Here is a 56,269-nt window from a genome sequence, read left to right as displayed (position 1 = left end):
CGGCGGTCTCAGTCACTTGCGTCGCAGTCGAGAAATGCACATAGCCATCTGCAACATCTATCGGGGCGCCGTCCGTGGCCCCCTGATCCTGCAACGTGGCCCATTCGTCGGCCCGAAAAATCTTGTAAATCAGCATGCGCTGGTCATGCCCCGCGCGACGGGTAGAATCAAGCCGGATTTCCCCCTTTGACTCTTCCCATCACTACGCGCACCATTCCCGCAATCACAGACAGGGAGTTTCATTATGTTCACCCGCCTTTTGGCATCCGCCGCCGTATTGGGCCTGACCGCAGGAATAGCCGCAGCCGAGTACAAGCTGACCATTCTGCACACCAACGACATCCACAGCCGCATCGAATCCATCAACAAATACGACTCGACCTGCGATGCTGAGGATGAGGCCGAGGGTAAATGTTTCGGCGGCATGGCCCGGTTGAAAACCATGGTGGACACCAAGCGCGCCGAGCTGGCGGACCAGAATGTCCTGTTGCTGGATGCCGGTGATCCGTTCCAGGGATCGCTGTTTTACACCACCTACAAAGGCGCGGCTGAGGCCGAGTTCATGGAAGCGATCGGCTATGACGCCATGGCCGTGGGCAATCACGAATTCGACGATGGCCCCGAAGGTCTGGCTGCGTTCATAGATGCGGTCAGCTTTCCGGTCATTTCCGGCAACCTTGATCTGACAACCTCGGCCGAGCTGTTGGATCGGGTGAAAAACCACGTGGTCTTTGAGGTTGGAGGGCAGAAGATCGGCGTGATCTCGGCCCTGGCCACGGATACGGTTGATACATCCAGCCCCGGCAAGGACGTGATTTTCCGCGATGAGATCGAAAGCCTGACGGCAGATGTCACCGCCTTACAGGGCGAAGGCGTGGACATCATCATTGCGCTGAACCATGTCGGGCTGGCCAAGGATATCGAGATTGCCGGGAAGGTCCCCGGCCTTGATCTGGTGATCGGCGGCCATTCCCACACCCTGCTGTCCAACACGCAAGAGGGGGCCGCGGGCTCGTATCCGCTGATGGTTGGTGATGTGCCGGTGGTTCAGGCTTATGCCTATTCCAAGTATCTGGGTGAGGTGACGCTGACCTTTGACGATGACGGCAACCTGCTGTCGGCAGAAGGTGAGCCGATCCTGCTGGATGCCTCGGTTCAGCCGGATGCTGCAATTGCTGCCCGCGTGGCGGAGATGGGTGCCCCGATCGAAGAGATGAAGCAGCGCGTCGTGGCCGATTCCGCCGCTGCGATTGAGGGGGACCGCGCGGTCTGCCGTGTTCAGGAATGCGAAATGGGCAACCTTGTCGCCGATGCCATGCTGGCGCGGGTCGCCGATCAGGGCGCGCAGATCGCAATTGCGAATTCAGGAGGGTTGCGCGCGTCCATCGACTCGGGCGAAGTGACGATGGGCGAAGTCCTGACGGTGCTGCCGTTCCAGAACACGCTGTCGACCTTTGAGATCAGCGGTCAGGGTGTGATTGATGCGCTGGAAAACGGTGTCAGTCAGGTGGAAGAGGTCAAAGGTCGCTTTCCGCAGGTGGCCGGTATGACCTTTACTTGGGACCCGTCCGTTGCCCCGAACGAAGGACGTATCACCGAGGTTATGGTAGCCAGCGAAGACGGCTTTGTTCCGATTGATCCGGCAGCCACCTATCTGGTCGTGACCAACAATTATGTGCGCAACGGTGGTGACGGCTACAGCATGTTCGAAGGCGACGACAAAAACGCCTATGACTATGGCCCGGACCTTGCGGATGTCACAGCGGAGTTTTTGGCAGCCAATGCGCCCTACCAGCCCTATCTGGATGGTCGCATCAAACAGAAGTAATTCGGCACTTAAGAACAGAAAAAGGCCGCGTCATTCGATGCGGCCTTTTTTGATGGGCTTAGCCCAGATCGTATTCCGGCCAAAGCGCCGGATCGAAACCGTCAAGCATCGGTTGCAGATGTTCGGCAACGCTCTGCCAGCCGCCAATGGATTTTGTCGAGATTTTGCTGCGCACCTGATCGATGCTGGCGGTTCTGACCTGGCTGGTGTTTTTCTCAGGGTGGATCATGGCCTCGGTCCATTCGACACCGCAGAAAGCCGCCACTTGCTGGCTGCAGGTTTTCGCCTCCGACACAAGCTTTTCATAAGGGATAGTCAGGATGCGGTCGCCGAATAGAGCCTGCCAATGGGCCATATAGCGCCGGTACATATTTGCGGAATGAGCAATGGCCTGAAGATTGGAAGCATAGCGCATCCCGCCCGCTGGGAACCGTCTGATCCATTTGGATAGCCCGACATCGCGCGGATCGCGCATCATGTTCACAACTTTAGCATTGGGGAAAGCGGATAGAATAAAGCCAACATACTGGTAGTTATGAGGTATCTTGTCGACAAAAGCGGTAGAAGTGTCGGGAACCGGCGGCATAAGCATCCGGTATTGCCGGGCAAAGTCTGTCGCTTTCTTCGCACTAAAGTCTTGTTTGCCTTCAACAAACTCAGCCGACAGTTCTGCGCCCAACATCAGTTCTCCGCATCCCGCAACATCGGGGGCCGAACTTAGCATCATCTCCATCAGTGTCGTACCGGATCGGGGCTGGCCCAGAACAAAGATCGGTGCGGGTGTTTCATTCAAATCCGAGACAGGCGCCTTGTTCCCCAAGGGAAAACAGCTGGTGATCTGGGCGAATTTCTCTTCTTCTTCCGAAATCACGTAAGGGTTGCTGTCATGTTGAATCGCGTTGGCCCGTTGGAATTGAGGCATTGCCGCCTCGAGGCTGTCAATTTTGGAGATCGCATGCGCTTTGGCGAACTCTAACTCGTTCCGTTCGTCCGGGCTGGCTAAAATAGCTGCGTCAATCAGGTTTAAAAGGTCAGCTGCGTCTTCTTTGACGATGATGTTCGACATCTCCAGGAGCGCAGAGGGATTGTCTGGTTCATTTTTCAGAATGCGTTCTAGAATCTTACGCGAACCCTTCCGGTCTCCACTTTGATGCAGGCTCACTGATTTGTGGAAGGCTGCGGTCAGATCGTCAGGCGCCAGCGCATAGGCACGCTCAACATCGCGCAAATTGTCTTCGACGAACCCGATCTTGGAGTAGGCCTGCGCACGTTTGGACAAAAGACGGATGTCATCAGGGCTGTCCTTCAGTTTCTTGCTTACATAGTCGATCACCAAACGCCAGTTGCTGCCTTTCAGATGGATTTCGTCCAGAACGCGGTTCAGCTCTTTGTTGTTGGGGAATTTCGCCAGTTTGTGTTCAGTGTAGTCCAGCGCTTTGGGAATTTGACCTGTCTGCATTAGAGCGTTGGCCAGGTTCTCCACAAATTGCGGATCGTCCGGTTTCATTCGCGATGCTTCGACAAAATGCGGGATCGACCTTTTGTATTGCTTCATCTCGGTCAGCACAAAACCCGAAATCGCGTGGAAATCTGAATCCTTCGGGAATTTCTTAACGCCCAGCTGCGCCTTTTTAAGGGCTTGTTGCAATTGACCCGCATCCAGTGCTGCCAGTGCCTTGCTTTTAAGGGTATTCGCTGTTTGATTTTGCATAAGATCCGATAACGCTCTGCGCCTGCTTCAAACGATCATAAGGCTTCATCACCCATGTGTGGACGGTTTGCAATAACCCAGACTAATGACGCCATGGCGCAGTTGTTTGCCGCGCGGCCCGCCAACACGTTGCCTCAGGTCCCCAATTTCAACGTATGTCCAACCAATCCGGTGCACGTGGTCCGCGCGTCCGCGGGCGGACGCACTCTGGATGCGCTACGATGGGGGTTTTTGCCGCATTGGTACAATACCGAAACCGCAGGGCCATTGCTGATCAATGCCCGGTCTGAGACGCTGGCCGAAAAGCCAGCCTTTCGCGCGGCGTGCCGCGAACGGCGCTGTCTGATCGTGGCGACCGGATTTTATGAATGGACCAAAAGCGATCAGGGCACGCGCTTGCCTTGGTACATTCACCGCAACGATGGCGCGCCGATCGCCTTTGCCGGGGTCTGGCAGGATTGGGGGGCGGATGAGGCGCGTCAGGGCACCTGTGCCATTGTCACAACGCCTGCAAACCGCCGCCTCAGCGCCATCCATCACCGCATGCCATTGGTCGTTGAGGCGCAGGACTGGCCGCTCTGGCTGGGTGAAGCGGGGAAGGGGGCCGCCCGTCTGATGCAGCCGGGGGCAGAGGACGTGTTGGAATATCACCGTGTCGATACCGCAGTGAATTCGAACCGGGCCAGTGGGGCCGAGTTGATTGAACCTATACCGGTATGACCGTGCCTTTCCATTCCGAATGCCACAGGATAAACCGCTGACATGGCTTTGAACTTCACTGACCTGTCCGGTCTTTATGCGCATGATTTCGATACGGTGATCGATGTGCGCAGCCCCGCCGAATTTGCCGAGGATCATCTGCCCGGTGCCATCAACCTGCCGGTTCTGAACAACGAAGAGCGCGCGCAGGTCGGCACGATCTATGTCCAGGAAAGCCCGTTTCTGGCCCGCAAACTCGGCGCCGCGCTAGTGTTTCGCAATGCCGCCAATCATATCGAACACAGCCTTTCGCATCATGAAGGCGGGTGGAAACCGCTGGTCTATTGCTGGCGGGGCGGGCAGCGGTCGGGGTCGTTCACATGGATGTTGCAACAAATCGGTTGGCGGGCCGAGGTCGTTCAGGGCGGTTATCGTACCTATCGGCGTCTGGTGAACCGGTTCTTGTATGACGACCCGCTGCCGCATCGGTTGGTGGCTCTGGATGGATATACGGGCACGGCCAAAACGGACCTGTTGCAGCAGTTGAAGGCGCGCGGGGTTCAGGTTCTGGATCTCGAAGGGTTGGCCAATCACCGTGGATCCTTGTTGGGCGAAATGCCGGGTGGTCAGCCCAGTCAGAAAGGGTTCGAGTCTGCGTTGGCCGCGACCCTGTGCAAGCTGGACCCGACACGCCCCGTGGCGGTTGAGGCGGAATCGTCGAAAATCGGGTCACTGATCCTGCCGCCCAGTTTGTGGACCGCTCTGCGCGCCGCGCAGCGCATTCAGATCAACGCTCCAATTGAGGCACGTACGGCCTATCTGGTTGATGCCTATGATGACATTCTGTCGGATGCAGACCGGTTGCGCGACCGGCTGTCGCCGCTTCGATCCCACCGAGGGCATGAGGTTGTGGACGCGTGGCTGGCGCTGATTGATGCGGGGGACAAAGCAGGGCTGACACGGGCGTTGATGGAACAGCATTACGATCCGGCCTATGCCAAATCCAGCCGTTTGCATCCGGCTGACATTGTAGCCCGGATCGAAGCCACGACCTTGGACGAAGCAGGTCTGAAAGAGGCTGCTGCGCGAATTGAGGCTGTACTGGATCAGCTTTGAAGGCGCAGGCCCGGCGTGTCTGAGATATGCCCGATGATTGCGGCCGGATAACCTGCCTGCCGCAGGTTATCACATAGGCTCTGCGCCTGATCTGCGGGTATGGCGGCCAGCAAACCGCCAGCGGTTTGCGGATCGAACAGAAGGCCGGCCTTCCCATCTGACGGCAGATCAGGGGCGGTGGAACGATTTTCGTCGAAAATCGTGGAGCGGACGCCCAGCGTTGCCAATTCAAGCGCGCCTGTCATCAGGGGGATCACCTCCAGATCAAGCGTCGCGCCGCAACCTGAAGCCTCGCACAGCCCCATCAGATGCCCGGCCAGACCGAACCCGGTGACATCGGTCATCGCATGGGCACCCGCCAAAATGCGCGCGGCCTTGCCTTGCGGGATGCTCATCTGCTGGTAAGCCTCAGCGATCCACGCGCCATCCGCCTGACCGGCCATTTCGGCGGCCATCAGCACGCCGCTGCCCAGAGGTTTGGTCAGGATCAGCGCGTCACCCGGACATGCGCCCGACAGGGTGATCGGGTCGGCTTCGCACAGGCCGGTCAGGGTGAAACCGATGGTCAGTTCATCCCCCATGGAGCTATGGCCACCCACGATTTCGGCCCCGGCAGCTTGCATGACGTCGCTGGCCGTGGCCATGACCTCAGCCATGGTCCTGTGCTGCAGCGCAGGTGTCATCCGAGGCAAGATGATTGTTGCGGTTGCGGCTTGCGGGCTGGCCCCCATGGCCCAGATATCGCCAAGCGCATGGATCGCAGCGATACGTGTCATCAGGGCAGGATCATTGGTGAAGCCGCGCAAATGGTCTGAGGTCATCACCTGCAGCGCCCCGCCTGTCGTCAGCACTGCTGCATCGTCGCCGGGCAGGGGGGTAATATCGCTGCGCTGTGGCGCTGGCAGTGTGTTCAGCGCAGCGCGCAAAGCGTCGCGTCCAAGCTTGGCACCGCACCCGCCGCACATGGGTTTGTCGCCCAATGCTTCCTTAAGCCCGCTGGCATGATGGCGGGGCAAGCTAGGCCGTGACATTTGGGGCAGGTGGCGAAACCTGTTCATAAAGCTCTGATCGATGTGATCCTTCCAGCGCCACATCAACGCGCCGCTGAAAGAGGTGCCCAGCCGTTCGGCCAGAGCGGATTTGCCGCCCAGCGAGATCAGTTTCAGATAGTCGTTCTGCGGGCGGTACCGTCGCATCTGCCCAGCCCCTAGCGCGGCGCGCAGGTTGTCGAACAAAACTGGCGCTTCGCGGACCGCATAAACCCCGGCTTTGGGGCGGGGGTTGTCTGTCAGATGCGCGCAATCCCCGGCGGCAAAAACCACAGGGTCGCTGGATTGCAGAAACCCGTTCACCCGGATGTAATCGTCTTGCAAGTCCAGCCCGGTATCCGCGATCCAGCCATAGGGGCGGGCACCGGCGGCCCCGGTCACGAAGGCGGCGGGAATGGTGCGGCCATCTTCCAGAACCACATGGTCAGATTCAATGCGGGCGATACCTGTGTTCTCAATCACCTCAACGCCAAGCCCTTGCATCGCCTGACGAATGGTGGCGCTGGCCTTTGGCCCGGTGGCTGTCAAAGCCTGCGCGTTGTCGATCAGAGTGACCTGCGCGGCGCGGCCTTTGGCGTGCAGGGCATGCGCCATCGCCATCACCAGCTCAACCCCCGCAACGCCGCCGCCGATCACAGCGACCGAGGCTGGGCCGTCGCCGTCCAGATACCTCTGCCAACGCGATGCAAACGGGCCCAGAGGTTTGGCGGGTACGGCATGGTCGGCAAAACCGGGAAGCGCGGGCATGTCTGACGTGATGCCCACATTGACCGACGCCACATCAAACACAACCGGAGGGCGCCCCGGCACGCGGATCACGCGTTGGTCCAGGTCGATGCCGTCAACCGGCCCCAGGATCACGCGGGCCCCGGCAAACCGGGCCAGTCGCACCAGATCGATGTCCAGTTCGCCGCGTTCGTAATGCCCGGCGACAAAACCGGGCAGCATACCGGAATAAGGCGCAGTCGGGCCGGGATTGATGACCGTAACCCGCGCGCCCGGCAGCGGGTTCATGCCCCATTTCCGCAGCACCAACGCATGCGTATGGCCCCCGCCTATCAGAACCAGATCACGGGTCAGGGGCAATGGTGGGTACTGCATGGGGTTTAATTCGCTGTGTGGTCAGGGACGTCTTCGACCTGTTCGACCGCGTGGGTGGCCCAAAGCTCATCCTCACCCGCGTCCGGCAGATCGCTGGGCTTTTCATGACGGTGAATGTGCCATTTGGCAATGAACAGGGCCGTGATCGGCGCGGTCAGGAACAAAAACAGCGTGATCAGCAGCTCATGCAGCGAAAGTTTGCCCTCCAACAGGACCGAGTGGCAGATCGATGCCAGCAATACCCCTCCGACGCCCAGAGTGGTCGCTTTGGTGGGCGCATGCAGGCGTGACATTGGGTCTTTCAGCTTGATCATCCCAAAAGACCCAACAAAGCCGAAGATGCCCGACACGACCAGAAAGAAAGCGATCAGAAGTTCGAAGATGATCGTCATGTCGCCCTCACTCGATAATGTTTCCGCGCAGCATGAAGCGCGCGTAAGCCACGGTTGAGACAAAACCCAGCATGGCGATGATCATGGCAGACTCAAAGAAGATCTCGGTACCCTGATCCAGACCATAAAGGATCAGCAGGGCAATCGTGTTGATGACCATCGTGTCCAGGGCCAGAACGCGGGTGCCAACGCCCTCGGCGGTGATGATGCGGTAGAGGCACAACATGATGGCAGCCCCGAAACAGGCGAATGCAAACCAGATCGCGTAGGTGATGATCATTCGAAAATCTCCTTTAGTCGGCGTTCATATCGGTTTTTGATTTCATCCCGCACGGCGTCGGTATCGGGCGCATCCAGGCAATGAACCAGCAGGTTGTGCCCTTGGGCCGACAGATCGCAGCTGACTGTACCGGGGGTCATTGTGATCGTGCCTGCTAGCACGGTGATCGCCTCGGGCGTGCGCAGCTCCAGCGGGATGCAGACCCAGTTGGGTTGGCGGTTGGCGTCACGTTTGAACAGGATGATCCTGGCCACGGTGATATTGGCGATGACGATATCCCACAGAACCACCAGCATATATTCCACAACCATCGGCCAATTGCGCAGCTTGGGGCGGTCAGGCCAATAGGGCTGGGTGATGAAGGGGATGATGATCCCCAGCAGCAATCCAAACACCACCGAATTCAGCGACCCGTTATTGGCCAGCAGAACCCAAACGACCGTCAACAGGAAGGTCAGGTGGGGGTGGGGGAAGATCCGGCGCAGAAGTTTCATTACTCTTCTCCTCCCAGAACGGCCGAGATGTAGTCTTCGGGTGTGTAAAGCTGCGCGGCCGTTTTACCAGCGTAAGTCAGGGCCGGGCCCGCGAAGAGGGTCAGCATGGCCAGCCCAAGCACCAGCCCGAACACAGTTGTATAGGTCAAGGCCGGGTTCGGCTCGGGCGCGGGTGGGGTGTCTTCGTCTTCGGGCGCTGTATTGTAGCGGGCATCATAGCTTTTCCAGAAGATCAGGGTCCCGGCGCGGGCCAATCCGACGATGGTCACGAAAGACCCGATCAGGATTACGGCCCAGATGGCATTTGCATCCGGGGCATCGCGCGCGGCATCCAGTACCAGCAGCTTGCCGATAAAGCCGGAAAGCGGCGGCATCCCGGCCAAGGCTATCGCCCCGACAAAGAACAGCGCTGCAATCAACCCGTTCTGAGGCATTGGCGTCTGTGGTTCAATCGCGCCACCGCGCCGCTGCATCACCAGATCGGCCACAAGGAACAACAGCGCCGTCGCAAGGGTCGAGTGATAGATGTAATAAAGCGCGGCTGCCGTGGCAGTTTCGGTAAACAGCGAAATTGCGATCAGCAGCGTGCCCATCGAGGCGATGGCGCAAAACGCCACCATCCGCGCGATATGCTGCGCGCCCAGAATACCGATGGTTCCGACGGCCAGCGTCAGCAGAGCTGCCGGTTGCAGCCAGGCCCCGACCAGCCCCTGCGTGGCTTCAACCTCGGGGCCGAAGCCCAAGGTGTACATCCGCAGGATCGAGTAGGCACCGACCTTGGTCATGATCGCAAACAGTGCTGCCACCGGCAAAGGCGCGTTGGCATAGCTGGCGGGCAGCCAGAAATGCAGGGGCAGAACGGCGGCCTTGATACAGAAAACCAGCAGCAACAGAACCGCGCCGACACGCAGCAGGGCGGTATCCTCGGCCGGTAGCTCTGCAACGCGCACCGCCATATCCGCCATGTTCAGCGTCCCGGTCACCGCATAAAGCGTGCCCAGAGCAAACAGGAACAGGGTCGAGCCCAGCAGGTTATAGGCCACGTATTGAACGCCTGCCTTCAGGCGCACCGCCCCGCCGCCATGGGTCATCAGACCGTAGGAAGCGATCAGCAGAACCTCGAAGAATACAAACAGGTTGAACGCGTCGCCGGTCAGAAAGGCACCGCAAACGCCCATGAGCTGAAAGTGAAACAGCGCGTGAAAATGCTTGCCGCGTTCGTCCCAGCCAGATCCGATTGCGTATAGCACGATGGGCAGGGCCAGCAGGGCGGTCAGCAGAACCATCATGGCCGACAACCGATCCAGCACCAGAACGATGCCAAAGGGCGCGGGCCAGTTCCCCAGTTCATAGACCTGAATATCGCCGCCCGCCGCCTGCGCGGTGATGGTCAGGGCGATACCTAGCAGGCCAATGACACCGGCGACCGAGAAGATGCGCTGCAGGTCCAGATGATAACGCAGGACCATAATGATGAACGGGGCCAGGATCGCGGGCAGGACGATCGGCGCAACAATCCAGTGGTTCATGCGTCTTCTCCCGGCGCGTCCACGCTGTCGTCTGCGCTCATGTCGATATGGTCATCCTTCGAGGACAGATAGGCCGAAAGCGCGATCATTACGATGACCGCAGTCATCCCGAACGAAATTACGATGGCGGTCAGAACCAGCGCCTGCGGCAGTGGGTCGGTGTAAGGCACTTCCTTGTATTTGTTCAGAACAGCCGGCGCATCCAATGCGAGCCGCCCGGTGGCGAACAGGAACACGTTCACCGCATAAGTGATCAGGGACAGACCCAGAATGACCGGAAAGGTGCGGCGACGCAGGATCAGGAATATCCCCGCGGCGGTCATGATGCCTACGGCTGAGGCGACGAGCGCTTCCATCAGGCCTGCTCCTTCTTATCTTCTTCTTTCAGGTCATCCCGCAGCGGGTTGATATCCATCGGGAATTCCTGGGCCATACCAGGCTGCCATGCGAACCGGGACAAGCTGTCCAGCGCCAGCATGACCGCGCCCAGAACCGCCAGGAACACGCCTGTGTCAAACAGGATCGCGGTGGCCCATTCAAACTCTTGCAACGGCGGCCAGTGGATATAGCCGAAATCGCTGGTCAGGAAGGGACGCTCATTGAACCACGCGCCCAGACCTGTTGCCGCGGCGATTAGCACACCCCAGCCAATGGTGCCGTGGTAGTAGAACCTTTGCCGTTCAATCGCCCAAGTATAGCCGCTGGCCATGTATTGCATCAGGAACGCAATCGCCACGATCAGACCGGCGATGAACCCGCCGCCCGGCTGGTTGTGGCCCCGGAAAAAGATATAGGCGCCGACCATCAGCGCGATGGGCATCATCATCCGCGTGACAACCACCATCATCAGCGGATGCGAGTCGCCCGATTGCGGCCAATGCGGTTTGCGGTTCAGCAGATAGGCGCGGACATTGCTGCCCAGAACGGATTCGGTCAGCGCATAGATGATCAGCGCGGCAATACCCAGAACGATGATTTCACCAAAGGTATCAAAGCCTCGGAAATCCACCAGAATGACGTTCACCACGTTGGTGCCGCCGCCACCCTTGTACGAATTTGCCAGATGAAACTCGGAAATGGTCGGGAACGCAAAGTCACGCAGCATCAGCGCATAGACCAGTGCACCAGTGCCCAGCCCTGCCACGACCGAGATCGCTGCATCCCGCCAGCGGCGCGCGGCGCTGCTGTCCCACGGCGTATCCGTAGGCAGGAAGTTCAGCGAGAGCAGCAACAGGATCATCGTCACCACCTCGACCGAGATCTGCGTCAGCGCCAGATCGGGGGCCGAGAGGTAGTTGAACGCCATCGACACAATCAGGCCGACCACGCCGATCAGCACCAGTGATAGTAGTCGGTTGCGGTGGAACCACATGATCGCCAGCGTCGCGCCGACCAGACAAATCCAGCCGATGAACGGAATGATCTGGATCGGCAGCGGCTCACGCGTGACCGGGCCAATCGTGCCTGTTGTGTACGCGTAGTAGCCAAGCCCGACCGTAAAGGCGACAAGGATGATTGCATAGCGGCTGATCACGCCGTTATGCAGCGTGTCGGTGATCAGACGGCTCAGCCCGGTCAGGGCGTGGATCACGGCCTCAAAGATCACCTTGGCCTCAGGGCGGGGCAGCGCGTTCCAGATCGCCTCGCCCTTGCCGTGCAGGCGCAGCAGGGCCAGACCGCCCAGCGTGGCGACAACCGACATGTACAGCGCGGGCGTGAACCCATGCCACAGCTTCAGCGAGTAATAGGGAGGTTTGCCCCCGCCATAGACTGCCTCGGACACCACGGCCACCAGCGGACCCACAATGGCGGCCGAGTTCAGCCCGATCAGGACAACCAACACCACCAGAAACGCCGGAGCCAGCCACAGCCCAACCGGTGGGTCATGCGGATGGTGAGGGTACTCGTCCTGCTGCGGCCCAAGGAACACATGGCCGATAAAGCGGAAAGAATACGCCGCCGAAAACAGCGCCGCCAACAGCGCAAGACCCGGCACAAGATAGTGCGAGTGCAGCCAGGTGGTGTGGACGGTTTCCTCAAGCATCATCTCTTTGGACAGGAACCCGTTCAGCGGCGGCAGACCGGCCATGGACAGGGCTGCGATTGTGCCGATGGTAAAGGTGATCGGCATCAGATGGCGCAACCCGCCCAGCCGTTTGATATCGCGCGTGCCGGTTTCATGGTCGACAATCCCGGCGGTCATGAACAGGGCGGCCTTGAATGTGGCGTGGTTGATGATGTGGAACACCGCCGCCACGGCCGCGAATTTGGTGCCAAAGCCCAGCAGCATCGTCACCAGACCCAGATGCGAAACGGTCGAAAACGCCAGCAGCGCCTTGAGGTCATCCTTGAACAGCGCAATGCAGGCGCCGATCAGCATGGTCACCAGACCTGTGGTTGCCACGATGTAGAACCACGCATCGGTTCCAGCCAGAACCGGCCACATCCGCGCCATCAGGAACAGCCCGGCCTTCACCATCGTGGCCGAGTGCAGATAGGCCGACACCGGCGTGGGCGCGGCCATCGCATGCGGCAGCCAGAAATGGAACGGGAACTGCGCCGATTTGGTGAAACAGCCCAGCAGGATCAGGATCAGCGCGGGCAGGTAATAGGGCGAGGCCTGGATCAGCTCTTTGTTCTGCAGAATGACGCTCAGATCATACGAACCCACGATATTGCCCAGGATCAACATCCCCGCGATCATCGCCAGCCCGCCCGATCCGGTCACGGCCAATGCCATCCGCGCACCCTGACGGCCTTCGGGCAAGTGCTTCCAATAGCCGATCAACAGGAATGAGCTAAGCGATGTAAGCTCCCAGAAAATAAGAAGAAGCAGGATGTTGTCAGACAGAACAATCCCCACCATCGCGCCCTGAAACAGCAGCAGATAGGTATAGAACTGCCCCATCGGGTCCTCACGCGACAGGTAGAACCGCGCATAAAGGATAATCAGCAGGCCAATGCCCAGAATCAGCAGGGCAAACAGGAACCCCAGACCGTCCAGCATGAAGTTCGCATTCAGTCCCAATACCGGTATCCAGTCGAACCGGGCGGTCACAACATCTCCGCGCATGACCGCGGGGATGTGGATCAGCAGTCCCATCAAGGCCAGGAACGTTGTCAACCCGGCTGCCGAGGCTGCTGCATTTCGTCCTGCCCGGATCAGGAGGGCTGGGAAAACAGCTCCGAGGAAGGGAAGGGCCGCGATGAGGAATAGGGACAAGTGCGATACTCCGGTCTGAGCGGTCAGAATTAGACCTAATTTTGTAAAGATAATTTTCTGACTGTCCAGCTATTGCGAATTTTTCACTTTGTTCTAGGGCGGTAGGGGCGCGGCGGTTCAGGTGCGAAATAATGACGCGAACTTGATCCGTGTATCAAAATTCACCACAGCAGCCTTCCCGTGAATATGATAAAACCGCCCTGTCAGTTCAGGAGGGCGCGAAATGGCGAACAAGATGAACCGGACCCGAAGGTGGGTTGTTCTGGGCGGGGGCGCGGTGATCGCCACCGGCTTTGCCATTCGCGAGTATCGTCTGATCCCTCCGGCCTATGCAGGCGGGCAACTCAGCGTGGCTGAGGCGCACCAGCAGGCCCTGTCCGGTGATGTCCTACTGATCGATATCCGCACACCACGGGAATGGCAGGCCACGGGGGTGGGCGAGGGCGCTTACCCTCTGGACATGCGGCGGGACGACTTCGAACAGGTTCTTGCGCAGTTGGCGGATGGGGATCGCAACGCGCCGGTTGCCCTGATTTGCGCGCGTGGCGTCCGGTCTGCGCGTCTGAGCAACCGCTTGACCCAGGCCGGGTTCACCAACGTCATTGACGTGCCCGAAGGCATGCTGGGCTCAGCGGCAGGGCCCGGATGGGTGCGCGCCGGTCTGCCGGTAGAACGCCCGACAGGAGAGACAGAATGATCCGCGCCGTTGCTCTGGCCGCTGGCCTGGCGCTGACGGGGCAGGCTGGCTTTGCCGCCTGCGCCGATCAGGAGAATGTGTGCGAAACCGCCTCGGGCACGTATCACATTGAACTGCCCAAGGCGGAAAACCCCCCGTTGGTGGTGTTTCTGCACGGCTATGGCGGCAACGGTGCAGGCACCATGAGGAACCGCAGCATGGTTGAGCCGCTACTGGCGCGGGGCTATGCGGTGATCGCCCCCGAAGGGCTGGAGCGTGCAAACCGACCTGGTGTCAAAAGCTGGAACTTCTATCCGGGCTTTGGGGAAAGGGACGAAACGGCGTTCTTGACTGAGGTCGTGCAGGATGCAGCAGACCGGTTCGGCGTGGATGCGGATCGTGCGGTGCTGGGAGGTTTTTCAGCCGGCGCCTTTATGGTTTATTATCTGGCCTGCGACGCGCCGGAAACGTTCTCGGCCTATGTGCCTGTTTCGGGCGGGTTTTGGCGACCACATCCCGAAAGCTGCGAAGGGCCTGTGCGCATGTTCCACACCCATGGCTGGACGGATAACGTCGTGCCGCTTGAGGGGCGTCTTTTGGGCGGCGGTCGGTTCCATCAGGGCGACATTTTTGCCGGGCTGGAAATCTGGCGCGTGGCGAATGGCTGCGTTGATACCAAACCCAGCGGATTTTCCACCACGGGGCCGTTCATGCGCCGCTACTGGAGCGGTTGTGCCGAGGGCAGCGCGCTGGAATTCGCCCTGTTTCCCGGCGGGCACAATGTCCCCAAAGGTTGGTCCGATATGATGGTGGACTGGTACGAAGGGCTGCCGGGCGGCTGATCAAACGCTTTGTGCTTGAATTGAACCGAAATACGCTGCCTCTCCCTTTCGGTCGAACGCGCATTTCGGTTGTTCTATATTTAAAAGCGCAAAGCGTTCTATTCCGCAGGGGTCATCACGCCCTTGCCTTCGATCAGACGCTTCAACTCATCACGGTGACGGCGGGCCGAGCGCGTGATCGCCGGTTCGTTGAAATCCTCTTTCATCCCGACCATGCGCCGTGCCGTGCCAGCCGACACGCCGCTGAGCGCAGAGAGCGGGATCGCGAGCGCAAGGCTGATCGCAATCGGGGCCAGCCAGACCGACACGAGGCCAGACAGAATCCCAACGCTCAGCGCGATGCCGCTGATGGTTTCCAGCGTATGACACAGGATCAGCGTGCGCAGCCCATAGGTGCCGCCGTCACGCGCCTGCGGCGACCAGCCCTTTTGGATACCAAGCGCGGTGCGGAACACCGCGATCATCTGCTGTACCATCAGGATCGGTGCGTAGAGGATCGATAGGATCACCTCGGCCAGGAACGATGTGAGAAATTTCAAGCCGCCACCAAACTCGGCATAGCGCATCCCGCTGAGGGGCAGGGCCAGAACGCCCAGCACCTTGGGGGCCAGCAACATGGCGTACATGACCAGAATGATCAGCACATGACGGGTCTCCGACATCTCGGGCCACTGCGGGAAAAGGGGATTGTCGGGGCTGAAATAATACAGGACCGAGGCGTCCTCACCCTGACCGATCAGCGCCCACATCACCAGCAGGGCAAACCACAGCGGCGACATCAGATAGCCGACCGCGCCGTGGAACATGTGAAAACGCGACACGGCGCGGAACCCGGTCGAGCCCAGTAGTTTCAGGTGTTGCAGGTTGCCCTGACACCAGCGCCGATCCCGCAGCGCGTGGTCGATCAGGGTGGGCGGCGTTTCCTCATACGACCCACGAATGCGCGGCAGAAAGCGCACGGCCCAACCGGCGCGGCGCAGCAGACCCGCCTCGACAAAATCGTGGCTCATGATCAGCTTTTCCTGACCATTATACGCCCGCAGTTTCGGCAGACCCGCGCTGCTGGCGAACGCCCTTGTGCGAATGATGGCGTTGTGGCCCCAATAGTTGCCCTCTTGCCCGCACCAGCGGGCCAGACCCTCGGCAAAGGCGATGCCATAAACGCCATTGGCGAATTGCTGCATCCGGGCAAAGACCGACTGTGCGCCGATCAGTTGCGGATAGCTTTGGATCAGACCGGCACCCGGATCACGCGCCAGCGCGTCGGTCAGGCGCGTGATCGCGCGCCCGGTCATCAGGCTGTCGGCATCCAGCACCAGCATCGCATCCCAATCGGCCCCCCAGTGGCTGACCCAATCGGCGATGTTGCCGACCTTGCGGTCAGTGTTCTGTTCGCGACGGCGATAATACAGTTCCAGACCGGGGGCGAGTGTGGTGCGCAGCGCCTCGACACTGGCCTGTTCCTGTGCCGCAATCGCTGGGTCACGCGTATCGGACAGGATGAACATCGCATAGTGATGCTGACCGCTGCGCGCGCGCAAATCCTCCAGCATGGTGCGGGCGTTGCCCAGCACATTCCAAGGCACTTCGTTATAGACCGGGGTCAGCAGCGCCACGCGCAAGGGCTGTGACCGCGTTTCCCGCCTGGGTTTTTCCTGCCGGGACAGGGACACCATCCCCAACAGCACGGTGCAGACCGTGAAGGAAATCCAGAAAAAGTTGAACGAGATCAGCGCGAGCAGGATGCCTTCGATCAGGTTGATGCCCTCGGCCCCGAACCAATCGCTCATGACCCACAACAGCCCCAGCGTCGCCGCCATCGCTGGCGAGAACGCCAGCGCGCGCCAGAACCCGGCCGATGCGCGCTGACCCGTGGGGACATCGGCATCCCGGAAATCCGCGCGGAAATCCTGGGCGGGCATGGCCAGAGGCGCCTCTGGCGGCATGATATGCAGGTCTTTGGTCATGCGGTCCAACGGTACAGCCACACTTCGGAGGCGGGTTTCTTGTCTTTCAGCAACTGCGCGCGCAGCTCGACATGGGTGCGCTCACCCGGCTGGAAGGAAAAGGCCAGCCGCAGCCCGCCCGTGTCGGGGTTGCGCTGCAATACGCCCTCGGATGTTTCGGCATGGGGAGAGTTGACGAAGATGGTCATCGCTTCGGGATCGGAGAACAGCTCACTATCTTCAAAGTCGATCACGGCCAGACGGCCCTCACCAAAGGTGTTTTCGCCCATCGCCGTGTTGATCACGCGTGGCATCGGGGTGCGCTGCGGTTCCTCACCCCAGATCAGGCGATAAGACAGATCGACCTGACTGCCTGCCGCATAGGGTTCTGCGGGGCGCCAGTAGGCGACGATATTGTCATAGATTTCCTGATCGGCCGGAATCTCAACCAAGGTCACGGAGCCCTTACCCCAATCGCCGTTGGGCTCGACCCACAGGCCGGGGCGTTTGTGATAATTCGCCTCAAGATCCGCATAGTCCGAGAACTTCCGTTTCCGCTGCATCAGGCCAAACCCGCGGGGGTTCATGTCCACAAAGGACGAAATCTGCAGATTGAGGGGGTTGGCCAGCGGGCGCCACAGCACCTCTCCGGCGCCATTGCGGATCAGCAGGCCGTCACTGTCATGGACGGCGGGGCGGAAATCGTCGAACCGGCTGTGGTTGGTCTGATCGAACAGGAACATCGAGGTGCCGGGCGCAATGCCGACATGGGGCAGTTCTTCGCGAGGGAACAGCGTCGCCTCGACGTCCATGATGCAATCGGCACCGGCGGTGACGTTGAAACGGTAGGCCCCGGTCACGCTGGGGCTGTCCATCAAGGCATGGACCACCATATCCCGTTGACCGGGTTTGGGACGTTCCAACCAGAACCGGATGAATTCGGGGAATTCCTCACCATCGGGGTCGCCGGTTTTCAGGGCCAGACCGCGGGCGGACAGGCCGTAAACCTCATGCAGACCGATGGCGCGGAAATAGCTGGCACCTTGCCAGACGCAGAACTCATCGGTTTCCCCGGGACGGTGCATTTCGGTGCGCAAACGCAGGCCGGAAAAGCCCAGCGTGTCGTCGATAGGCAATTGCGGGACGTCTTCGGATTTATCGAACATCGACAGATCGAACGTGACCGGTTTGGTCATCCCGTCCTCAACCGTCGACACTTTAACCGTGCGCGGGAAATATAGGCCGGGGGTAAAGAAATCGACGTTGAACGGCGTCTCGGTCTCATACCAAAGCGCGCGGTCCAGACGGAACCGGATCGAGCGGTATTGCTGATACGTCAGGTCCTGCCATTCCTGCGGGACCATCTCACGCTCGGCATAGGGTTTGCTGGCCAATTCGCGGGCCAGCGCGATCACATCGTTGCGGTCAAAGGGGACTTCTCCGCCCACGGCAAAGGTGGCCGGAGCAAAGGCAAGCGCCGAAGTTGAGGCCAGAAATGCGCGACGTGTGAAATTCATTTTTTCGACTTCCAGGGTTGTGACTTGAACCAGGCGGCCATGTAGGCGACGCCGATGATCATGGCAAAGCCAATCATGTTGGCGATGAACACACTGGCAACATCCCGCCCACTCAGGTCCAGTCCGACGCCGATAAGTCGTGCGGCTGCCATGGAAAATACGAACACCGCCAGCGATTGCTGTCCGACTTTGGTGATCACGGTCAGCAGGGCCTGCCAGACCTTGGCCCCCGCGCTGTGGCCGGTTGCGATCAGGCGGTGGCCATGCTCGCCCGCGACGACCCAGCCCAGATAAGCCAGCGACAGGAAGTGGACATAGCGGAACAGGCCAAAATCGGACTTGTCGCGGAATTCCTTGGTTACGGGCCAGACCTTGCGGATTTCATCGGCCAGATCGGGCGCGGCTGCATTGATCCAGTTGAACACTTTCCACGACCCGAACGGCATTGAGAAGATCAGGAACAAAGCCGCTGCCCAGATCAGCGTTTTCGACACCGGCGGGGCAGGTATCCAGCCGCGCATAAAGGCGAAACCGGTGAAGAACAGCAATTGCCAGCCGAACGGGTTGAAGAACCACTGACGCTCCGACCACGGCTCAGCCGGGAGGTCCAGATAGTCGAACTGAGCCACCAGCCAGATCAGCACCGAAGCCATTGCAACCGCCCAGAACCCAACCCGTGACAAGCCCATGAACATTGGCATCATCGCCAGAACCACTAGATACATGGGCAGAATGTCGAAGTAGTTTGGCACATAGGTCAGTGTGAACAGACCCACGATCTGCGGTGCCGGATCATTGAAGAAATGCTGCAGGTTCAGTGAGGAGATATATGTTTTCTCAAAGAAACCTGTCTGATCCAGCGCCGCCATGGACATGGCGACAAAGAAGAACAGCGCGATATGCGCCCAGTAGACCTGCCAGATGCGAAAGGCGACGCGGGCCGTGCCCATCCACCAGCCCTTGCGCGCAAACGCCCCGCCAAAGGCGATGGCCGAGGCCATGCCTGAGCAGAACACGAAAATCTCGGTTGCATCCGAGAAACCGAACCGTGCGGGAATCCACTTGGCCCATGGGTCATTCGGGATATGCGCAATCAGGATGATGAACATCGCGATGCCGCGATAGAAATCCAGACGCGGGTCGCGCACGCGGGCAGGGGCTGCCGCTTGGGCAGCCACAGGCGCAAAATCAGAAGCGGGCGAAGCAGTCGCCATACGTATTCTGTCCTTCTTTGGTCTTTTTGTTATTCAGCCGGGACGCTTTGTGCGTCTCCGTTATCGCGGGCCGCGTCGATCAATGCGCGGCGCGCCAAAGCGTAATTGTCCTCGCCACCGGCACGTTTGGCGCGGCGATCGTCCAGAATACGCTCGACAGCATCCAGACGGCCCGCGCGCAGGCCGGAATCAATTGTGATGCGCTCGAATACATCACGTTGGGCGTGACTTCCACCTGCCAATTGCATTCCGTCCCGTGCATTGGACAGGAAATCAAAGGCTTGCCCGTAAAGGCCCTCGCCAAAAGCCTCAAGCCCCTTGGCGGCTGCGATGCCCGGATCGGACATGCGGATCGGGGTGTCCCCCTGATTGCGCTGCGCGTCCTTTTGGATACGCTGCAACATCTTGCCGGTCGCTTCACCGCGATTGTCGCCGGTCAGGGCCAGCAGATAGTGCAGATCGGCAAAGATCAGGCAGCCATCTTCGGTGCGCGCGGCGCTGAGGTCGGCCAGTTCCTCCCAGCGGTTGCCCACCTCGACGCCCTCAAGCTCAAGCCGTGACAGCAGCGAGGTCGCGTTCGAGATGTCGCGGTAGTCGTCGGTTTTGTCCTGGCGGATGTAGTTGTCATACAGCTCCATCACCTGATCGACCTGACCCAGGTCCAGATGCATCAGCGCCTTGTGCCACCAGACGTGGTAGCGGAAGTTGTTGCAATGGGTCCACGCATCCTCGCGCCCGGCCAGCCAGTCCAATCCCAGCTGCGCGTTGCCCGTCATTTCGTGCACGTGGGCCACGGCATGCAGGCCCCAGGCGTCATCCGACACCATCCACAGCGCCTGACGGCCTGCGATCTCGGCCTTTTCATAGGCGCCGGTCTCCTCCAGCGCGAAGGAATGGCAGCCCAGCAGGTAACCACGACCCGCATGGTCGGGTTCGTAGGCGGGCATCACACGCTCAATCGACCGGCGCATACCTGCGGCGTCGCCCAGAACAAACCGCGTTGCATGGCTCAGCTTCATCGCCAGCGTGTCCTGCGGATGAGCGCGCAAAATCTCTTCGAATTTCTGAACAGCTTGCGAGGGCAGATCGGCCAGATAAAGCCCCAGCGCATCGATATACAGACGTTCGCGGGCCGAGACCGGCTGACGCTCTGCTGCCGCATTCGCAGCATCCAGCGCATCAACCGCAACGGCGACCATCTCGCGACGACCCAGCAGAATCATGAACAGACCTTTGATGGCATGACCCAGGGCAAAATCGGGCTCAAGCTCCAGCACTTTGCCCAGATGTTGCGGGGTGGTGGCCGAATGCGCCATGAAGCCAAGCAGAACACCGTTCCACGCCTCGACACTGGCCGATTGGCTGAGGGTGTTCATCTGTCCGAAAACATCTTGTTTCATGCGTGTGGTCCGATCCATCTTAGAAAAGTCTACATTATTCGATGTAGCAGAGAGTCTGTCGGCGTCGTATCAGTATCGCCCCTGCTCTCGAATTGGTGAAATGCCGTGTGTGGAAAACTTGAAAAAAACCGCCGATTCAACGGCATGTTTCAGCAACTTGCCGCCGAATTAAGCACAGTGTTTCAATCGTCAAAGGGATTTTCGGCGTTCAGAACCGCCTGAGTATCCGCCCCGAATTCCGGCGGGGCGCTGCGATAGGTGACCGGCGTGCGCGAAAGTTTCAGTGGATTTCCGATCAGATTCACCTCGCCCGGGGTGGCTTGCATGGCAATTTGCATCTGCCGTGCGGCCACCTGATCTGTGTCGAACACCTGATCCAGCGTCTGCACCGGGCCAACGGGGACTTTGCGGGTTTCCAACTCGGCAATAACGGTGGCGGTGTTGTGGGCCTGCACGGCCGGGCGCAGCACAGCATTCAGCGCGTCGCGGTGTTCCAGCCGGGCGGGGTTGGTGGCAAAACGCTGGTCATCGGCCAAATCCGGGCGGTTGATGAAATCGCAGAACCGACGGAACTGCCCATCATTTCCAACCGCCAGAATGACGTGGCCATCCGCCGTTTCATAGACGTCATAGGGCACGATATTGGGATGCCCGTTGCCGCGCCGTTGTGGGACGTTGCCCGAGGTCAGGTAGTTCACGCCCTCATTGATCAGCCACGCGACCTGAGCGTCCACCAGCGCCAGATCAATCTGCTGGCCTTCTCCGGTCTGATCGCGGTGGCGTAGGGCCGCCAGAATACCTACGGTGGCATACATCCCGCACATCACGTCCGCGATGCCCACGCCCACTTTCATCGGCGCGCCTTCGGGATCGCCCGTCAGCGACATGATCCCGCCATAGCCCTGTGCCATCAGATCATATCCGGGTTTCGAGGCATTCGGCCCCGTCTGCCCATAGCCCGAAATCGAGCAGTAGACGAGGCCAGGCAGCTCTTGCGACAGCGCCGCGTAATCCAGCCCGTATTTCGCCAGCCCGCCAGGTTTGAAATTCTCGATCAGGATGTCGGCATGGGCCGCCAGGCGCTTGATTTCAGACTGACCTTCGGGGGTCGTGATGTCGATGGCAACGGATTTCTTGTTGCGGTTGGCCGACATGAAATACGCGCTCAGGTCCGAGCGGTTGCCCTGCGCATCCTCAACATACGGAGGGCCCCATTGCCGCGTGTCGTCACCGCCCGTTGCCGGGTTTTCGATCTTGATGACGCTTGCGCCCAGATCGCCCAGCAATTGCGTGCAGGTCGGCCCCGCCAGAATGCGGCTCAGGTCCAGTACCTTGACGCCCTTCAGTGGTCCCTCAGATCCGGCCATCATAGCCCCCACGATCGATTTCGGCAGCGATCACGGTGAAACTGTCGGCTTTGACCGCTGCATCCAGCGCCGCGCGCAGCTCTGCCCGGTTGCGCACCGTGTGGCCGTTGCCACCAAAGGCGCGGCCCATGGCGGCAAAGTCGTGACGGTCGAAATCCACGCCCCGGTTGCCCATCTGACGCTGGCGCTGTTTCAGCTCGATCAACGCAAGGCTGGCATCGACAAAGACCAGAAAGATCGGATTGCCGCCCATTTCGGCAGCGGTCGACAGCTCTCCGGCGACCATCAGGAACCCGGCATCGCCTGAGAAACTGATGACCGGGCGGTCGGGTTCGGCCAGTTTCAGACCAATCGCCATCGGTACAGCGCAGCCCATGGTGCACAGCGCCGAGGATTGGATCAGCCCGCGTTCCTCGGAACAGTCCCACATCTGGCTCAGCAAGATACGGTGCGCGCCGCTATCGGCAGTGGCCAGCGTTTCTGCGGGCAGGGCGGCTCGGGTTTCGGCGATCACGGCGGCAGGGCCCCATTCGTCGTCGGTGGGGAAAGCCTGCGCCAACGCGGCCTTGACCTGCGTTGGTTCACCGCCGGGCCATGTGGCGCGCGCCGCGTTGCCCTTGGCGATGGCCTCAAGCGTGGGGCCGGTGTCGGCCACAAGGTTCAGCCCGGCCTGATGCATGTAGTGATCATTGGCCACGGCTGAAATGTCGATGACGCGCTTTTCCTCGGGGTCCCAGATCTCGCGCCAGCCGGGGCGCATTTCAATCGGGTCATAGCCCACACAAATTACCAGATCGGATTGCTCGACCAGCGGCACCAGATGTTTGTCTGCCAAAGGCGACAGGCCCGCGCCGCCCAGGCATAGCGGGTGATCTTCGGGAACGACCCCTTTGGCCTTGTAGGTGGTCACGAAGGGGATGTTGAAATGCTCCAGAAACGCCTGCACCACGTTGCGCGAATCGTCATAGAGCACATCCAGTCCCACAATCGCGATGGGCCGTTCCGCCTGCGCCACCCAGCGGCGGGCTTTCTCAACACAGTTCCCCTCGGGCGCGACGGCGGCGATCTTGGCGCGGCGGCGGCGTTTCACACCCGACACGCGCGTATCCGCGACCGAGATCGGCACGTCGATATGCACAGGGCCGGGGCGCGGTTGGTTGGCCAGCGTCACGGCCTTGTCAGCAACAATATCGGCCCCCTGCGCCGTCAGGGTGAACGTGCCCTTGGTGATCGAGCGGTAAACCTGCGCGTGATCCATGACCTGATGGGTGTAGGTCAGCGCCTCATCCGCATCGACACATCCGGTCAGGACGATCATCGGCACCCGGTCTTGCAACGCGTTGGCCACCACATTGATCCCGTTCATCGCGCCGGGGCCAAGCGTCGCCACCAGAATCGCAGGCGCGCCGTCGCGGTGATGGACGGCCTCGGCCATGAAACCAGCGGCGTTTTCATGCTTGGTCAGGTGAAAGGTGATTCCGGCCTGTTCCAGAGCGTCGACCAGCGTCAGGACCTCACCTCCGGGCATGCCAAAGGCGTGGCGGCATCCAGCCTCATAGAGGCGTTGCGCCAAAAGGTCAGCCGCGCGGGGGGACAGGTCCTGCATCAATCAAGCTCCGGGTAATCACGTTGCAAAGCAGATTGCGGAGGACGCGCCCAGACGCAAGCAGGTTCACGTCAGTGTGACTATTTGACTGCGGATTCCGCCACTGCCTGAAACTTTGCGTCAAGTTCCGTGGCGATCTCCAGCAGGGGCTCGCCACCCTCATAAACATAGGGCGCGAACACAAAACTGGGCGTTTTGTAGGACAGGGTCGCGGTTCCGTCCTCATTTTCGGTGACATAAAAGCGGATCGGTGCTTCGATCATTGCCTGTACGGATGTTTCCAGAACCCGCACGGCATAGTCGTTGTTGAAGGCCCCGATCACCAGATTGCCGGGAATGGTGATGCCACGCGCCGCAGCGGCCTTGGTTGGCCCCGCCTGTGTGACCACGATCAGACCGTTGTCTTTCACCGCCGCCCGCGTATCCGCAACAAGCGTATCATAAGGCTTATCCGTCGGGTAGACTGCCCAGCCCGCCACTGGCTCCTGCGCCCAAACGGGCAGAGCCAGACAACAGAGCAAACCCCAAAGACCGCGCATTCGTGACACCTCCGGCAAAACACTGCGTCCTTGATGCCAGAGAACGCGGGTCTGCGCACTCACATTTCTGTGCGCTTTTGCAGCAGGTAAATATCCATGATCCAGCCATGATCGGCGCGGGCCCGGGCGCGCGTATCCAGAATGTCCTGCGCCACTTGCGCCAAAGGCCCCTTGATCAGCAATTCCTCTTTCATGCCCACATAGGCACCCCACCAGATGTCATAATCCTGCATCTCAAGGCTTTGGAACGAACACTCGCCATCCAGCATAACCGCAACTTTTGAGGTACTTGCAGGCCACCCCTCATCCCGAATGCGCCGCCCGGTCGTGACTACGTAAGGTGCACCCAGATCGTTGATCGGAATCGCATGCGCCGCCGTCAGCGCCTGCAGCGCCGTGATGCCCGGGATCACCCGCGTCTTGGGTTGCGGATAAAGACGTGAGGCGATTCTGAGCGAACTGTCATAAAGCGACGGATCGCCCCAGATCAGCAGCGCCACATGTTGCGCTTCGGGGTGGGCCTGGATCGCCTCGTGCCAGCGCACGGCAATCGCGTCATGCCATTCATCCACCCCGCGCAGATACCCGTCATCCGAGCGGCGCTTGGGGATGTCGAAATAGGCGATCCGGGGCGGCGTATCGGTGACCGTCGCAATGATCTCTTCCCGCAGCCCGGCCAGATCGGCCTTATTCTCGCCCTTGCGGGGGATCAGGATCAGGTCCGCGCCCTGAATGGCCTGCACCCCCTGCATGGTCACGTGGTCGGGGTTTCCGGTGCCGATACCGATCAGGGTCAGATCATACATCGTCAAACTCTGCCAGAGGGCCGTAAAGGATCAGCGCCGGGGCGGTGCCGATCTCATCCGCCAGTTTTTCGGACAAAGCACCAATCGTGGCGCGATGCAGTTTCTGATCAGGGGTCGAGACGGATTCTGCCATCAGCGCCGGGGTCTCCGGCGGCAGGCCGTGCGCGTGCAGGGCCTTGACCAGCAAAGGGAAAGTCCGCTTGCCCATGAATACGACGGTGGTCGCATCCGCGTCGGCCAAAGCGGTCAGGTTCAGGTCCTCGGGCAGCTTGCCGCTGACGTCGTGGCCAGTGACGAATTGCACACGCCGCGCGGTCAACCTGCGGGTCAAAGGGATGCCGGCTGCCGCCGCCGCTGCAACGGCTGAGGGGATGCCGGGGATGATCTCGTATTCGATCCGGGCTTCGCGCAGGGCCACCAGCTCTTCCTCAAGCCGCCCGAACAGCCCGCCATCACCGGATTTCAACCGCACCACGCGGGCTCCGGTCTTGGCATAGTCCACCAGCAAACGGCTGACATGGTTCTGCTTGGGCGAGGGGCGCCCGGCGCGTTTGCCAACGCCAACCAGATCGGCCTCGTCGCGCGCGTGTCCAAGAATTGGACCGCTGCTAAGGTCATCAAACAACACGGCATCGGCCTTTTGCATCCGGTCCACAGCTTTTAGCGTCAGCAATTCCGGGTCACCGGGGCCCGAGCCGATGAATGAGACGAAACCGCTCATGCCGTGGCCTCCGCGATCAGGTGAAAGAAGGTGCCGGTCACGTTGCCGCGTACTGATCCGGTCTGCGGCCCCTCGACCCCTTCGGCGTCAAAAACGCGGGCCAGTGGCGCATCCGGTTGCTCGACGATTGAGGAATAGTGGAACTCATGTCCGCGCAGGGCAGTTCCGGACGCGAACCCCGGCATCGGGGCCAAAAGTTCGGCCTTGCGATAGCCCAGGTTGAACTTGCGCTTTTCATAAGACGTAACCAGCCCCAGCAAACCGGCCATTTGATGCTGCACTCCGTCTTTGTCGACCAAAGCCTGCCCCAAAGCCATGTATCCGCCGCATTCGCCATGCACCGGTTTGGTCTCGGCATGTTTGCGTAGACCGGTCAAAAACGTCTCAGCAGCGGCCAGAGTGCCAGCATGCAATTCAGGGTATCCACCCGGCAACCAGACCAGATCGGCATCGGCTGCCGGGGCCTCATTGGCCAAAGGTGAGAAGGGGCGGATTTCGGCCCCCGCAGCGCGCCAGCCTTCCAGCAAATGCGGATAGGTGAACGAAAACGCCGCATCCCGTGCCAGCGCGATCCGCTGGGCCGGGGGCCGCGGCAGCGCGGCTGACGATGGCCCATTCGGGCCTGAGGAGGCCGCCCGCTTGATCGCCTCCAAGTCCACATGCTCGCGTAGAAATTCAGCATACCCGGCAATCGCGCTTTCCAGATCGGGGTGTTCCACCGCCTGGATCAGCCCCAGATGCCGCTCGGGCAGGGTCAGGTCGCCACGACGGGGCAGAACGCCCAGCACCGGCAGGCCCGCCCGCTCCATCCCCAGCCGGGTCAGCCGCTCATGCCGGGGGCTGGCGCAACGGTTCAGGATCACACCGGCAAAAGGCAGGTCGGGGTTGTACATTTTGAAACCCAGCGCCGTGGCCGCCGCCGATTGCGCCTGACCGCCCACATCCAGCACCAGCACCACCGGCCAGCCCATGCGCAGCGCGGTTTCGGCGCTTGATCCATGCCCCAGCTCTCCGGGCTTGGCAACGCCGTCAAACAACCCCATCGACCCTTCGGCGACCACGATATCCGCGCCCTTGGCTTGCGCAGAAATGGCGTTCAGCAATGGATCACCCATCGCCCAGCTGTCGATGTTGAACGAGGCCCGACCCGCCGCCGCCTGATGGAAGGCTGGGTCGATATAGTCCGGGCCGCTCTTGAACGGTTGAACGGTCAAACCGTCCTCGGCCAGCGCCCGCAGCAGACCCAGCATGACGGTGGTTTTGCCCGTCCCCGAAGAGGGCGCAGAAATCAAAAGGCCCGGCGGGTTCGTCATCGCGTCATTCATCCTCGGGGCTCCAGCTTGACCACGGGCTGTCGGCGCTTTGCGGGCGATAGCGGCGGTCGTAATCTTTTGAATACAGGCAGCTTTCGTCGAACCCTTCACCCGCCAGTGCCGGGCCGACCATGATCAGCGCGGTACGCGCGATGCTGTCGTCAAGCGCGTCTTTCAGAGTGTTCAGCGTCGCGCGGATGATGCGCTCATCCGGCCAGCTGGCGCGATAGACCACGGCCACCGGGCAATCGGCCCCATAGGCTGGGGTCAGGTCGGCGATCACCTTATCCAGATTGCCGATCGACAGGTGAATAGCCAGCGTCGCGCCGGTGCGGGCAAAGTTCTCCAGCGTTTCACCCTCGGGCATCGAGGACGCGCGGCCCGGCGTGCGGGTCAGAACGACCGACTGCGCCAATCCGGGCAGGGTCAGTTCCGTGCCCAAAGCTGCGGCTGCGGCGGCAAAGGACGGAACGCCGGGGGTCACGCTGACCGGGATACCCATCTCTTTCAGGCGGCGGATTTGTTCGCCCATCGCCGACCAGACCGACAGGTCGCCGGAATGCAGGCGGGCGACATCGTGACCGGCCTTATGGGCGGCGTCGATCTCGGCCATGATCTGATCCAGATCCATTGGCGCGGTGTTGATGATCTTGGCCCCCTCGGGGCAATGGCCCAAAATTTCCTCGGGCACCAATGATCCCGCATAGAGGCACACGGGGCAGGACGCGATGATGTCGCGCCCGCGCAGGGTCAGCAGGTCGGCAGCGCCCGGTCCGGCGCCGATGAAATGAACGGTCATGTCTGTCCTCCGATGGCTATGGCACAGGTGGCCAGCCGGTCGTCTGAAATCTGTCGGGGTGAGAGCAGCCGCGCACCGGAACCGGCGGCGGCAAGGGCGGATGCTTCGGCCACGCTGCCGGTGCCATAGCTGGCGCGGCTGCGGGTCGAGCAGGTGAGGGTACGCTGCCCAGCCAGATCAGCGGGCGCGATGAAATGCAGGGGCAGGGCGGTGGCGGCGGCGAATGCGGTCAGGGCGGCGTGGCCTTCCTTGTCCGCAACAGTCGCCAAGGCGCTGACGGGGTGGTCAGCGGTGGCCGCCGCAAAGGCCGCGCGCAGGCTGACCACGGTCGCGGTGGACGAAAACCCAAGGCCCGCAACGATCATAGCGTGACGCTCCACTGCACCACGGGGTAAGCCGATTTCCAACCACGCCGGGGCCCCAGCGGTGCCGACTGAGCCAGTTCAATCCGCAGCAGATCACCGCCCAGTTTCTCATGCCATTGGGCCAGTGTCGCCTCGCTTTCGAGCGTCACCGCATTGGCCACCAGTCGGGTGCCCGCCGGCAGGCTGACCTGCAGCCACTCCAGCAGCGCAGCACTCAGCCCGCCGCCGATAAAGACCACATCGGGCAGGGGCAGGCCCTTCAATGCATCGGGTGCGGTGCCGTGGATGACGTTCAGCCGATCCTGTCCCAGCGCGTCGGCATTGCGACGGATACGCTCGGCGCGATCTTCGCGGGGTTCGATCGTGGTTGCGGTCAGCGTCGGGTCACACATCAGCCATTCAATGCTGATCGACCCGGTGCCGCCGCCGATGTCCCACAGATGCTCGCCACGCTGCGGGGCCAGTGCCGAAAGGGTCAGCGCCCGGATCGGGCGTTTGGTAATCTGGCCGTCGGTCTCGAATATCTCATCCGGTTTGCCCGAGGATTTGGGCAGCGCGCGGCCCGCGCCCGCAACCTCCAGCCCGACGCAGACCGGGTGATCGAACCCACCCAGCAGGGCCTCGGTCAGTGAGACGGTGCGCGCGCGTTCGCGGGGGCCGCCAAGCGCCTCCATCACGTGCAGACGGGTGTCGGCAAAGCCGGTTTCGGTCAGGTAGGTCGCCAGTTCCGCCACCGCAGCCCCATTGCGCAGCAGCAGAATGGCGCGCAGGCCCGGTGACAGGTGCGGACGCAGCCGCGTCAGGGGCGCGGCGTGCAGGCCAAAGGTCAGCGTGGCCTCCAGCGGCCAGCCCAGCCGCGCGGCGGCCAGCGAAAAAGTCGATTGACCGGGCAGGGCCGCCCATTCGCCGGCCTCAAAATTACGCGCGATGACCGAGCCCGCACCAAACCAGAACGGATCGCCCGAGGCCAGCACCACGGTGGGTCGCCCTCGGAATTCGGTCAAAATCGGCAGGCCCTCGGCGAAGGGCACCGGCCATTCCACACGCTCGGCCCGGGTGTCGGGCACCAGTGACAGATGTCGCGGCGGCCCCATTATGATTTCCGCGCGCTCCAGCACTTGACGGCTTGCCGGTGGCAGGCCATCCAGTCCATCTTCGCCCAAGCCCAGAACGGTCAGCCACGGAGCTTCATGCATGACACACCTCCTGATCCTTGGCGGTACGACCGAGGCCAACGCCTTGGCCAAAGCTGTGGCCGAACAGGGGGTTACGGCCACCTATTCTTATGCCGGTCGCGTTGATAAACCGCGCCCGCAGCCCCTGCCGGTGCGTGTGGGCGGGTTCGGTGGCATGGACGGTCTGACCGCCTATCTGCGCGATCATACTATAACCCACGTGATCGACGCGACGCATCCTTTCGCTGCCCAAATGAGCGGCAATGCGGTGGCTGCCTGCCATCAGGCCGAGGTGCCCTTGGCCGCGCTGACCCGCCCGGCGTGGGAAGAGCAAGACGGGGATCGCTGGCAGCATGTTCCGGATATCGAAGGCGCGGTCGCCGCGCTGTCCGGTGCGCCACAGCGCGTCTTTCTGGCCGTGGGCCGGATGCATCTTGAAGAATTCGCGGCCCAGCCCCAGCATCGCTATTTGCTGCGGCTGGTCGATGAACCCGGCGCTCTGCCCTTGCCGAACTGCGATGTCGTCGTTTCGCGTGGGCCGTTCTCGGTGGCCGATGATCAGGCGCTGATGCAGCGCCATGGGATCCAATTGGTCGTGTCCAAGAACGCAGGCGGCTCTGGCGCGCGCGCCAAGCTGGACGCGGCGCGGGCGCTGGGCCTGCCGGTGCTGATGATCGACCGTCCGGCCCTGCCGCAGCGGACCGAGTTGTCGAGTGTCGCACAGGTTCTGGACTGGCTGGCTCATTCAGGGGTGAACCTCGGGGTGTAGACGATCGGGGCGCCGTCACGCTCGATCACGCGGGTCAGGGACGACCCAACGATCACAACCGTTTGCATGTCAGCCATCTCGGGCGTTGCCTCGGCAAGGGTCGAAATGCGGATCGCTTCATCCGCGCGCGACACGGCACGGGCGAACAGGATCAGGCGTTCGGGCTCGCATTCTTCCCGCAGGATTTCCAGCGTCTTTACAAAGCCTTCCGGGCGGGATTTCGAACGCGGGTTATAAAACGCCATCGCGAAATCTGCCTGTGCCGCCAGCCGCAGACGTTTCTCGATCAGGGGCCAAGGCTTGAGGTTGTCACTGAGGTTGATAGCACAGAAATCATGCCCCAAAGGCGCACCCGCACGGGCAGATGCGGCCAGCATCGCGGTGATGCCGGGCAGAACATCAATGGGAGTGTTGCGCCACTCGGACGGGCCATTCTCTAGCGCTTCAAACACCGCCGCCGCCATTGCAAACACGCCGGGATCGCCCGAGGAGACCACGACAACACGCTTGCCTTCAGCCGCCATTTGCAGCGCATGCTGCGAGCGGTCGATCTCAACCCGGTTGTCACTGGCGTGCAGGGTCAGGCCCGGACGTTCAGCCACGCGGGCGACGTAAGGAATATAGCCCACGATGTCTGTCGACTCGGCCAAAGCCGCTGAAACTTCGGGCGTCACCAGATCTTCGTTGCCCGGGCCCAGGCCCGCGATCTTGACCCAGCCGCTCATGGCCGCCGCCCCTGACCATGCACGATGATGATCGAGAAATAAGGGGTAACCTTCTCGCACGCTTCGGACAGCTTTGTGACCGTCTGGTTCGGCATTTGCGCGAACTCGACAATCCATGCACGGTCGTAAAGGCCCGCCGTTTTCAGCGCACGTTTCACCTTGTCGATATTGCGCCCGATCTTCATCACGACCAGAGCATCCGTCTGCGCCATACGCTCTGCCAGAGTGTCCTCGGGCAGGGTGCCAACCAGCACGGTCAACACATCGTCGCCCCACGTGATCGGGTCGCCCGTCGCGGTCCACGCCCCCGACATGCCGGTGATGGCTGGCACGACTTCGACATCAGATTGGTCACGTAAGCGACTGTAAAGATGCATGAAAGACCCGTAGAAAAACGGATCACCTTCACACAGGACCACGACATCCTCACCTTGATCCGACAGCCTCTTCAGATGCGCCGCACAGTCTTCGTAGAAAGCCGAAAGCAATGCGTTATAGCGCGGATCCGACAGCGGAATTTCGGTAGTGACCGGGTATTCCATGGGAAATTCGATGGCGTCACCGGGGATCATCCCGTTGACGATCTTGCGCGCCTGACCGCTGCGGCCCGGTTTGCGAAAGAAGGCCACGTGGCGCGCGTTGCGCAGCAGCCGATCCGCCTTGACGCTCATCAGGTCGGGATCGCCGGGGCCTAGGCCCACGCCATAGATGGTGCCGCCGCTCATTCTGCGCGGCTCGCGATGGCGTTGACGGCGGCTACGGTGATGGCGCTGCCGCCCAGGCGGCCTTTGACGATGCAAGAGGGCACAGGCTGCGCCTCCCACAGGGCATCCTTGGATTCAACCGCGCCGACAAAGCCCACGGGGCAGCCGATGATTGCGGCGGGGCGCGGGCAATCGGGGTCTTCCAGCATGTTCAACAGGTGGAACAGGGCGGTCGGCGCGTTGCCGATAGCGACCACAGCGCCCTCAAGGTGCGGGCGCCACAGCTCCAGCGCGGCGGCTGAGCGCGTATTGCTCATTTCAGCGGCCAGAGGGCGGACACGTTCGTCATGCAGGGTACAGATTACCTCGTTATCGGTGGGCAGGCGGAACCGTGTCACGCCTTCGCTGACCATGCGCGCATCGCACAGGATGGGTGCGCCATTTTCCAACGCAGTGCGGGCGGCGGCCACAAAACCGGGCGAGAAATGGACGAATTCCTCAAGCCCGACCATGCCAGCGGCGTGGATCATGCGGACGGCAACCTGCTCCTCGTCCGCGTCGAACCGGGCTAGGTCGGCCTCGGACCGGATGGTGGCAAAGCTTTCCTTATAGATCGCCGCGCCATCGGTTTCATAAGTGTAGGGCATCAGGTGAAGTCCATGTTCATCAGTGTTTCTTCGGTCAGGCCGTGCTGGCAGGGCTCATCCCCTGCGCGGCCCTGTTTGACAAGATCAAATCGCCCTTCATGGCCGATCAATGTGACATCGGCAGCCCCCATTCGGGCGCATCCCTTGGAACAGCCCGAGACATGCAGGCTGCCGGGAACGCGTGCCGCCAGCGCGCGGGCAATCGCGCGGGTTTCCACCTGCGCCTGCGGGCAGTATGGCGCGCCGGGGCAGGCGTCCGTGGTCATAAGCGGGTCAGAGCCATTCGTGACGAAGGCCGGGGCGGGTATCGCCGCCGCGCCTTCCAGCAGGATCAGCCGCCACGGTGTGACACGCAGGGCCTTGGCACCGCTGTGTTCAACCAACTCTCGCAGCGGGCGCGCAGGCAGCTGCCCGAAGGCCGCGCCATAGAGCACACCCTGATCACAATTGCCCGGTTGCAGAGGTGATCCCAACCGACCTGAGGTGCTGCCCTGCCATTCCTGCGGAAGGGCCTCGACCACGCGTGCCATGCGGCGGGCTTCGGGCGTGTAGGTGCGGGCAAACCACTCGGCCAGAGCGATCAGGTAATCGATGGCCTCGGCTTCCTCTGCCGCCATTCCGCTATCAGCCCCGTCAGCACGCAGGATCAGGCCATTCGGGCCAGTCTCCAATCGAATATCCGCCGAGTCCCCGGCCAGCAGGCGCTCGGGCCCGGTGTCGATGGCAAAGCCGAACTTGGCGGGCAGCGCAGGCAGTTCGGCCAGCCGGTCGATCAACGCCTGCGCCAACCGCGCGGTCAAATCGCCCGAGCGATACAGCGGTGAGACCAGAATGTTCCGACGCACTTCGATGCCCGGTTCGGCATCCAGCAGGTTCAGCGCGGCGAGTTCAGCCAGCAACGGCTGATGGTCCGCCTCGGCCACGCCCCGCAGTTGCAGGTTGGCGCGGTTGGTCAGATCGATTGTGCCATTGCCGAAGCGGTCCGCCAGATTGCACAGACCCACAGCCTGTTCCGCCGTCAATCGCGCCAGCCGGGGGCGTACGCGCACGACCAGCCCATCGCCGGACATCATTGGTCGGTGCGCACCGGGGCACCAGCCCTGAACGACCGGAGCAGTCATCGCAAGCCCTCAAGTTCCGCACGGATTGAATTCCGGCGCGTGTTCCAAAGCCCTGCCTCCAGCAACGCTCGGAACCGGTCCTGCATGGCCTGATGGGCCTTTGGGTTGGCCTCGGCCAAAAAGGCTTCCACGTCTTCATTGCCCAGTGTCGCATCGTGGTACAGGTCGAAGAGATGCGGTGCTACCGTGCCCGACAGATGCGCAAACGAGGCCATGTGATCCAGCGTTGCCGCAATCTCGGCCGCACCCCGGAACCCGTGGCGTTGCATCCCGGCGATCCAGCCGGGATTGGCCGCACGGGCATGGACCACGCGGCTGATCTCCTCGGGCAACGTGCGGGCCCGAGGATTTTCCGGGTTGGTATTGTCCAGATGATACAGCTGCGCGGTGCCGCCAGTGATCTTTTTGGCAGCGGCAAACCCGGCCTCATGGGTGGCATAGTCATTGGCCAGCAGCAGATCGGTTTCGGTCAGGTCCTGAAGGTGGACAAAGCTGTCGGCGTTGGCGACGCGCTGTTTGATCCCGTCCTTGTCCTGCGCGATATGCTCGCCCTCAAGCGCAAAGGAACTGGCGTTGAGCCACGCTTCGCCCGCCTGTGCGCGGGCCTCGTCGGTGTAGACCTCTGACAATTGGGTCATGTTCACGCCATAGCTGCCGGGGGCGGGGCCATAGACACGGGCTGCTGGTTCCTGACCGGCATAGGGGTTCCAGTCTGCGGCCTCATCCCGCGTAGCCAATGCCCGGATCGCCTGACCATACAGCGCCGAGAGCGTCGGAAACACGTCGCGGAACAGGCCTGAGACCCGTAGGGTTACGTCCAGTCGCGGGCGGCTGAGGTCGGTGATCGGCAGAACCTCGATGCCTGAAACCCGCTCGGACCCTTTATCCCAGATCGGTTTGACGCCCAGCAAGTGCAGCGCCATGGCGAATTCCTCACCCGCCGTGCGCATTGTGGCCGAGCCCCAAAGGTCGACGATCAGCCCTTTGGGATAGTCGCCTTCCTCTTGCAGATGTCTCCGCACCAATTCTTCGGCCAGTTTCACGCCTTGGGTATATGCCGCGCGGGTCGGGACCGAGCGCGGGTCCGTGGTATAGAGGTTCCGCCCCGTCGGCAGCACGTCCGAACGCCCGCGATAAGGCGAACCGGACGGACCGGCCTCAATCCGTTTGCCTGCCAGCGCAGCCAGCAAGCCCTCGCGCTCGGCATGGGCCGACGGCGCGGGGTCGAAATTGCCGGTGACTTGCGGAACCCGGCCAAAGATGTGCAGCCCGTCGCCGAACTGGCTTTCCTTGATGTCGCAGACAAAGCGGTCGATACGGGTGATCGCCTCGGCGGTGCAGGTGGCCTGATCCAGCCCCAGATCGCTTTCCAGCCCGATGGCCTGCGCCTCATCCCGGATGTCTTCCTGCAGCCGGTCGCGGCGTTTGGGGTCTAGTCCGTCGGCGTTCGAGAATTCGTCCAGAAGTGACTCCAACCGCACCATCCGGTCGGGCGTACCGCTTTCCTTCAGCGCGGGCGGGATATGGCCCAGCGTCACAGCTCCGATCCGGCGTTTGGCTTGCGCGGCTTCGCCGGGGTCGTTGACGATAAACGGATAGATGACGGGCAGATCGCGGATCAGCACTTCGGGCCAGCAATCAGCGGACAGGGCGACCGATTTACCCGGCAACCATTCCAGCGTGCCATGCGCGCCGATATGGATCAGCGCATCTGCGCCGAGGCTTTTGCGCAGCCACAGGTAAAAGGCCACATAGCTGTGGCGCGGGGTGCGGGACAGATCGTGATAGTCGTCATCGCGCAGCTCGGGCGTGCCGCGCTCGGGTTGCAGCGCGATCAGAGCTTTGCCGCGACGCAGGGCAGTGAAATGCAACGCACCGTCCGAGAATGCCGGGTCGTCTTCGGGGTTGCCCCAGACAGTTTGCAGATCCAACTGCAAGTTCTCGGGCAATTCGGCCAGTGCGGTCAGGTATTCTGACAGCGGCCACGAAAGCCGCGCGTCCAGCAGAGACTCAGAAATCGGTTCGGCGGGCGCGGTGTCATAGCCTTCGGCCTGCAAGTCGGACAGCATCGCCTCGGCAGAGGCCAGTGCGTCCAGACCTACGGCATGGGCCATTTGCCAGTCTTTGCCGGGATAGGTGGACAGCACCAGGGCAGGGATTTGATCCACCTTGGGCGCATCTGACAGGTTCAGCCAGCCAGTGACCCGGTCCAGAATCGCCTCGATCCGTTCGGGTTCAGCCCGGTGGGCAAAGCGCGAATACTCCAGATGCGGATCGCGCTTACCCGGTTCCTTGAACGAAGCGATGCCCGCCGAAATACGCCCGTCCACCTCGGGCAGCACCACGTGCATGGCAAGGTCGGCGGGCGACAGACCCCGTTCGGCCTCGGCCCAGGCTTTGCGGCGCGAGGTGGCCAGCGCGACCTGAAACACAGGAACATTGCCTGCATCAAGGGGCGAAGTGCCCGACGCGCCTTTGCCCGAAAAAGACGTGGCGTTGATGATTGCCGATGGTTTCAGTGCGGTGATGTTTTCCCGCAGCCACTCGGCAGCTGCCGGCGCTTTCAGCGATGGCGCGAACATGCCAACCGCATTGAACCCACGGTCACGCAGGCTGCGGATCAAAGCCGCAACGGGCGCGGTGTCGGCGGATGTCAGATAGGCGCGGTAGAAGGTCACAAGGATGCGTTTGGCATCGCCAGAGAACGCTTCATCCATCGGAATCACGCCGCGATCCGGGCACCATGCACCGCATTCGGGGATGGTTTTCGCACCCATCACCGGCCCGGCATAAAGCCCGGCGGCCAATGCCATTTGCGCCAGCGCGGCCTGCGCTGCAACTTCGCCACCCGTGTCACACAGATGCGCCAGACGGCGCAGGGTTGAGACGGGCAGGGTGGAAAACTCATCCAATCGTGTATCTTCGCGCCCATCGGCGGGCAGGACGGCCAGAGCCAATCCCTTGGCCTGCGCCAGCGCCAGAACCTGCTGCAACCCGTAGGCCCAATAGGGCACCCCGCCGATCAGACGGATCAGGATGCCCTTTGCCCCCTCCAACGTCTGTTCGACATAGGTGTCAACGGACAGGGGATGTTTCAGCGCCGTCAGATTGGCCAGCCGCATTGTCGGCATGCGCCCTTCGGGCCCGCCACCGCGATGCCAGCCCGCCGCAAAAGCGCCAAGGTCGCTGTCCGAAAAGGACAGCACCACCAAATCCGCAGGGCTCTGGCCCAGATCGGTTGGGGTTTCGGTTTCCTCTAACCCGTGGCTTTCGCGAAAGACGACGTGCATGGCTTACTCGGCGGCCTCGGTCACGCCCACGAGGATATCGCGGATTTCAGCCTCTTTGATGTCGTCATGCTCGGCAATGACGACCAGACGCGAGCGACGCTCTTCGCCGGGTTCCCACGGGCGGTCATATTGGTGACGGACGCGCGCACCCACGGCCTGCACCAGCAGACGCATCGGTTTGCCCTGTACGGCGGCATAACCTTTGACGCGTAGGATGTTCTTCTCATTTGCCAGGCGTTCGATTTTCGCCACCAGATCGGCAGGATCGGTCTGTTCCGGCAGCTCGACAATGATGCTTTCGAAATCGTCATGTTCGTGATCGTGGTGGCCGTCATGATGCGACGGACGCGCGTCCATGTCATCCTCTGCCGCGGCCTCCAGACCCAACACGACGCGCACATCCACAGCGCCTTCGGCGACCTCGACGACAGGCAGGGGGCGCGGAGCCTCGGCTGCGATGATCTCTTTGGCTTTGGCCACGCCTTCGGGGCCAGCCAGATCAGGCTTGGTCAGCAGGATGATGTCGGCGCAGGAAATCTGATCTTCGAACACCTCGGACAGGGGTGTTTCGTGATCAATCGAGTCATCGGCCAGACGCTGGGCATCCACCGCCTCGACATTGGGCGCAAACCGACCGGCGGCGACGGCCTCGGCATCGGCCAGCGCGATCACGCCATCCACAGTGATCTTCGAGCGGATATCGGGCCAGTCGAACGCCTTCAGCAACGGCTTGGGCAGGGCGAGGCCAGAGGTTTCGATCAGGATGTGATCCGGGCGCGGCTCCAACGCCATAAGCGCCTCAATCGTGGGGATGAAATCATCGGCCACGGTGCAGCAGATGCAGCCATTTGCCAGTTCCATGATGTTCTCGGCCGGGCAATCCGGGATGGCGCAGGATTTCAGGGTGTCGCCATCCACACCCACATCGCCAAACTCGTTGACCACAACGGCCAGACGTTTGCCCTGCGGGTTCTGCATCAGGTGACGCACCAAGGTGGTTTTGCCCGAGCCCAAAAAGCCGGTGATCACAGTGACGGGAAGTTTTTCAAGAGTGCTCATTTCAGGGCTCCAATCGGGGGAATGCGGGCCGCACAGTTTTTGCGGAAATGTTCAGGGCGTTCGCGCCATTTGACCAGACCGTCCTCGGTCGCGAGATATTTGGTCACGCCTTCGATGATGGTCTCGACATGGTCGGTTTCATTGAGGTTCTCATAGACAAAGGTCCAGCGCGCAGGGCCACCGCGCAGCACGATTGAACACCCCTGATCGCAGTTCGACAGGCACTCGACCGGTTTCAGCTCGATCCCCTCGGGCAACTCGGCCTCTGCCAGCGCCTTGTGCAACAAGGTGCCGGGCCGTTGGGCGTCATCCTCAACCGGCAGGCCACGGCGACAGGTGGTGCAGACCAGCAGTTCGACTGGCGCGCTTTCGGTCACGTCTCTCATCCCCCCAAATCCTCTTCGCGGGGGACGGGGTTTCATGCGGGCCACGTCGGTACATGGACCCGACACCGGATCACCCCGTCCGGTTTCTAGTTCGGGCGCTGGCAGGTCTCCCGGCTTGCGGATGTCAGAGGATCACTCTGGCAGATGTCCCGCCTTCCCGGTCCTATTGGGCCAGTGGCTTTGGGCACCCTCTCCGGTCACGGTCGCGGGGGCGGCTGCGTTTGACGGATGACCCGCTGACGCATTCCCTTTTCATCTGCACATGCAGACACCAACGACAGCGACATGCGGCAGTGTTGGCCCGCTTGTCAAGCGAGTCGCGCCGATCCGCGGCAGGGCGGGTAAAAAGCGACCTGTCTGCGTCGCTGGGCGGCATGATCCCCGGTTGCCAACGTGCTGGCATGGAACCAGAACACAAGCGGGAGGGCGTGTCGCATGAAGGTAGGGTTTATCGGGCTGGGCAATGTCGGCGGCAAGCTGTCAGGTTCGCTGTTGCGCAACGGGATTGATCTGACGGTTCACGATCTCAATCCGGATTTGGTCGCAGCGTTTGTGGCAAAAGGGGCCATAGCGGCCGAGGGACCGGCCCAGCTGATGCGCGATTGCGAGGCGGTGATCACGTGCCTGCCTTCCCCGACCGCGTCAGACGCCGTGATGCAAGAGATGCTGCCCGAGGTCCGTCCGGGCAAAATCTGGATGGAGATGTCCACCACCGACGAGGCCGAGGTCAAGCGCCTTGGCGCCATGGTCATCAAGGCCGGTGGTGCGGCTGTCGATTGCCCTGTGTCAGGCGGATGCCACCGGGCGGCGACGGGTAATATCTCGATTTTCGCAGGCTGTGACCGCGATACCTTTGAGCGCATCCTGCCGTTCCTGACCACGATGGGCCGCCGGGTGCTGCATACCGGCGATTTGGGCACGGCCTCGGTTCTGAAAGTGATGACCAACTATCTGGCCACGGCCAACCTGATCACATGCTGCGAGGCGCTGGTGACGGCCAAAGCTGCGGGTATGGACCTGAACACGACCTACGAGGCCATCAAGATCTCGTCTGGCACGTCCTTTGTGCATGAGACCGAAAGCCAGGTCATCCTGAACGGCTCACGCGATATTTCGTTCACGATGGACCTTGTGAAAAAGGATATCGGCCTGTTTCAGGACGTCGCCGACCGGGCCGGGGTCCCGCTTGAGATCAACCCGGCGATGATCCGTATCTTTGACGACGGGATTGCCCGCTTTGGCCCGCGCGAATTGTCGCCCAATATCATCAAGCGGCTGGAAGAGGCCACAGGTCTGAACATCACCGCGCCGGGTTTTCCGACTGAGATGCTGGACGATGAGCCCGAAGAACCCGGATACGAGGTCATCCCCCAAGGGCGTGGGGCCGAATGACGCAAGCGAAGGGCTTTGGTCGGTTGGCCGAAAACTGGAGAAGTGGAGGCGAGTACCTGTTTTGAAATCGAACCCACTCTGAACTAATTGATAATAAAAACAGATACTTAAGCGAATCTCACATTCTTCGTAACCAAGAAATGTTGCGGGATTTGTTGCGGGATTTGGTTGCGAACTCTCTCACAACCAAATCGCCTTAACCTTCATCATCTTTTAGTTTTGGTATCCCGAGAATTGGGTCATCACTAGGCTCTGGGAAGATCAACTGGTTTTGCGTTTCCAACAATTGATCGTAGATTTCGGCTTCACTCTCATCAACGGTTTCGTCCGCGTCATCTTCCTCTGTTTCGCTGGGTGGCGCTATCCTCAGTTCGATAGTCAGGCTCTCTGCGCACTGCTGCGGCAATGATTGAGCGTTACGCGCAGGTTTCGCCGGGTGAAACTGATGACGTTTTGACGCTTCTAAGTGAGGCCAAGGAGAGCAAAGCGTGAACGGAATTGTAAAATGGATTGTAAAATGCGCTTCGGCAGAAATTGCCAATGCTTCTAACCCATTGAAAAGTAGTGGAGGCGAGTACCGGAATCGAACCGGTGTACACGGATTTGCAATCCGCTGCGTCACCACTCCGCCAACTCGCCTTTTCAAGTAAAATCAAATACTTGCTGTGGTGTGGCAGGGGTTTTAACACCTTTCTTTTGGGGCGTCCAGAGGATAGATGGGAAAAATCGGCCGCCGGGTTGCGCGGCGTCTGTCAGGCGGTCTCCAAATGACTGTGATTTGACCAAACTTTCCGTACCATAGCCGTTGCCGCCTTGCCTTGGATATGGCACAAGCCAATCACCCTTGGGACAAACAAGAGCGATCCAATGACCGATTACGCAACCCGTCGCCGCACGATGGTGGATACGCAAATCCGGCCCTCTGATGTTACGAAATTTCCGATCATCGACGCCATGCTGACCGTTCAGCGCGAGAACTTCGTGCCCGATGCGCAGCGCGAAGCCGCCTATAGCGAAGGACTGATCGAGCTGGGGAACGGGCGTTGCATGTTGGAGCCGCGGACGCTGGCCAAAATACTGGATGCGTTGAATATCGGCAATGATGAAGCGGTTTTGGATATTGCGCCCGCAATGGGCTATTCCACGGCTGTCGCGGCGCGTATGGCGCAGCTTGTTGTTGCCGTCGAGGAAGATGAAGCTTTGGCCGCCGAGGCGCAAACTGTTCTCATGGAGGCAGATGCCGACAATGCGATCGTGCATGTGGGCCCACTGGCACAAGGCGCACAAGAGCATGGGCCTTATGATGTCATCATGGTTCAGGGTGGGGTCGAAGAGGTGCCGGATGCCCTGCTTGAGCAGCTCAAGGATCACGGGCGCATCGCTTGTCTGTTCGTCGAAGGGCAGCTGGGCACGGTTCGGATCGGGTATAAATCCGGAGGACGGGTCACCTGGCGTCACGGATTCAACGCAAATGCGCCGGTTTTAAAGGCATTTTGCACTGAGCGTGCATTTTCGCTATAGTTCACATCGTTATTAGTGTTGCTGCCTTGATTAGTTGAAAACAAACACGCAAACTGTGTCTAGGGCAGCGTAATTTTGGTTTGAGAAGGATTTGGTTATGCGTTCATGGACGGGGGGGAAAGTAGTTAAGGCATTGGCACTGACGGCGGGAATAGCGCTGAGTGCTGTGCCGGGAAAGGCGGTCTGGGCAGACAACCTGACAGATGCCTTTATCGGGGCTTACAACACCAGCGGTTTGCTGGAACAGAACCGGGCATTGCTGCGGGCGGCTGACGAAGACGTCGCCATTGCCCTGTCGGCGCTGCGTCCGATCATCAACTGGACCGTGCAGGTCAGTCAGGATTACACGCGCTCGACTGTCAGTGACGCGGTAACGCGCGTTGAGCCGTCCAACTTCTTCACCGGCCTAACATTGAGCCAGCTGATCTATGACGGCGGCTTTTCGGTTCTGGGCAAACAATCGGCCCAGGAAATCGTGTTATCGACCCGCCAAAGCCTGATCGACATCGAACAGGCCGTTCTGTTCCGTGCGGTGAACGCCTATCTGGATGTGGTTCTGCAGGAAGAGACGGTTCAGATTCAGCTCAACGATGTGGACGTGTCGGCAGAAGAACTGCGCGCATCGCAGGATCGTTTTGACGTGGGTGAGGTGACACGCACAGACGTTGCGCTGTCCGAGGCGCAGCTGGCAAGTGCGCAGGCTGAACTGGCCGTGGCGCGCGGTAACCTGAGCACCGCTCAGGCGGAATATGTCAACGCCGTGGGCAAACAGCCGGGCGCAACTGCAGGCCAACCGCGTTTGCCGAACCTGCCCAGATCCGAATCTGAGGCGATTTCCTTCGCACAGCGGAACCATCCGGCCATCCTGTCGTCGCAACACGAAGTGCGCGCGCTTGACCTGGCGGTCCAGCAGCAGCGCGCGAATCTGGGTCCGAACGTGACCCTGAACGCGGATGCGGGGATTACCGAAAGCTTTGACAATGATGACGATGTCGAAGACGCGACAATCTCGCTGAACTTCAACCAGCCAATTTATGCCGGTGGTGGTCTGGCGGCTCAGGTCCGCCGGGCGATGGCGACCCGCGATGCGTCGCGCGCAAACCTGCTGAATGTGCAGAAAGACATTACGCAGGGCGTGTCAGCGGCCTACGCGAACTTTCAGGCAGCAACGGCCAGTCTGCGCGCCTCGACTGAACAGGTGCGTGCATCGCAAGTGGCTTTTGACGGTATCCGCGAAGAAGCCACACTGGGCGCACGGACGACGCTGGACGTTCTGAACGCGCAGCAGGACTTGCTGGACGCGCAGTTGAACGAGGTTGCGTCACGCACCGAACGGTCGCGCGCTGCCTATCAGCTACTGCAGGCGCAGGGCCTTCTGACGGCCGAGCGTTTGGGGCTGGCCGTGCAGGTCTATGATCCGACCCTCTACTACAACCTGGTCAAGCGCGCACCTGCACAGGTGAGCCGTCAAAGCCGGGATCTGGATCGCGTCCTCAAGGCGTTGCGCCGCGAATAACGGTCAAGACTCACTGTTGTGAGGTCCGGTTTGTTTGGCTACACTCGATCCCGAGGATAGAGCGGTAGAGAACAATGACGGATAAAGTCGTAAAAGCGGGAATCGAGGACGTATTGTCCTCGATCAAGCGTCTGGTCAGCGAAAATGACAGAAAAGCGCCCGGTGCGCTGGTCCCACCCCCGGCACGGAAACCGGGCAGGCTGGTTTTGACCGATGCGCTGCGGGTTAGCGAAACGGCGGTTGAATCGCCGTCTGCGCCAGACCCGACGTACAAAGCCGAAGATTCCGTCAAGCCGATGCTCTTGCGGGCCTGTGACATCGTCAAACACGCAGAACCCGCCGCCGAACAGCAAACCAAATCCCAGTCCGAAGATGCACTTGTCGGCAGCCTGAGCGCAAAGATCGAAGCTTTGGAAGCCGCAATTGCCCGCACCGAGGACCAGTGGGAACCCGATGGCGAAAGTGATGACGCCTATTCCGGCACGCCGAACAAGGCGCTCAAATGGCATGCCGAGGATGAGTTTATCGTCTCGGACAGCGCCAGCGTCGCGCAGGCTGAGCCTGAACAGCCCAAGTCAGAGACCAAGGCAACCTTTGTCCGTGATCCGCAGGCCGCGACCAAGCCAGAGCCTGTTGAACCGGCCAGCACCCAAACCGCGCTGACAATGGACGAAGATGCGCTGAGGGGCCTGATCGCTCAGGTCGTTCGCGAGGAACTGCAAGGGGTTCTGGGCCAGCGCATTACCCGAAACGTTCGCAAGATGGTCCGGCGCGAGATTTACCGCGCTTTGGCCGAGCAAAACCTGGATTAATCCCTACCGCGCCGGAGGTTGCGCCAACGCCAGCAACTGATCCAGGTCCATATGCTGTTCCAGATGGTCTGCCAGCGCATCCAATGTGTCCTCTACCCCGTCCTCATATGACAGGTCTGATGTCGCGCCGAGCTGTTCCAGATAGCGCGCCCGGAACGCGTCGGACGAAAACAGCCCGTGCAGATAGCTGCCGCGAATGCGCCCTGTCTTGTCCACCGCACCTTCGGGCCGGTTTTCGACCTCCAGCCACGCGCGGGCGCAATCGGGGCCTTCGGTGCGGCCCATGTGAATCTCGTATCCGGTCACGGGGTCACCCTCGGGGATCGTATGGGCGGTGCGCAGGGTGACTTGCTTTTGACCGACCATGGTGGTGGTGACATCCAGCAGACCCAACCCTTCAACCGTGCCGGGGCGGCCATCCACGCCCTCGGGGTCGGCAATGGTTCTGCCCAGCATCTGGTATCCGCCGCACAGACCCAGCACGTGACCGCCACGGCGGGCATGCGCATAAAGGTCGATATCCCAGCCCTGCGCGCGGAAATAGGTCAGGTCGCCAATGGTCGACTTGCTGCCGGGCAGCAACACAAGATCGGCATCGCCGGGCAGGGGGCGGCCTGCGGGCACGATCTCGACCGTGACGCCGGGTTCGGCGGACAGCGGATCAAGGTCGTCGAAATTGGCCATTCTCTCAAGCTGCGGTACGACGACCTTACAGCCACCGCCGCTGTGAGAGCGGATATCCATCATATCCTCGGCCGGCAGCCGCCACGCGTCATGAAACCAAGGGACCACGCCCAGACAGGGCCATCCGGTGCGCGTGGCAATGTCGTCGCGCCCCTCATCAAACAGCGCGACATCCCCCTTGAACCGGTTGATGGCAAAGCCTTTGATCATCTGCAGATCACCTGCGTCCAACACCGCCTGCGTGCCCACGATCTGCGCAATTACGCCGCCGCGGTGAATGTCACCGACCAGCACAACCGGCACGTCTGCGGCGCAGGCAAAGCCCATATTGGCGATGTCGCCCTTGCGCAGGTTGGTCTCGGCCGGGCTACCTGCGCCCTCGATCAGAACCAGATCGGCGTCGCTGCACAGCCGGTCAAAGCTCTCCAGCGCGGCGCCGAGCAGTTTGGATTTGTCCTTGCGGTAATCGCCCGCTTTCATGGTGCCCGCGCGTTGCCCTTGCACGATGATCTGCGCGCCAGTGTCGGTTTCGGGCTTCAGCAGGATCGGGTTCATATCCGTATGCGTCGGGCGTTTGGCGGCGCGGGCCTGCAACGCTTGTGCCCGGCCGATCTCGCCCCCGTTTTCCGTGACAGCGGCGTTGTTCGACATGTTCTGCGGCTTGAACGGGGCCACACGCAATCCGCGCCGGGTATACGCACGCGCCAATCCGGCGACCAGAACCGATTTCCCAACATTGCTGCCAGTACCTTGAATCATGATGGCGCGAACCATGGCGGTCTCCTATATCTTGGCGCGCAGATGACCTGATTTGCTGCCAAAGGGAAAGACCGGATGAACACGCCCGCCCATCTTTTGATCGGAGCCGCCGCTTTTGCGCGTCCGCCGCGGGGCCGCATCCTTGCCGCCGCGCTGTTGGGATCATTGCTGCCCGACCTTTCGCTTTATCTTATGGCAGGGGTGTCGCTGCTCATCCTTGGTATCCCCGAGCAGGTGGTCTTTGGTCAGCTCTACTTCTCAACGACGTGGCAGACGGTGTTTGCCATCGACAACTCGTTCCTTCTGTGGGGGCTGGCACTGACGATCGGAGTGGTAGGCGGGTGGCGGGTGCTTACTGTCGCGGCCTCAGCCGGGGTGCTGCATTTGGCGACGGACTTTTTCTTGCATGCGGGCGACGGGCGGCCCCAGTTCTGGCCGCTGAGCGATTGGGTCTTTCACAGCCCCGTCAGCTATTGGGACAGCAGCCACCACGCGCTGTGGGTCGCGCCGGTTTCGCTGGCGATTTGTCTGGCGTCATACGCAGTGCTGTGGAGCAGGGGGTTGTCGATTTCGGCCAAGCTGTTCTTTGCCGTACTTGTGGCGGCAGAGCTTTGGGTCGCGCGGCAGTGGATACTGTTCTTTTGACCCAAAAGAAAAACGCGCCCCGGTTTGCGGAGGCGCGTTTTTTCTTTCGGAAGTCGCCTTGGATCAGGCGGCTTCAGCCTGCTGTGCGGCGTTGCGGCGTTCGCTTTCTTCGCGCGACAGCGCAACAGATGTGCGTACACCACGGCCAACAAAGTCCATCAGGCCGCTGACCACCCGCTCATTGGGGTCGATACCGGCGCAGGACAGAACCTCGCGCCCATCGCGCGAACGGGCCCAGCGGGCGATTTGTTCGGGGCCATTGCCGTATTTCTTATCATCGGCAATTGCATCATCCAGAGCGGCCAACACAACAGCCGCGAAAAGTTTACGTGCACGGTTGCCTTGTTCGTTGTTAAAGGCGGTGCCGTCAACGAAATCTCTCATCTCGTTTTCCTTGTTGTTCTTGCTCTTGCATTTTCGGCGTGACGGTCCTTATGACCTATTCAATGCGATTCGGATACAGCTAAAATGCATAGTTGCGTTGCGTCGTTTGCATAGCTTGCTGCAAGTGCAGCACCAAGTTTCGTTGTCTTGTCAGGTGGTGTCCCGCCAGATATAGGGACGGGAACTGACGCATCAACCGTTTGTGAAGGATTTATGTCATGCCCAAGATAAATGGGAACGAAATTCGCCCCGGCAATGTGCTTGAGCATAACGACGGCCTGTGGGCCGCTGTCAAAGTTGATCACGTAAAGCCCGGTAAAGGCGGTGCTTTTGCCCAGGTCGAACTGCGCAACCTGCGCAACGGATCGAAGCTGAACGAACGCTTCCGCTCAGCCGACAAGGTCGAGCGCGTGCGTCTAGAGCAGAAGGATCAGCAATTCCTTTACGAATCCGATGGCATGCTGGTGTTCATGGATTCCGAGACCTATGAACAGATCGAATTGCCCGCAGAACTGCTGGGTGAGCGTCGCCCGTTTCTGCAGGACGGCATGACCATCGTGGTCGAATTCTACGAATCCGAGGCGCTGAACGCCACGCTGCCGCAGAAAGTGACCTGCAAAATCGTTGAGACTGAGCCGGTCGTCAAAGGTCAGACCGCTGCGAACTCGTTCAAACCGGCCATTCTGGACAATGGCGTCAAGGTCATGGTGCCGCCCTTTATCGGCCAGGATGAGATGATCGTGGTCAACACCGAGACCATGGACTATTCCGAGCGCGCATAAGTCAGCGCCTGTACGCATTCAAAGACCGCGCTGGCACAGGCCGCGCGGTCTTTTTTAGTTCAGGCGTTTCATATTGCGATAGCGCTCCGGGTTGGGGCCGAATAGCTCCAGCATCAGTTCGTATTTGATCCGGTTGGCGCTGACTTGCCGGTAGAAGGCAATCAAAAACGCCGTGGGCCCCTGAATGCGGGTCAGGCCACTGGTGGCGGCCACGACGGTGCCCACATCCGTTTTACCCTGCAACACCAGATAGCCGCCCAGCATCAGAATACCGACCGTGCCGGCCCCGTTGATGACGCTCAGCAGAAACTTGGCCGAGAGCTTCCACAGGAACATGCGGCGGCGGGTGTTGTAGATATCATCGAACTGGGCGTCGATATCGCGGGCCACCGCGTCAATATCCTCGGTCGTGAGCCGGTCGGTGGCGCTGCGCAAGATACGCACCCGCTCGGCGACAAAGACATTCACTTTACGCTGCGAGATCAGAACGATGACGATTTGCGGCACGATCATCGAAAACGCGATCATGCCCAGGCCCGGCTGGGTGGATGAGATATAGCCGATGACGCTGATCAGCGTCCCGATCTGCACCACAGGGTCTGAAAAGGCGCCGCCTGCGAATTTGCCCAGCTCTTCCGCTTCGGCCGAAATGGCGGTGGTCATGGTGCCTTTGCGGATCGTCTCGCCGGTTTCGCCCAGATCGGCCGAGCGCGCCAACAGGCGGCTGCGGATCATGCGGATCATATCCTCGCCCAGCGTGCCCGCGCGGTAGCCAAGCAGCCACTTTAGTCCAAGGCTCAGCAAGATCACTCCCATCATGCCCGCGCCCAGCATGGTCAGGCGTTCGGTGCTGATATTGTCCGAGGTCAGATGGTTGATAATCCCGCGTTGAAATTCCAGTGGGGCGGCGGCCAGCCCTGCGATGGCGATGGACAGCACGATAAGAACAATCTGCCGTCCGGCGCTGGCGCGCCAAATCGCTTGGTACAGTTTAAACATAAACGCATCCGGATTTTTGAACTGTTTGCACTGTGGCAGCGCCACGGGAGTTGTTCAAACTGGACACGCGCTGTTGCCGCCCGGGCCGTGCCGGATCGGCAACATGTCAAAGCGTAACGGCTGCCTCGTCGGCCTGCATCTCGCCGGTGGCCCGGTCGAATCGCAGGTAGGCGATGCCGTGGCCGTCCGCCTGGGTAAAGAGCGTCCCAACCGGTTTGCCGCCCGAGGTGATCGGCGTCCCAACCGGGGCCGCACCGTCAACCCGGACGGTCCGCAGCCCTTTGCGCAGCTCGGTTTTGTGTTTCATGCGGGCGGTGACCTCTTGCCCGACATAGCAGCCCTTTTTGAAATCGACGCCATGCAGCGCCTCAAACCCGGATTCAAGGATATAGCTGCTGTCGGGTGTCAGCTCGATCCCCGTTTCAGGAATGCAGTGGCGTACACGGATGGCGTCCCAATCGGTGTCATCTTCGGCCTCGGGGTCTGTGGTGTAAGCCCGCCAGCCCATGTCCGGGTGGCGCGGGTCGGGCAGGGCGCCGTCAGGGGCTGGGCCCGTGCCCCGTTGCAGCGACAGGCCGCTGTCCTCAACCACGACATCGGCGCGCAGCTTGTACATCGTCAGCCGTTTGGCCAGCCCGTCCGCCAGCGCGTCGGCGACATCCAGCAGGATCGCCTCGCCTTCGCGTTTCAAAAAGAAATCGGCCAGATACTTGCCCTGAGGTGTCAGCAGAGCTGCATAGACCAGACCGTGGTCCAGCCCGGCGATATCATTGGTCACCAGTCCCTGAATAAAGCTGTCACTGTCCGAGCCGCTTAGGCGCAGAATACGGCGAGTGGGCATCGGGTGGTCCTCATCAATTGCCTCGGCCCCGTGATATAGGAGTTCCCGAGGCCATGACCAGAGGTGATCCTGCCAAGCTTACGAGTTCGGTGGGTTTTGCGGCGCCTGCTGGGGTGCGGTCGGAGCAGCATCTTCGTGCGTCTCGGGCCGATCCTGGGGCGCGGGATCATCGGACATCAGGCTTGTGCGCAATTCGACAATCGATTTTCCCAATCGAAATGGCGCAGCGAAACTGACCAGACACAGGGCGATGATTTGCAGCACCAGAATATGCGCATTGGACTGCAGATATTCCCATTCATCCTTCAGCTTTCCAACCTGTTCGACCAAATCGTCATAGCTTTGCGCTAGGATCAGGTAATCGCCGGCAATGGCGGGCACCTTGCGGCGCATGTTGTCGATCGCGTCCTGCGTTGCGTCGTCCAGAGTGGTAAAGACCAGAAACTGATCGATACTGAACGCATCTGCCTTGGCTGCCATAGCTCGGATATCGTCCTGGTCTTCTTTCGCCTGCCGCCCAAACAGGAAATGCAGCCCCTGTAGCGGCGCGACCTCATTCGTCACGGCGATGAACAAGGGCAAATCCGCATTGCTGGCGGTTGAGGCGGACAGGAATTCGACCTTTTCGCACAGAACACCGGTATCGGGATCAAAGGCCGGGTCGCAGAACCGCAAGCGAAACCGCGCAGCATCGCGATCAAAGGCCAGTGTTGCCGCATAAGCCACGTCAATCTGTCGATCCAGACGCGAGCTGTCGGCAGTATAAAGCCCTGCCAGAACCGCCACCAGCGCGCCGATACCGCCCAGAACGACCCACACAAGGTCGGCCAGCTTCCACGCCCGGTGTCCCGCCGGTTTGCGAAACAGGAAGCCGGTGCCTACCAATCCGATCAGAAAGAACAGGATCAGCAGTGGCAATTGGTTTTCGGCTACAAATGTCATGTTCTTAAAGTGAACGTGGCATGAGGAAGTGGCAACACTCCTCACGGGCAGTTGTAAATTGTAGCAAAATCAGCGCTTAACTGCCCGAGCTTTGGCCGAATTTCCGAAACAGCTTGGTGCGGTCAAAAGCCTGTTCCAATTCAGCCGTGCGGTCCTTGACCGAATCCCACAGTCTTTCTTGCGCTTCGGCGATGGCACATTCCATCAGCACCATGATTGACGCCATCGAATCCCACGCAGACGGAACCGCGATACGGGCCGCGAACGTGTGCTTGGCCAGCCGATGAATGGGTGATCGCCATTGATCCGTGAACAGCACAATCTCGGCCCCGCGTTCCTGACAGAGTTGGCCGATCAACATGGTCGAGTTCTCATACCGCCGCACATCCAGCGCGATCAGCACGTCACCCTTGCGCACATCCAGCAGGTCATGGGTCCAGGACGCGGCAACCGGCAGCATCCGCACATCGGGGCGGATCATTTGCAAATGCAGATACAGGTATTGCGCCAGCGTCCCTGTGATACGCCCGCCGGTGATGAAAATCCGCCGGTCAGGGTCGCAGAGCAGGCTGCAGAAACTGTCGAACTCTGCGGGGTCGACCTCATCAATGGTGCGCTTTTGGTTGGCGAGGGCCTGCTGGGAATAGCGGTTCAGGATGTGCTCTTCGGGCAGGTCATTTTGCCAAAGGTCGCGCTTGGCCACGGGCCCCGAGATCATCTCTTTGACCTCACCGCGCAGGGCGGCCTGAAACTGGGGATAGCCGTCAAACCCCGTCTTTTGCAGCATGCGCGCAACGGTCGTGGTCGAAACCGAGGCCGCGCTGGCCAGTTCGGTGATGCTGCCGAGACCCGCCATGGGATAGTCATCCAGCAAAACGCTGACCAATTGCCGCTCGGACGGAGTCATCTCGTCCCGATGGGCCAACAGCCTGTCCGTCACCCGCACTGAATGATCCTCCTGCATATGTCACAGGCATAATGTGAATAATTTTACATCAAGATCAAGCGTGGGCGAAATTGAACAGGAAAATTATTGACAGGCGAATGGGGTCTGTGAAAATTCTTTCGTAAACCCACTCATGGAATCGCAGGGCGAGACATTGGATTTCGGAACAGTTGTTCACACAGATGTGGCAGGCAGCGCCCCAAAGGTCGTTCTGGTCTGTGAACACGCGTCGAACCGCATACCCGGGTTTCTGGGGGATATGGGGTTGGACCCCGAGGCATTGAAAAGCCATATCGCTTGGGATCCTGGTGCATTGGCCGTGGCCCAGCGGATGGCACAGCAATTGTCGGCCCCTTTGGTTCATGGCGGCGTGTCGCGGCTGGTCTATGATTGCAACCGCCCGCCCGAGGCGGCAGGCGCTATGCCCTTGCGCAGCGAAGACATCGAAATTCCGGCCAATGCCACAATGACGCCCGAGCAGCGTCAGGCGCGGATCGATGGCATTTATGAACCGTTTCGGCAGGCCGTGTCCGGGGTGATTGCGCAACATCGCGGCACGCTGGAACTGATGGTGACGGTGCACAGCTTTACCCCGGTCTATCTGGGGCAAAAGCGTCAGGTTGAGCTGGGCATTCTGCATGGCATTGATGACCGTTTCGCCCATGCCATGATGGCCGAAAAACCGGCATCGACGCCTTTTCTGACCCTTCTGAACGAACCCTATTCAGCCGCCGATGGAGTGGCGCATACGCTGGACGTACAGGCCCTTCCCAACGGGTTGCTGAACGTGATGATCGAGGTGCGCAACGATCTGATCCGCACGGCCCAGCAACAAGACGCGATGGCCGATTGCCTGGTGCCGTGGATCAAGCAGACCCTCGCAGGTTTTGAAGAAAGGGCAGCGGAATGATCCGCGCGATGGCGGCATATGTCCGGGTGGTTGACGCAGTCAATTACCGCATTGGCCGGGTGATGATGTGGGGCCTGTTCGCGATGATGGGCATCCTGCTGTGGTCCTCGATTTCCAAGACCTTCTTCCTGCCGTCGCTGTGGACGCTGGAAATGGCGCAGTTTGCGATGGTGACCTATTACATCATGGGCGGGCCGTATTCGATCCAGCTGGGATCAAACGTGCGGATGGACCTGTTCTATCACAACTGGAGCCACAAGAAGAAAGCGTGGTTCGATGCGTTTACCGTCCTGATGCTGATCCTGTATCTGGGTGTGCTGCTTTATGGCGGGCTGGGCTCGACCGCGTATAGCCTGGGCTATTGGGGGGACGCGCCGCTGTCCTATTTCACCGGCCTTCTGACCGGCAGTGAAGAGATCGGGCGGCTGGAACGCTCGTCCACTGCGTGGCGCCCGTATATCTGGCCGATCAAGTCGATCATGGTGTTTGGCTTCTTCCTGATGCTGCTGCAGGCGATATCGGAATTCTTCAAAGACATAGCCCGGATCAACGGGCAGGAAATCGGGGTTCAGCGGGCATGAGCCAGGAATACATCGCCATTTTCATGTTCGCATCGATGATGCTGATGCTGTTCACAGGTCAGCGCGTCTTTGGGGCCATCGGGGCGGTTGCCACCATCGCGGCGCTGGCCCTGTGGGGCACAGGCGGACAGGACATCACCTTTTCGGCGGCGATGAAGCTGATGAAGTGGTATCCGCTGCTGACCCTGCCGATGTTCATCTTCATGGGCTATGTCTTGTCCGAAAGCCGTCTGGCAGACGACCTGTACCGCATGTTCCATGTCTGGATGGGGCCGGTGAATGGCGGGCTGGCGATCGGCACGATTGGCCTGATGGTTCTGGTCTCGGCCATGAACGGCCTCAGCGTCGCCGGGATGGCCATTGGTGCGACCATTGCGCTGCCGGAACTGCTGCGGCGGGGCTATGACAAGACGATGGTGACGGGCGTCATTCAGGCCGGGTCCAGTCTGGGTATCCTTGTGCCGCCCTCGGTCGTGCTGGTCCTTTATGCGATGATCGCGCGTCAGCCGGTGGGGCAATTGTGGCTGGCGGGCATTGTGCCGGGCTTGCTGATGGCAAGCCTGTTCATCCTGTATATCTGGCTGCGCTGCCGCATCCAGCCCGAGCTTGGCCCGGCGATGGAAGACGCACATGAAGTGCCTCGGGCCGAGAAAATCCGCCTGCTGGGGGCAGGGGCGCTGCCGCTGATCATCTTTGCCGCCATGATGGTGCCCTTTGTGAACGGCTGGACCTCGCTTGTCGAAAGCTCAGCCATCGGCGCACTGACGGCGCTGGTTGTCTCGGTGCTGAAACGCCGTATGACGTGGAAGATATTCGAGGATTGCACCAAACAGACGCTGGCGATTTCCTGCATGTTCATGTGGATCATTCTGGCCGCTCTGGGCTTTGGCGCGGTGTTTGACGGGCTGGGCGCGGTCAAAGCGATCGAGAACCTGTTCACCGCTCAACTGGGCCTGTCGCCCTGGATGATCCTGATCCTGATGCAGCTCAGCTTTATCGTCATGGGGACGTTTCTGGACGACACGGCAATGCTGGTGATTGTCGCGCCCTTGTATGTGCCGCTGGTGGGGGCGCTGGGCTTTGACCTGATCTGGTACGGGGTTCTTTATACGATCACCACGCAGATCGCTTATATGACGCCGCCCTTCGGCTATAACCTGTTCCTGATGCGGGCAATGGCCCCGCCCGAGATAGGGTTGAAGGATATCTACCGCTCGATCGTGCCCTTTGTCGGTGTGATGGTGCTGGCGCTGATCATTATAATGGCATTTCCGGAAATCGCCCTTTGGCTGCCCGGCTATGTATATGGAAATTAACAAGAATGCCCGTGAATGGGCACGCAAACCTTAACGGAGAGGAAATTGACATGACGACAAGACGTAAGTTTCTGCAAACCGCCGGTGTGGGCGTTGCGGCTGCACCGCTGGCGACGCCTGCTTTGGCGCAAAACACGATCACATGGCGGATGCAGACCTACGCGGGTCCCGCACTGGCCGAGCACGTGATTGATCCGGCCATCAAGATGTTCAACCAGATCGCCGGCGACCGCATGCAGATCGAGCTGTTCTATGCCGACCAGCTGGTTCCGACCGGTGAACTGTTCCGCGCCATGCAAAAGGGTACGATTGATGCGGTTCAGTCCGACGATGACTCGATGGCGTCGCCCACCGAAGTCACCGTATTTGGCGGGTATTTCCCCTTTGCCTCGCGCTATTCTCTGGACGTGCCGGTGCTGTTTAACCAGTGGGGCCTGAACGAGATCTGGGATGAGGAATATTCCAAGGTCGGCGTGAAACATATCAGCGCGGGCGCTTGGGATCCCTGCCACTTTGCCACAAAAGACCCGATCAAATCGCTGGACGACATGAAGGGCAAGCGCATCTTTACCTTCCCGACGGCGGGCCGCTTTCTGTCGCAATTCGGCGTCGTACCGGTGACCCTGCCTTGGGAAGATATTGAGGTTGCCGTGCAGACCGGCGAGTTGGACGGGATCGCGTGGTCGGGCATCACCGAGGATTACACCGTGGGTTGGGCCGATGTGACCAACTATTTCCTGACCAACAACATCTCGGGCGCATGGGCTGGTCATTTCTTTGCCAATATGGACCGCTGGAATGAACTGCCCGAGGATCTGCAAACGCTGTTCAAGGTGTGCTGTGACCAGTCGCACTATTACCGCCAGTGGTGGTACTGGGGTGGCGAGGCCAACCTACGCGTCAACGGCACCAAGATGCAGTTGACGACCATTCCGGACGAAGAATGGGCCACTGTCGAAGAGGCGGCCGTGAAGTTCTGGGATGAGATCGCGGCTGAATCTGAGACCAAAGCCAAGGTGGTCGACATCTTCAAACGCTACAATGCCGAAATGCTCAAGGCCGGACGGCCTTATCGTTACGGCTAAAAAGACTGGACCGGCCCGCGTCAATGCGGGCCGGCCGCAACGGGGCTCTAGAATTTTCGTCGAAAATTCTCGTGGATCGCAGAGGTGATTTATGCTGACATTCGAGCATCTTAAAACGCAGGTTTCTGCCGGAGAAATCGACACCGTGCTGGTCTGCATGGTCGACATGCAGGGGCGTTTGATGGGCAAGCGGTTCCATGCGGGGCATTTTGTAGCCGGGGCATGGGAAGAGACCCATTGCTGCAACTACCTGCTGGCCACCGATCTTGAGATGGGCACGCCCGATGGATATGCCTCAACCAGTTGGGAGCGGGGCTATGGCGACTATGTCATGAAGCCAGACCTCAGCACGTTGCGCCCTGTGCCGTGGCTGGAGGGGACGGCGATGGTGATGTGCGATGTGCTTGATCATCACACGCACGAGGAAGTACCACATGCACCGCGCTCGATCCTGAAAAAGCAGGTCAACCGTCTGAAGGCCATGGGCTATGACGCCATGTGTGCGACGGAACTGGAGTTCTTTCTGTTCGAGAAAAGCTTTGACCAGATACGCAAGGAGGGGTTCCGCGATCTGGAGCCGATCTCGGGCTACAACGAAGACTATCACATCCTCCAGACCACCAAGGAAGAGCATGTGATGCGGCCCATCCGCAATCACCTGTGGGATGCGGGGATTCCGGTTGAGAACTCGAAAGGTGAGGCTGAGACCGGGCAGGAAGAGCTGAACATCAAATACGCATCCGCGATGGAGACGGCGGAATATCACTCGATCGCCAAGAACGCGGTGAAAGAGATCGCCTGGCAACACGGGCACGCCGCAACGTTCCTGCCGAAATGGCATCATGAGAAAGTCGGCAGTTCGTCCCATGTGCATCAGTCGCTTTGGTCGGACGGGGTGCCGATCTTTTTCGACGAAAAAGATCCGCTCGGGATGTCTGATGTGATGAAAAACTATATGGCCGGTTTGCTGAAATACGCCGCCGATTACACTTATTTCATGGCCCCCTATATCAACAGCTACAAACGGTTCATGAAGGGGACTTTTGCGCCAACGCGGATCATTTGGTCGGTGGACAATCGCACGGCGGGGTTCCGTCTGTGCGGCGATGGAACCAAGGCGGTGCGGGTGGAGTGCCGTATACCTGGGTCTGATATGAACCCCTATCTGGCGATGGCAGGGATGCTGGCCGCCGGGATTGCCGGGATTGAGGAAGGGCTGGAGTTGCAGGCGCCGACTCAGGGCGATGTGTATCAGGGCGAAACGGGGATGATCCCCGGCAATCTGCGCGCAGCTCGGGATGCGTTGCATGGCTCGGCTATGCTGCGCGCGGCCATGGGGGATGAGGTGGTCGATCACTATACCCGCGCGGCTGAGGTCGATATTGAAGAGTTCGAGCGTGTGGTGACCGATTGGGAAATTGCCCGCGGGTTTGAGCGGGCTTAGAGTGCTGGCCTGGGGGCTCTGCCCCCAGACCCCCGGGATATTTTTGGCCAGATGAAGCAGGGGATCCTGTTTCTTTCGGAAATGGAGTGAAGATGGGGCAGATGTTGAAATGTGTCTCGCCGATTGACGGATCGGTTTTTGCAGAGCGTGAAGTGCTGTCCGCTGAGGCGGCGTTTGAGGTCGCCGCGCGGGCACGGGCGGCGCAGGCCGCGTGGGCCGCGCGACCCCTGCAGGAGAGGATTGATCTTGTCATGGCCGGTGTAGCCGCTGTTGGCGAGATGAATGACGAGATCGTGCCGGA

54 protein-coding genes, 1 tRNA gene and 1 riboswitch (2 of these 56 running past the window's edge) are annotated in these 56,269 nt (G+C 60.6%); of the genes, 18 read left to right on the top strand and 37 right to left on the bottom strand.

Annotated features, from left to right (window positions below; genetic code table 11):
- Positions 1-136, bottom strand: partial view of a DUF952 domain-containing protein gene (locus tag ACR0J5_RS08445; RefSeq protein WP_480652269.1) — the 5' end (the start) only. It extends 203 nt beyond the left edge of the window; the window shows 136 of its 339 coding nt (coding positions 1-136); it begins with the start codon at positions 134-136; the stop codon falls past the left edge of the window.
- A gap of 108 nt (positions 137-244) precedes the next feature.
- Between ACR0J5_RS08445 and ACR0J5_RS08440 the strand changes: the two genes are divergently transcribed.
- On the top strand, positions 245-1,828 hold the full coding sequence (locus ACR0J5_RS08440; protein ID WP_480652267.1) for a bifunctional metallophosphatase/5'-nucleotidase: 1,584 nt from the start codon (positions 245-247) through the stop codon (positions 1,826-1,828).
- A gap of 58 nt (positions 1,829-1,886) precedes the next feature.
- On the opposite strand, the gene ACR0J5_RS08435 is transcribed toward ACR0J5_RS08440, so the two are convergent.
- On the bottom strand, positions 1,887-3,539 hold the full coding sequence (locus tag ACR0J5_RS08435; protein ID WP_480652265.1) for a tetratricopeptide repeat-containing sulfotransferase family protein: 1,653 nt from the start codon (positions 3,537-3,539) through the stop codon (positions 1,887-1,889).
- A gap of 54 nt (positions 3,540-3,593) precedes the next feature.
- Between ACR0J5_RS08435 and ACR0J5_RS08430 the strand changes: the two genes are divergently transcribed.
- Positions 3,594-4,259: an SOS response-associated peptidase gene (locus ACR0J5_RS08430; protein ID WP_480652263.1), complete on the top strand. Its 666-nt coding sequence runs from the start codon at positions 3,594-3,596 to the stop codon at positions 4,257-4,259.
- A gap of 42 nt (positions 4,260-4,301) precedes the next feature.
- A complete protein-coding gene (gene mnmH, locus ACR0J5_RS08425; protein ID WP_480652261.1) occupies positions 4,302-5,354 on the top strand; it encodes a tRNA 2-selenouridine(34) synthase MnmH in 1,053 nt (350 codons plus the stop codon).
- Here the strand turns inward: mnmH and selD are convergent.
- The 7 genes from selD to ACR0J5_RS08390 are packed head-to-tail and all read right to left on the bottom strand — an operon-like array spanning position 5,345 to position 13,422.
- On the bottom strand, positions 5,345-7,504 hold the full coding sequence (gene selD, locus ACR0J5_RS08420; RefSeq protein WP_480652259.1) for a selenide, water dikinase SelD: 2,160 nt from the start codon (positions 7,502-7,504) through the stop codon (positions 5,345-5,347). The genes mnmH and selD overlap by 10 nt on opposite strands.
- Before the next feature lie 5 nt (positions 7,505-7,509).
- Positions 7,510-7,896, bottom strand: a complete 387-nt coding sequence (locus tag ACR0J5_RS08415) for a Na+/H+ antiporter subunit G (protein WP_480652257.1) — start codon at positions 7,894-7,896, stop codon at positions 7,510-7,512.
- Positions 7,897-7,903: 7 nt separating this feature from the next.
- Positions 7,904-8,173 carry a K+/H+ antiporter subunit F gene (locus ACR0J5_RS08410; protein WP_480652892.1) on the bottom strand — a complete coding sequence of 90 codons (270 nt, stop codon included), beginning with the start codon at positions 8,171-8,173 and terminating at the stop codon, positions 7,904-7,906.
- On the bottom strand, positions 8,173-8,670 hold the full coding sequence (locus ACR0J5_RS08405; protein WP_480652255.1) for a Na+/H+ antiporter subunit E: 498 nt from the start codon (positions 8,668-8,670) through the stop codon (positions 8,173-8,175). Before ACR0J5_RS08405 ends, ACR0J5_RS08410 begins: the two co-directional genes overlap by 1 nt.
- Entirely contained in the window at positions 8,670-10,199 is a 1,530-nt protein-coding gene (locus ACR0J5_RS08400) for a monovalent cation/H+ antiporter subunit D (protein ID WP_480652253.1), read from the bottom strand. Before ACR0J5_RS08400 ends, ACR0J5_RS08405 begins: the two co-directional genes overlap by 1 nt.
- On the bottom strand, positions 10,196-10,555 hold the full coding sequence (locus tag ACR0J5_RS08395) for a Na+/H+ antiporter subunit C (RefSeq protein WP_480652251.1): 360 nt from the start codon (positions 10,553-10,555) through the stop codon (positions 10,196-10,198). Before ACR0J5_RS08395 ends, ACR0J5_RS08400 begins: the two co-directional genes overlap by 4 nt.
- Positions 10,555-13,422, bottom strand: coding sequence for a monovalent cation/H+ antiporter subunit A (locus tag ACR0J5_RS08390; protein WP_480652249.1), 2,868 nt, complete (start codon positions 13,420-13,422; stop codon positions 10,555-10,557). Before ACR0J5_RS08390 ends, ACR0J5_RS08395 begins: the two co-directional genes overlap by 1 nt.
- 223 nt (positions 13,423-13,645) lie before the next feature.
- Here ACR0J5_RS08390 and ACR0J5_RS08385 point away from each other — a divergent pair, with 223 nt between their 5' ends.
- Together ACR0J5_RS08385 and ACR0J5_RS08380 are read left to right on the top strand one after the other, a co-directional pair.
- Positions 13,646-14,119, top strand: coding sequence for a rhodanese-like domain-containing protein (locus ACR0J5_RS08385; RefSeq protein WP_480652247.1), 474 nt, complete (start codon positions 13,646-13,648; stop codon positions 14,117-14,119).
- Entirely contained in the window at positions 14,116-14,940 is an 825-nt protein-coding gene (locus tag ACR0J5_RS08380) for a CE1 family esterase (protein WP_480652245.1), read from the top strand. Before ACR0J5_RS08385 ends, ACR0J5_RS08380 begins: the two co-directional genes overlap by 4 nt.
- 98 nt (positions 14,941-15,038) lie before the next feature.
- On the opposite strand, the gene mdoH is transcribed toward ACR0J5_RS08380, so the two are convergent.
- The 13 genes from mdoH to cbiE all read right to left on the bottom strand — a co-directional run bounded on the left by mdoH (position 15,039) and on the right by cbiE (position 29,729).
- The gene (gene mdoH / locus ACR0J5_RS08375) at positions 15,039-16,907 is read right to left on the bottom strand and encodes a glucans biosynthesis glucosyltransferase MdoH (protein ID WP_480652890.1); all 1,869 of its coding nucleotides are present in this window, start codon (positions 16,905-16,907) and stop codon (positions 15,039-15,041) included.
- Positions 16,904-18,403 carry an OpgD/OpgG family glucan biosynthesis protein gene (locus ACR0J5_RS08370; protein ID WP_480652243.1) on the bottom strand — a complete coding sequence of 500 codons (1,500 nt, stop codon included), beginning with the start codon at positions 18,401-18,403 and terminating at the stop codon, positions 16,904-16,906. The genes mdoH and ACR0J5_RS08370 overlap by 4 nt, the downstream gene beginning before the upstream one ends.
- On the bottom strand, positions 18,400-19,617 hold the full coding sequence (locus tag ACR0J5_RS08365; protein WP_480652241.1) for an OpgC family protein: 1,218 nt from the start codon (positions 19,615-19,617) through the stop codon (positions 18,400-18,402). The genes ACR0J5_RS08370 and ACR0J5_RS08365 overlap by 4 nt, the downstream gene beginning before the upstream one ends.
- Positions 19,618-19,646: 29 nt before the next feature.
- The gene (locus ACR0J5_RS08360) at positions 19,647-21,017 is read right to left on the bottom strand and encodes a tetratricopeptide repeat protein (protein WP_480652239.1); all 1,371 of its coding nucleotides are present in this window, start codon (positions 21,015-21,017) and stop codon (positions 19,647-19,649) included.
- A 182-nt stretch (positions 21,018-21,199) separates the two neighbouring features.
- Positions 21,200-22,384, bottom strand: coding sequence for a CaiB/BaiF CoA transferase family protein (locus ACR0J5_RS08355; RefSeq protein WP_480652238.1), 1,185 nt, complete (start codon positions 22,382-22,384; stop codon positions 21,200-21,202).
- Complete coding sequence (locus tag ACR0J5_RS08350; protein WP_480652236.1) at positions 22,371-23,990, bottom strand: thiamine pyrophosphate-binding protein; 1,620 nt, start codon at positions 23,988-23,990, stop codon at positions 22,371-22,373. Before ACR0J5_RS08350 ends, ACR0J5_RS08355 begins: the two co-directional genes overlap by 14 nt.
- Before the next feature lie 80 nt (positions 23,991-24,070).
- Positions 24,071-24,529: a DUF302 domain-containing protein gene (locus ACR0J5_RS08345; RefSeq protein ID WP_480652234.1), complete on the bottom strand. Its 459-nt coding sequence runs from the start codon at positions 24,527-24,529 to the stop codon at positions 24,071-24,073.
- 59 nt (positions 24,530-24,588) lie between these two features.
- Entirely contained in the window at positions 24,589-25,335 is a 747-nt protein-coding gene (gene cobF, locus ACR0J5_RS08340) for a precorrin-6A synthase (deacetylating) (protein ID WP_480652232.1), read from the bottom strand.
- Complete coding sequence (gene cobA / locus ACR0J5_RS08335) at positions 25,328-26,056, bottom strand: uroporphyrinogen-III C-methyltransferase (protein WP_480652230.1); 729 nt, start codon at positions 26,054-26,056, stop codon at positions 25,328-25,330. The genes cobF and cobA overlap by 8 nt, the downstream gene beginning before the upstream one ends.
- A complete protein-coding gene (locus ACR0J5_RS08330; protein ID WP_480652228.1) occupies positions 26,053-27,381 on the bottom strand; it encodes a cobyrinic acid a,c-diamide synthase CobB in 1,329 nt (442 codons plus the stop codon). The genes cobA and ACR0J5_RS08330 overlap by 4 nt, the downstream gene beginning before the upstream one ends.
- Positions 27,374-28,168 carry a precorrin-4 C(11)-methyltransferase gene (gene cobM / locus ACR0J5_RS08325; protein ID WP_480652226.1) on the bottom strand — a complete coding sequence of 265 codons (795 nt, stop codon included), beginning with the start codon at positions 28,166-28,168 and terminating at the stop codon, positions 27,374-27,376. Before cobM ends, ACR0J5_RS08330 begins: the two co-directional genes overlap by 8 nt.
- Complete coding sequence (locus ACR0J5_RS08320; protein WP_480652224.1) at positions 28,165-28,533, bottom strand: cobalamin biosynthesis protein; 369 nt, start codon at positions 28,531-28,533, stop codon at positions 28,165-28,167. The genes cobM and ACR0J5_RS08320 overlap by 4 nt, the downstream gene beginning before the upstream one ends.
- Entirely contained in the window at positions 28,530-29,729 is a 1,200-nt protein-coding gene (gene cbiE / locus ACR0J5_RS08315; protein WP_480652222.1) for a precorrin-6y C5,15-methyltransferase (decarboxylating) subunit CbiE, read from the bottom strand. The genes ACR0J5_RS08320 and cbiE overlap by 4 nt, the downstream gene beginning before the upstream one ends.
- Between cbiE and ACR0J5_RS08310 the strand changes: the two genes are divergently transcribed.
- Complete coding sequence (locus ACR0J5_RS08310; RefSeq protein WP_480652220.1) at positions 29,728-30,477, top strand: cobalt-precorrin-6A reductase; 750 nt, start codon at positions 29,728-29,730, stop codon at positions 30,475-30,477. The two genes, cbiE and ACR0J5_RS08310, sit on opposite strands and share 2 nt — an antisense overlap.
- Here ACR0J5_RS08310 and cobJ read toward each other — a convergent pair.
- From cobJ to ACR0J5_RS08275, 7 genes are read right to left on the bottom strand one after another with little or no spacing between them, the layout of a single operon-like run.
- On the bottom strand, positions 30,450-31,202 hold the full coding sequence (cobJ, locus tag ACR0J5_RS08305) for a precorrin-3B C(17)-methyltransferase (RefSeq protein ID WP_480652218.1): 753 nt from the start codon (positions 31,200-31,202) through the stop codon (positions 30,450-30,452). The two genes, ACR0J5_RS08310 and cobJ, sit on opposite strands and share 28 nt — an antisense overlap.
- The gene (locus ACR0J5_RS08300) at positions 31,199-31,927 is read right to left on the bottom strand and encodes a precorrin-2 C(20)-methyltransferase (RefSeq protein WP_480652216.1); all 729 of its coding nucleotides are present in this window, start codon (positions 31,925-31,927) and stop codon (positions 31,199-31,201) included. Before ACR0J5_RS08300 ends, cobJ begins: the two co-directional genes overlap by 4 nt.
- Positions 31,924-32,553: a precorrin-8X methylmutase gene (locus ACR0J5_RS08295; RefSeq protein ID WP_480652214.1), complete on the bottom strand. Its 630-nt coding sequence runs from the start codon at positions 32,551-32,553 to the stop codon at positions 31,924-31,926. The genes ACR0J5_RS08300 and ACR0J5_RS08295 overlap by 4 nt, the downstream gene beginning before the upstream one ends.
- Positions 32,553-33,674, bottom strand: coding sequence for a precorrin-3B synthase (gene cobG, locus ACR0J5_RS08290; RefSeq protein ID WP_480652212.1), 1,122 nt, complete (start codon positions 33,672-33,674; stop codon positions 32,553-32,555). Before cobG ends, ACR0J5_RS08295 begins: the two co-directional genes overlap by 1 nt.
- Positions 33,671-36,964 (bottom strand): cobaltochelatase subunit CobN, encoded by a 3,294-nt coding sequence (gene cobN, locus ACR0J5_RS08285; protein WP_480652210.1) that lies wholly within the window; start codon positions 36,962-36,964, stop codon positions 33,671-33,673. Before cobN ends, cobG begins: the two co-directional genes overlap by 4 nt.
- 3 nt (positions 36,965-36,967) lie before the next feature.
- Entirely contained in the window at positions 36,968-38,023 is a 1,056-nt protein-coding gene (cobW, locus tag ACR0J5_RS08280; protein ID WP_480652208.1) for a cobalamin biosynthesis protein CobW, read from the bottom strand.
- Positions 38,020-38,409, bottom strand: coding sequence for a DUF1636 family protein (locus tag ACR0J5_RS08275; RefSeq protein WP_480652207.1), 390 nt, complete (start codon positions 38,407-38,409; stop codon positions 38,020-38,022). Before ACR0J5_RS08275 ends, cobW begins: the two co-directional genes overlap by 4 nt.
- Before the next feature lie 83 nt (positions 38,410-38,492).
- Positions 38,493-38,700, bottom strand: a riboswitch (cobalamin riboswitch).
- Between the two features lie 144 nt (positions 38,701-38,844).
- Between ACR0J5_RS08275 and ACR0J5_RS08270 the strand changes: the two genes are divergently transcribed.
- Positions 38,845-39,801, top strand: coding sequence for an NAD(P)-dependent oxidoreductase (locus ACR0J5_RS08270; RefSeq protein WP_480652205.1), 957 nt, complete (start codon positions 38,845-38,847; stop codon positions 39,799-39,801).
- A 196-nt stretch (positions 39,802-39,997) separates the two neighbouring features.
- On the opposite strand, the gene ACR0J5_RS08265 is transcribed toward ACR0J5_RS08270, so the two are convergent.
- Both ACR0J5_RS08265 and ACR0J5_RS08260 read right to left on the bottom strand, forming a co-directional pair.
- A complete protein-coding gene (locus ACR0J5_RS08265; protein WP_480652203.1) occupies positions 39,998-40,342 on the bottom strand; it encodes a hypothetical protein in 345 nt (114 codons plus the stop codon).
- Between the two features lie 24 nt (positions 40,343-40,366).
- Positions 40,367-40,440: transfer RNA gene (locus ACR0J5_RS08260), tRNA-Cys, on the bottom strand.
- A gap of 228 nt (positions 40,441-40,668) precedes the next feature.
- Between ACR0J5_RS08260 and ACR0J5_RS08255 the strand changes: the two genes are divergently transcribed.
- The 3 genes from ACR0J5_RS08255 to ACR0J5_RS08245 all read left to right on the top strand — a co-directional run bounded on the left by ACR0J5_RS08255 (position 40,669) and on the right by ACR0J5_RS08245 (position 43,650).
- Positions 40,669-41,322: a protein-L-isoaspartate O-methyltransferase family protein gene (locus ACR0J5_RS08255; RefSeq protein ID WP_480652201.1), complete on the top strand. Its 654-nt coding sequence runs from the start codon at positions 40,669-40,671 to the stop codon at positions 41,320-41,322.
- 97 nt (positions 41,323-41,419) lie between these two features.
- Positions 41,420-42,838 carry a TolC family outer membrane protein gene (locus ACR0J5_RS08250; RefSeq protein ID WP_480652199.1) on the top strand — a complete coding sequence of 473 codons (1,419 nt, stop codon included), beginning with the start codon at positions 41,420-41,422 and terminating at the stop codon, positions 42,836-42,838.
- Positions 42,839-42,912: 74 nt separating this feature from the next.
- On the top strand, positions 42,913-43,650 hold the full coding sequence (locus tag ACR0J5_RS08245) for a hypothetical protein (protein WP_480652197.1): 738 nt from the start codon (positions 42,913-42,915) through the stop codon (positions 43,648-43,650).
- 3 nt (positions 43,651-43,653) lie between these two features.
- Here ACR0J5_RS08245 and ACR0J5_RS08240 read toward each other — a convergent pair whose 3' ends face one another.
- The gene (locus ACR0J5_RS08240; RefSeq protein WP_480652195.1) at positions 43,654-45,108 is read right to left on the bottom strand and encodes a cobyric acid synthase; all 1,455 of its coding nucleotides are present in this window, start codon (positions 45,106-45,108) and stop codon (positions 43,654-43,656) included.
- A gap of 60 nt (positions 45,109-45,168) precedes the next feature.
- Between ACR0J5_RS08240 and ACR0J5_RS08235 the strand changes: the two genes are divergently transcribed.
- Entirely contained in the window at positions 45,169-45,738 is a 570-nt protein-coding gene (locus ACR0J5_RS08235; protein WP_480652193.1) for a cobalamin biosynthesis protein CobQ, read from the top strand.
- 63 nt (positions 45,739-45,801) lie between these two features.
- Here ACR0J5_RS08235 and ACR0J5_RS08230 read toward each other — a convergent pair whose 3' ends face one another.
- A complete protein-coding gene (locus ACR0J5_RS08230; protein ID WP_108785849.1) occupies positions 45,802-46,122 on the bottom strand; it encodes a DUF6280 family protein in 321 nt (106 codons plus the stop codon).
- A 218-nt stretch (positions 46,123-46,340) separates the two neighbouring features.
- On the opposite strand from ACR0J5_RS08230, the gene efp reads away from it, so the two are divergent.
- Complete coding sequence (gene efp / locus ACR0J5_RS08225) at positions 46,341-46,904, top strand: elongation factor P (protein WP_170417618.1); 564 nt, start codon at positions 46,341-46,343, stop codon at positions 46,902-46,904.
- A gap of 54 nt (positions 46,905-46,958) precedes the next feature.
- On the opposite strand, the gene ACR0J5_RS08220 is transcribed toward efp, so the two are convergent.
- The 4 genes from ACR0J5_RS08220 to ACR0J5_RS08205 all read right to left on the bottom strand — a co-directional run bounded on the left by ACR0J5_RS08220 (position 46,959) and on the right by ACR0J5_RS08205 (position 50,650).
- Positions 46,959-47,903: an ABC transporter transmembrane domain-containing protein gene (locus ACR0J5_RS08220; protein WP_480652190.1), complete on the bottom strand. Its 945-nt coding sequence runs from the start codon at positions 47,901-47,903 to the stop codon at positions 46,959-46,961.
- A gap of 106 nt (positions 47,904-48,009) precedes the next feature.
- Positions 48,010-48,744 carry a CAF17-like 4Fe-4S cluster assembly/insertion protein YgfZ gene (gene ygfZ, locus ACR0J5_RS08215; RefSeq protein WP_480652188.1) on the bottom strand — a complete coding sequence of 245 codons (735 nt, stop codon included), beginning with the start codon at positions 48,742-48,744 and terminating at the stop codon, positions 48,010-48,012.
- Between the two features lie 78 nt (positions 48,745-48,822).
- On the bottom strand, positions 48,823-49,686 hold the full coding sequence (locus ACR0J5_RS08210; protein WP_480652186.1) for a hypothetical protein: 864 nt from the start codon (positions 49,684-49,686) through the stop codon (positions 48,823-48,825).
- Between the two features lie 76 nt (positions 49,687-49,762).
- A complete protein-coding gene (locus tag ACR0J5_RS08205; RefSeq protein WP_480652184.1) occupies positions 49,763-50,650 on the bottom strand; it encodes a MurR/RpiR family transcriptional regulator in 888 nt (295 codons plus the stop codon).
- 115 nt (positions 50,651-50,765) lie between these two features.
- Here ACR0J5_RS08205 and ACR0J5_RS08200 point away from each other — a divergent pair, with 115 nt between their 5' ends.
- The 6 genes from ACR0J5_RS08200 to ACR0J5_RS08175 all read left to right on the top strand — a co-directional run.
- Positions 50,766-51,542, top strand: coding sequence for an N-formylglutamate amidohydrolase (locus tag ACR0J5_RS08200; RefSeq protein ID WP_480652182.1), 777 nt, complete (start codon positions 50,766-50,768; stop codon positions 51,540-51,542).
- Entirely contained in the window at positions 51,539-52,123 is a 585-nt protein-coding gene (locus ACR0J5_RS08195; RefSeq protein ID WP_480652180.1) for a TRAP transporter small permease subunit, read from the top strand. The genes ACR0J5_RS08200 and ACR0J5_RS08195 overlap by 4 nt, the downstream gene beginning before the upstream one ends.
- Positions 52,120-53,439, top strand: coding sequence for a TRAP transporter large permease (locus ACR0J5_RS08190; RefSeq protein ID WP_480652178.1), 1,320 nt, complete (start codon positions 52,120-52,122; stop codon positions 53,437-53,439). Before ACR0J5_RS08195 ends, ACR0J5_RS08190 begins: the two co-directional genes overlap by 4 nt.
- A gap of 50 nt (positions 53,440-53,489) precedes the next feature.
- Positions 53,490-54,524: a TRAP transporter substrate-binding protein gene (locus ACR0J5_RS08185; protein ID WP_480652176.1), complete on the top strand. Its 1,035-nt coding sequence runs from the start codon at positions 53,490-53,492 to the stop codon at positions 54,522-54,524.
- A 91-nt stretch (positions 54,525-54,615) separates the two neighbouring features.
- A complete protein-coding gene (locus tag ACR0J5_RS08180) occupies positions 54,616-55,968 on the top strand; it encodes a glutamine synthetase family protein (protein WP_480652174.1) in 1,353 nt (450 codons plus the stop codon).
- Between the two features lie 92 nt (positions 55,969-56,060).
- Positions 56,061-56,269 carry the 5' end (the start) of an aldehyde dehydrogenase family protein gene (locus ACR0J5_RS08175; protein ID WP_480652173.1) on the top strand. The gene runs 1,174 nt beyond the window's last position, so only the first 209 of its 1,383 coding nucleotides appear in the window; its start codon is at positions 56,061-56,063; its stop codon lies off the right edge, out of view.

Source organism: Ruegeria sp. BE1 (assembly GCF_056538885.1).
Note: the sequence above shows the minus strand (reverse complement) of the source record. Positions and strands in the feature narration are given on the sequence as shown.

Coding starts and splice junctions, on each gene's coding strand:
- cobJ (WP_480652218.1), bottom strand. CDS start 31,202: ATGAGCGGCTGGGTCAAGATCGCGGGCCTGGGCCCGGGCAACGAAGAT.
- cbiE (WP_480652222.1), bottom strand. CDS start 29,729: ATGCATGAAGCTCCGTGGCTGACCGTTCTGGGCTTGGGCGAAGATGGA.
- ACR0J5_RS08320 (WP_480652224.1), bottom strand. CDS start 28,533: ATGATCGTTGCGGGCCTTGGGTTTTCGTCCACCGCGACCGTGGTCAGC.
- ACR0J5_RS08440 (WP_480652267.1), top strand. CDS start 245: ATGTTCACCCGCCTTTTGGCATCCGCCGCCGTATTGGGCCTGACCGCA.
- efp (WP_170417618.1), top strand. CDS start 46,341: ATGCCCAAGATAAATGGGAACGAAATTCGCCCCGGCAATGTGCTTGAG.
- ACR0J5_RS08385 (WP_480652247.1), top strand. CDS start 13,646: ATGGCGAACAAGATGAACCGGACCCGAAGGTGGGTTGTTCTGGGCGGG.
- ygfZ (WP_480652188.1), bottom strand. CDS start 48,744: ATGCCCACTCGCCGTATTCTGCGCCTAAGCGGCTCGGACAGTGACAGC.
- ACR0J5_RS08330 (WP_480652228.1), bottom strand. CDS start 27,381: ATGAATGACGCGATGACGAACCCGCCGGGCCTTTTGATTTCTGCGCCC.
- cobF (WP_480652232.1), bottom strand. CDS start 25,335: ATGTATGATCTGACCCTGATCGGTATCGGCACCGGAAACCCCGACCAC.
- ACR0J5_RS08310 (WP_480652220.1), top strand. CDS start 29,728: ATGACACACCTCCTGATCCTTGGCGGTACGACCGAGGCCAACGCCTTG.
- ACR0J5_RS08355 (WP_480652238.1), bottom strand. CDS start 22,384: ATGGCCGGATCTGAGGGACCACTGAAGGGCGTCAAGGTACTGGACCTG.
- ACR0J5_RS08365 (WP_480652241.1), bottom strand. CDS start 19,617: ATGGCGACTGCTTCGCCCGCTTCTGATTTTGCGCCTGTGGCTGCCCAA.
- ACR0J5_RS08190 (WP_480652178.1), top strand. CDS start 52,120: ATGAGCCAGGAATACATCGCCATTTTCATGTTCGCATCGATGATGCTG.
- ACR0J5_RS08235 (WP_480652193.1), top strand. CDS start 45,169: ATGAACACGCCCGCCCATCTTTTGATCGGAGCCGCCGCTTTTGCGCGT.
- ACR0J5_RS08405 (WP_480652255.1), bottom strand. CDS start 8,670: ATGAAACTTCTGCGCCGGATCTTCCCCCACCCCCACCTGACCTTCCTG.
- cobA (WP_480652230.1), bottom strand. CDS start 26,056: ATGAGCGGTTTCGTCTCATTCATCGGCTCGGGCCCCGGTGACCCGGAA.
- ACR0J5_RS08350 (WP_480652236.1), bottom strand. CDS start 23,990: ATGCAGGACCTGTCCCCCCGCGCGGCTGACCTTTTGGCGCAACGCCTC.
- ACR0J5_RS08240 (WP_480652195.1), bottom strand. CDS start 45,108: ATGGTTCGCGCCATCATGATTCAAGGTACTGGCAGCAATGTTGGGAAA.
- ACR0J5_RS08415 (WP_480652257.1), bottom strand. CDS start 7,896: ATGACGATCATCTTCGAACTTCTGATCGCTTTCTTTCTGGTCGTGTCG.
- ACR0J5_RS08245 (WP_480652197.1), top strand. CDS start 42,913: ATGACGGATAAAGTCGTAAAAGCGGGAATCGAGGACGTATTGTCCTCG.
- ACR0J5_RS08270 (WP_480652205.1), top strand. CDS start 38,845: ATGAAGGTAGGGTTTATCGGGCTGGGCAATGTCGGCGGCAAGCTGTCA.
- selD (WP_480652259.1), bottom strand. CDS start 7,504: ATGCAGTACCCACCATTGCCCCTGACCCGTGATCTGGTTCTGATAGGC.
- cobN (WP_480652210.1), bottom strand. CDS start 36,964: ATGCACGTCGTCTTTCGCGAAAGCCACGGGTTAGAGGAAACCGAAACC.
- ACR0J5_RS08300 (WP_480652216.1), bottom strand. CDS start 31,927: ATGAGCGGCGGCACCATCTATGGCGTGGGCCTAGGCCCCGGCGATCCC.
- ACR0J5_RS08195 (WP_480652180.1), top strand. CDS start 51,539: ATGATCCGCGCGATGGCGGCATATGTCCGGGTGGTTGACGCAGTCAAT.
- ACR0J5_RS08370 (WP_480652243.1), bottom strand. CDS start 18,403: ATGAATTTCACACGTCGCGCATTTCTGGCCTCAACTTCGGCGCTTGCC.
- cobM (WP_480652226.1), bottom strand. CDS start 28,168: ATGACCGTTCATTTCATCGGCGCCGGACCGGGCGCTGCCGACCTGCTG.
- ACR0J5_RS08205 (WP_480652184.1), bottom strand. CDS start 50,650: ATGCAGGAGGATCATTCAGTGCGGGTGACGGACAGGCTGTTGGCCCAT.
- ACR0J5_RS08430 (WP_480652263.1), top strand. CDS start 3,594: ATGTGTGGACGGTTTGCAATAACCCAGACTAATGACGCCATGGCGCAG.
- ACR0J5_RS08210 (WP_480652186.1), bottom strand. CDS start 49,686: ATGACATTTGTAGCCGAAAACCAATTGCCACTGCTGATCCTGTTCTTT.
- ACR0J5_RS08200 (WP_480652182.1), top strand. CDS start 50,766: ATGGAATCGCAGGGCGAGACATTGGATTTCGGAACAGTTGTTCACACA.
- ACR0J5_RS08395 (WP_480652251.1), bottom strand. CDS start 10,555: ATGGAAGCGCTCGTCGCCTCAGCCGTAGGCATCATGACCGCCGCGGGG.
- ACR0J5_RS08380 (WP_480652245.1), top strand. CDS start 14,116: ATGATCCGCGCCGTTGCTCTGGCCGCTGGCCTGGCGCTGACGGGGCAG.
- mnmH (WP_480652261.1), top strand. CDS start 4,302: ATGGCTTTGAACTTCACTGACCTGTCCGGTCTTTATGCGCATGATTTC.
- ACR0J5_RS08400 (WP_480652253.1), bottom strand. CDS start 10,199: ATGAACCACTGGATTGTTGCGCCGATCGTCCTGCCCGCGATCCTGGCC.
- cobG (WP_480652212.1), bottom strand. CDS start 33,674: ATGACTGCTCCGGTCGTTCAGGGCTGGTGCCCCGGTGCGCACCGACCA.
- ACR0J5_RS08230 (WP_108785849.1), bottom strand. CDS start 46,122: ATGAGAGATTTCGTTGACGGCACCGCCTTTAACAACGAACAAGGCAAC.
- cobW (WP_480652208.1), bottom strand. CDS start 38,023: ATGAGCACTCTTGAAAAACTTCCCGTCACTGTGATCACCGGCTTTTTG.
- ACR0J5_RS08345 (WP_480652234.1), bottom strand. CDS start 24,529: ATGCGCGGTCTTTGGGGTTTGCTCTGTTGTCTGGCTCTGCCCGTTTGG.
- ACR0J5_RS08295 (WP_480652214.1), bottom strand. CDS start 32,553: ATGCCCTACACTTATGAAACCGATGGCGCGGCGATCTATAAGGAAAGC.
- ACR0J5_RS08255 (WP_480652201.1), top strand. CDS start 40,669: ATGACCGATTACGCAACCCGTCGCCGCACGATGGTGGATACGCAAATC.
- ACR0J5_RS08435 (WP_480652265.1), bottom strand. CDS start 3,539: ATGCAAAATCAAACAGCGAATACCCTTAAAAGCAAGGCACTGGCAGCA.
- ACR0J5_RS08185 (WP_480652176.1), top strand. CDS start 53,490: ATGACGACAAGACGTAAGTTTCTGCAAACCGCCGGTGTGGGCGTTGCG.
- ACR0J5_RS08220 (WP_480652190.1), bottom strand. CDS start 47,903: ATGTTTAAACTGTACCAAGCGATTTGGCGCGCCAGCGCCGGACGGCAG.
- ACR0J5_RS08275 (WP_480652207.1), bottom strand. CDS start 38,409: ATGAGAGACGTGACCGAAAGCGCGCCAGTCGAACTGCTGGTCTGCACC.
- ACR0J5_RS08250 (WP_480652199.1), top strand. CDS start 41,420: ATGCGTTCATGGACGGGGGGGAAAGTAGTTAAGGCATTGGCACTGACG.
- mdoH (WP_480652890.1), bottom strand. CDS start 16,907: ATGACCAAAGACCTGCATATCATGCCGCCAGAGGCGCCTCTGGCCATG.
- ACR0J5_RS08180 (WP_480652174.1), top strand. CDS start 54,616: ATGCTGACATTCGAGCATCTTAAAACGCAGGTTTCTGCCGGAGAAATC.
- ACR0J5_RS08360 (WP_480652239.1), bottom strand. CDS start 21,017: ATGAAACAAGATGTTTTCGGACAGATGAACACCCTCAGCCAATCGGCC.